The sequence below is a fragment of the Candidatus Thiopontia autotrophica genome (assembly GCA_014384675.1).
In the GTDB taxonomy this organism is placed as follows: Bacteria; Pseudomonadota; Gammaproteobacteria.
Genome location: JACNFK010000022.1, coordinates 1 through 48,696 on the forward strand (window position 1 = coordinate 1; position 48,696 = coordinate 48,696).

The following is a 48,696-nucleotide window of genomic DNA, read 5'->3' on the forward strand; positions in this document are numbered from 1 at the left end:
CTGTTATGGACAAAACAGTTATGAAGTAATGTGTCTTTGCAGCCACTGCTCCGTTAACGCAAGCTGCCACAATTTACTTCCCTTTATTCTGGTAAAGCTATCGTCTGACATGGGGTTTTTCAGCATAGCATCCACATATTCCCTCCTATACAGTCCACGCTCAAGAGAGGCCTGTGACCCCAGAATATCACGCATAAATTCCAGAAACTCTCCTCTCACATACTTCAGGGCAGGCATTGGAAAGTACCCCTTGGGACGATCAATTACCGAATCCGGCAACAGGCCTCTGGAGATCAACTTCAGCGGCCCCTTGCCATGGTGTTTCAACTTCAATTCTGGCGGGATCTTTGCTGCCAGCTCCAGAAGATGGTGGTCCAAAAAAGGGACCCGAGCCTCCAGCCCCCACGCCATCGTCATATTGTCCACCCGTTTGACAGGATCATCAATCACCAGTGTAGTGCTGTCTGCACGCAACACCTGATCCATAAAGCTATCCGCTCCCGGTGCCTCCAGCATATCTCTCATCAAACTGGCACTATAATCCTCTCCATGAAACTCCGGAGACAACATATCCAGAATCTCTCCATGGTCTCGATCAAAGTAGTAACGACGAAAACGGTCAACTGGATCACCAGATGCCTGTTCCATCAATGGATACCAGAAATATCCTCCAAAAACTTCATCAGCCCCCTGACCACTAAGTACAACACTAATCTCTTTTGATACCTGTTCAGCCAGCAGATAAAAGCCAATCGCATCCTGCCCAAACATTGGCTCTGACATTGCATCCACAGACTCAATCAGACGAGGTAAAACCTCACTATTGGAGATAACAATTTTTTGGTGTCTGGTACTGAATCTCTCCACTACCGCATCGGAATACTCAAATTCACTGCCACTCTCTTCCAGGGAATCCTCAAAGCCGATGGAGAAGGTTCTAATATCCTTATGACCAGCCTCTGCCAGCATCCCTACCAGAAGACTTGAATCCAGCCCGCCTGACAACAACACTCCAACCGGCAGATCCGAGGCCGCACGTCTCCGCTCTATCGCATTGCTCAGAGATTCTCGTACCTCCTCAGCCCACTCCCACTCACTTTTGGTATGTGCTGATCTAACTGCACGCAGACCCCAATAGCGTCTTTTGGTCACTCCGCCATCAAGTGAACACTCTACCCAATGTGCCGGTTCCAGCTTGTGGATATCACGAAACAGGGTTCTCGGTGCCGGTACAACCGCATGGAGAGTAAAATGGTGATGCAGTGCCACCGCATCAAATTCAGTATTAACACCACCCGCTGCCAACAGCGCCGGCAAGGTGGAGGCAAAAAGCAGGCGATTTCCATCTTTTGCCCAGTAGAGCGGCTTGATTCCAACTCGATCACGCACCAGGTGCAGCTGCTCTTTATTAGAGTCCCAGATGGCAAAGGCAAACATCCCAGTGAATCTCTCCACACAGTCTCGCCCCCAGGCATGAAATGCCTTCAGAATGACCTCGGTATCTCCACTGGAGTGGAATTGATAGCCCAGAGTAGCCAGCTCCGCTCGAAGCTCCATATAGTTATAGATGGTTCCATTAAAGACGATCGAAAGTCCGCTAATCTCATCAACCATGGGTTGGTGAGCCCTTTGCGAGAGATCTATTATAGAGAGACGTCGATGTCCAAATTGTAGTGCCCCCTGATGCCATATGCCCTCATCATCAGGCCCACGAGGGCGCAACGACTGCAACATGCGCTCCATAACTGACTGCTCAGGCCTGGAGCCATCCAGCCTCAATTCACCACATATTCCACACATAAAAATTTAGGGCACTCTGTTAACTCACGATCAAGTCAACCGTAACCCGCACCTCCACCTCCGGGAGTCTCAATGGACAATATCTGACCAGCATCTACCAATATCGAACATTTTGCTGGCAATAACTCTCCATCCAGCATATTTCTTCCACTCTGCCCCTGACTGCCACCATCAACTCCCCATGGGGATATCTCTCTCCGTTCCGTCAACAGGGTCACTGTGGTCTCTTCAAGAAATTTAAATGTTCGTACAATTCCATCTCCACCAGAATGGTCCCCATCCCCACCACTACCACGACGTACAGCATACTCAGTTAATTGCAATGGTGTGCTCATCTCCAGAACCTCTACAGGAGTATTAAGTGTATTGGTCATATGAGTCTGAACCGCAGACAGGCCTCTCCCATTAAGGCTGGCACCCATTCCACCACCAATAGTCTCATAGTAGTCCCAGTGCCTTTTGTTGACCACTCCGCCCATGGCGACATTATTCATTGTCCCCTGGCTTGCTGCTGCCATCTTTTCTGGTACTGCCTGTACCAGAGCCCCGATAACTACATCCACCACACGACTACTGGTCTCCACATTACCTGCAGCAACTGCTGCTGGCCTGTCAGCATTCAGCAGTGACCCTTTTGGGGCCGTCACCGTAATGGCACGAAAGCTGCCTGCTGCTGCCGGTGTCTGTGGCGGCATAAGAGAACGAAAAACATAATAGACACCAGCTGCAGCAACCGAGAGTGGGCAGTTAATATTTCCACCCGTCTGCTCGGTTGTACCAGAGAAATCCACATTTATTCTACCTCCCTCCACCTCGATAGAGACTTTGATTGGCAGATCTCTATTTCCCGCTCCATCATCCTCCATCCGGTCCTCAAAACTGTAAATTCCATCGGGAATCTGTTTCAGTGCCGTTGATGAGAGGCGTTCAGCATAACTATTCAACTCCGAGAGTCCAACTCTGAACTCCTCAACACCAAGCTGAGAAATCCACCCCTGCAGACGGGCCATTCCCGCTCTGTTGGCACTAATCTGTGCCTCAAAATCACCCTGTGAGAGCTCTGGATTACGAAGTGTGGAGAGTATTTCTGAGTATAGGGTTTGCTGAATTTTATCTTTCCGTAGCAGATATCCCGGAGGAATAACTGTTCCCTCCTCATCAAGATGGCTGGATATGGGCATAGACCCTGGAGTATCTGCCCCTATATCTGCATGATGAGCACGGTTGACCACGAAACCAAGATGTTCGTTACTCACCAAAACCGGGGATATCATGGTTACATCAGGCAGATGGGTTCCACCAAGAAATGGATCATTAAGGATAACCAGATCACCATCCTGCCACTCCATTCTGGAGACAATATCTCTCATTGCAAAGGCCATACTGCCCAAATGGACAGGAATATGTGCTGCCTGCGCACAGAGCTCCCCGTCCGCATCAAAAATGGCACATGAATAATCCAGTCGATCACGAATGTTTGGAGAGAATGCTGAGCGACGCAGTACTGCACCCATCTCATCACAGACAGACTCAATACGACTGGAAAATATTGTTAGATCAATTGCATTCATTGTGGTTGCAACCTACAGTTTCATTAGAAAAATGTCCAGGAGTTCAGGTGGTTGCTGGATGAAAAAGTGACGAATCGATCTGTTCCGGATAAATTCACACACAACTATTGCAATTTCTCTAAAACAGCCTATAATACTTGACAAAATTACTGCGTTATTGTCTTTAAACTGACTGGAGATAGATAAAAAATGAATCCACTAAAAACACGAATTGGTACTGTGGTTGCTGGCATAGCCTTGGCACTGGTGCTTGTTGTACTTTTAAAAACCCCAAACAGTGAGGGGGTAATTGTCTACGCAGTCAACGCACTGGAGATTAATGTATGGCTCCATGCAATTGTTGGTATCACGTGGATTGGCCTGCTCTACTATTTCAATGCTATTCAGGTTCCTGGTGTTGGCGAGGCACTGGCTGATGGAGATCCTGGGCCTGCCGCAATCAACAAGTATATTGCACCACGTGCTCTCTTCTGGTTTCGCTGGGCTGCTGTACTCACATGGATTACAGGAGTAGGGGCTCTTCAACATATGGGTGGCCTGGTTGGGGCGTTCACCATGTCAGAGGGATGGCAGGTGATCGGTATGGGGGCGTGGCTGGGAACAATCATGCTGTTCAATGTATGGTTTCTTATCTGGCCAAACCAGCAGAAGATTCTGGGAATGAAAGAGGCTACTGCAGATGAGATTGCAAAGGCCAAGGTGGTTGCTCTCATGGCATCACGCACCAATACGCTACTCTCATTTCCCATGCTAATTGGGATGACAGGATTTGGTCACGGCCTCCCATTTTAGAGAAGATACTGTAACCTCTGCCTGGATCCGTGGGTTCAGGCTCTATATAAAACCCGGCTCTGGCCGGGTTTTTTTTATCTGTTGCCAAACCACAAACAATCATTACAATATCTATTCAACTGATCGGTAGCATCATTTTGAGGCTGCCGTTTTTTATTTTTGGAAAGCAATAAAGTTTTAGAAGGTTGTTTTAGAAGGTTATGAGTAACACCATTATGCCCACCTATGGGCGACTCCCTGTCTCATTTGTCAGAGGAGAAGGAGCCTGGTTATGGGATCAGGCAGATAAAAAATATCTTGATGCCCTAAGTGGTATTGCAGTCTGCGGGCTGGGACATAGCCACCCGGCAGTAACTGAGGCTATCTGTGATCAGGCTGCTACCCTGCTTCATACATCCAATCTATATGGAATCCCCAACCAACAGCAGTTGGCAGACAAACTGTGTGAGATCTCCGGAATGGAGAGTGTCTTTTTTGGCAACTCCGGTGCAGAGGCCAATGAGGCTGCGATCAAACTGGCACGTCTTCATGGCCATAACAAGGGGATTGATTCACCATCTGTCATCGTGGCCAAAGGCAGTTTCCATGGACGCACCATGGCAACACTCACGGCCACAGGAAACCGCAAGGTACAGGCGGGTTTTGAACCTCTGGTCTCCGGTTTTATCCGTGCCCCATACAATAATCTGGATGCCCTGCAAGAGATCGCAACAAATTCAAGGGGTATATCTGCCATTCTGCTCGAACCTGTACAGGGCGAGGGGGGAATACGAATTCCCGACTCAGAATATCTGGCTGGAGTCAGAGCGCTCTGTGATAAAAATGGATGGTTAATGATGCTGGATGAGGTTCAAACCGGAATGGGGCGTACCGGAAAATGGTTTGGTTTCCAGCATAGTTCAATCATGCCAGATGTCGTCACCCTTGCCAAAGGGCTTGGTAATGGACTGCCAATTGGTGCGTGTCTAACCCATGGAAATGCTACACAGCTCTTCAAGCCTGGAATGCACGGATCAACCTTTGGTGGAAATCCGCTGGTGACGCGTGGCGCCATGGCTGTTATTAGCACTATGGAACAGGAGCAGCTCCTGGAGCGTGCAACATCACTGGGAGAGCGGATCACACAGGGACTGAGGACAAAACTGAAAGAGAACTCATCTGTTACCGATATACGCAATCTGGGATTGATGATCGGCATCGAACTTAATCAGCCGTGTGCTCCCATCGTAGGCAATGCACTGGAACATGGGCTACTCTTAAATGTGACTGCAGACAGTGTAGTCAGATTACTTCCACCACTTATCCTGAGTAATGATGAGGCTGACCAGATTGCCGAACAGGTGGCTCTATTAATAAACCAGTTCACAACGACCAATAAAGAGGAGAGCAAATCATGAGCTCAACTTCTCCACGTCACTTTCTGACCCTGCTGGATCTCTCAACTGAAGATCTGAATAACATTATTCAGCGCGCTATTGAACTGAAGAAGATGCAACACGCAGGTGAGATATATGAACCCCTGAAGAACCAGGTGCTGGGAATGATATTTGAAAAATCATCCACCCGTACCAGAGTCTCATTTGAAGCTGGCATGGCCCAATTTGGGGGCAGCGCCATCTTCCTCTCCCCACGAGATACACAGCTGGGTCGTGGAGAACCTATTGAGGATAGTGCACGAGTGCTATCCAGCATGGTTGATGCTGTCATGATTCGCACTTTTGAACATGAAAAAGTGAAGACATTTGCCGAGTACTCATCTGTCCCGGTGATCAATGCATTGACTGATGACTACCATCCATGCCAACTGTTGGCAGATATTCAGGCCTATGTAGAACACCGTGGATCAATTCATGGAAAGAGTGTTGCCTGGATAGGAGACGGCAATAATATGTGTCACTCCTACATGAATGCCGCGCTCCAGTTTGGCTTCCATCTAAATATTGCGACCCCAGAGGGATACACTCCAAAAGCTGAGGTTATTGCCGCCACCGAGTCACATATCACCATGATGACAGATCCGGTTGCGGCTGTTACGAACGCCGACCTGATAGTCACAGACGTATGGGCCAGTATGGGGCAGGAGGATGAGAGTAGCGCCCGCAATGAGGTTTTCAAGGGATATCAGGTCAATGAAGAGCTGATGGCCCATGCAAAACCTGATACCCTATTCATGCACTGCCTACCTGCCCATCGTGGAGAGGAGGTCAGCAGTGAGGTGATCGATGGAGCTCAGAGTGTAGTCTGGGATGAGGCCGAGAACCGTCTCCATGCACAGAAGGCGCTACTTGAATTTCTGCTGGGCCAGTGACTGAATATACCCCTGTATCCTGCGCCATCCATAGTGAGTATGAGTTGGCCATAATGCGCCGTACTCCCACCAGAATATGTTGGACAGGTGAATCTGGCGAGTCCAGAGATGAACTACTAAACCTCACCGATCTGAATACAAGAAGTGATGGTGAATATCTCTCTGCAACTACGGTAGATGGAGAAAATCTCGAGATTAGACTGGATCAGATATTGTAGACAATCTGGAGCACTACAAAAGCGTAGCCACCCGCAATCAGATCATCCAGCATAACCCCAAGACCACCAGAGACCTGCCGATCAGCCCAACTGATTGGCCATGGCTTCCAGATATCAAATAGCCGAAACAGCAGAAATCCAGCCACAATCCAGTGCCAGCCGGCAGGGGCTGCGATCATGGTTACCCATAAACCGACGAACTCATCCCATACTATTCCTCCATGGTCATGAACCCCAAGATCATCACCGGCACGTCCGCAGACCCAGACCCCAAACAGAAATGCCAGCACAATCACTAACAGATAGGCAGGGAGTGAGAGTGGCTCTATCAACAGATAGAGTGGGACAGCCACAAGGGTACCAACGGTTCCAGGAGCAAATGGTGCCAACCCGGATCCAAACCCAAAAGCAAAGAAGTGGGTCGGGTTTGTGAATACTGTACGGACTGAAGGGGTCATGGTGTTATGAATTCCGTAAGTGAAGTTGAAAACTTGTCGAGGAGTTCATAACACCATGACCCCTTCCCCCCAGACCAACATCACCCTTTCTGCTTGGCACCAATCCGCAGTCGCAGTGAGTTAAGACGGATAAAGCCCTCTGCATCCTTCTGGTCATAAGCACCGGCATCATCCTCAAAGGTGGCAATCTCCTCACTGAAGAGGCTGTTGCTCTCGGACTTGCGCCCCACCACAATTACATTGCCCTTGTATAGTTTAAGACGAACCGTGCCATTGACGGTCTTCTGGGTCTCGTCAATTGCCGCCTGTAGCATGGTACGCTCAGGTGACCACCAGTAGCCGTTATAGACCAGCTCAGCATAACGGGGCATCATCTCATCCTTGAGGTGGGCTGCCTCGCGATCCAGGGTCAGTGACTCCATCGCCCGGTGCGCCTTCAGCAGGATTGTTCCCCCTGGGGTCTCGTAACAGCCACGGGACTTCATCCCCACATAGCGGTTCTCTACAATATCGTCACGGCCAATACCGTTATCACCACCCAGTTTGTTGAGAGTCTCCATAATGGTTGCCGGACTCATCGCCTCTCCATCGATTGCTGTCGGGTCACCCTTCTCGAAATCGATCTCTATATAGGTTGGGGTGTCCGGTGCATTTTCTGGGGAGACACTCCAGCGCCACATATCATCCTCAGGCTCATTCCATGGATCCTCCAGGATATCCCCCTCATAGGATATATGGAGCAGGTTTGCATCCATCGAGTATGGTGATTTTTTGCCCTGCTTGGCAAAATCGACCTCAATATTATGCTCCTCTGCATAGGCCATAAGCTTGGAGCGTGAGTTGAGATCCCACTCCCGCCACGGCGCAATAATCTTCACATCCGGCATCAATGCATATGCCCCCAGCTCAAAACGGACCTGATCATTTCCCTTTCCGGTTGCCCCATGGGCAATGGCATCGGCCCCGGTCTCCTGCGCAATCTCCACCAGACGTTTGGAGATCAGCGGACGCGCAATCGAGGTCCCCAGCAGATACTCTCCCTCGTAGATCGCGTTGGCACGAAACATTGGGAAGACAAAATCACGAGCATACTCCTCTCGCAGATCATCGATATAGATCTCCTTGACCCCCATCGCCTCTGCCTTGGCACGAGCAGGCTCTACCTCCTCCCCTTGGCCAATATCTGCCGTAAAGGTGACTACCTCACAACCATAGACATCCTCCAGCCACTTGAGAATGATGGAGGTATCCAGCCCGCCAGAGTAGGCGAGCACAACTTTCTTTATTTCTGACATCTGTCTGTTTCCCTGAATTTTTTGGATATTCTACCGGTAACTAACCTGGATGTTTCATAAATTCGCGTGATTATCGCGCAGGATATTGGTTTCACAAGGGATTTTCTGAAGGCGTCGCGTATCAGTGATTACGCGCAACTGAAGAAAATAACTTGTGGAACCAGGTGGCTCTATCTCTTCTTTGGAGGCATCAGATCTGTAATGGTCCCCTCAGCCATCTCCGCGGCAAAACAGAGGGTCTCGGAGAGGGTTGGGTGTGGATGGATGGTTAGGCCAATATCCTCCATATCCGAACCCATCTCGATTCCCAGTACAGCCTCGGCAATCAGTTCGCCAGCATTGGTTCCAACCATGGCGGCACCGATCAGGCGGCCTGTCTCCTTGTCAAACAATGCCTTGGTCAGCCCCTCATCTCGACCGATACTGAGACTGCGGCCACTAGCTGCCCAAGGGAAGGCCCCTTTTATATAGTCAATCCCCTGCGCCTTGGCTTCAATCTCGGTCAGCCCAGCCCATGCCACCTCTGGATCGGTATAGGCAACAGAGGGGATGGTCAGCGGTTCAAACACCGACTTGTGACCAGCGATCACCTCTGCTGCCACCTTTGCCTCATGGGTCGCTTTATGTGCCAACATCGGCTGTCCAACAACATCACCAATGGCAAAAATATGGGGGACATTGGTTCTCATCTGTCCATCTGCGGGAATAAACCCCCATTCATCAACAACTACACCCGCCTTCTCTGCATCGATCAGTTTTCCATTTGGAGCGCGTCCAACAGAGACCAGCACCGCATCAAATAGATCCTCTTCAGGAGCCTTGGCCCCTTCAAAACTGACCTTTATACCACTGTCCGTGGCCTCCATCGCCGACACCCTGGTCTTGAGATAGATGTTTTCATATTTTTTACCGATCCGCCTCTGTAGTGGACGGATAATATCCTTGTCCGCACCTGGAATTAGTGAATCCTGCATCTCCACCACGGTGATCTTTGAACCCAGCGCCTCATAGACGGTCGCCATCTCCAGGCCGATAATCCCACCACCAACAATTAACAGGCGCCCCGGAATCTCCTTGAGACGCAGTGCATCGGTGGAGTCCCAGACCCGTGGATCATCGTGCGGAAAGACCGGGATCTCCACAGAGCGAGAACCTGCCGCAATAATGGAATGCTCAAAAGAGATACTCTTCTCCCCATCTGCGGTCTCGACCGCGATGGTATTGGGGGAGGTGAACCTACCCTCCCCGGTAACCACCTCAACCTTGCGCTGTTTTGCCAGCATCCCCAGGCCACCGGTAAGACGGGTAACAACCCCATCCTTCCAGGAGCGAATCTCATCAAGATCAATCTCGGGCTTACTGAAACGAACCCCGTGGTCAGCCATGGAGTTGGCCTCATTGAGAACCTGTGCAGTGTGAAGTAGTGCCTTGGATGGAATACAGCCGACATTTAGGCAGACCCCACCTATTGATGGATGACGCTCAACCATAACCACCTTCTTGCCAAGGTCGGCCGCACGGAAGGCGGCTGTATAACCACCAGGTCCTGAACCAAGCACCAGTACCTCTGCATGGATATCTGCATCACTAGCAGGGGCAGTAGCAGCCTGTGGTGCTACCGCACCGTTATTTTCTTCAGCATCCTCACTACTCTCAGCTGTCTGTTGACCATCACTATCGGCAACACTGTCGTCTGCCGCACCATCTGCTGAGGTGATATCCATTACAAGAATTAGGTCACCCTCGGAGATCTTGTCTCCAATTGATGCCTTGATCTCTCCCACCGTACCATCGTATGGCGATGGGATCTCCATGGTCGCTTTGTCACTCTCAAGCGAGATCAGTGAATCCTCTTTGGCAACACTATCCCCCGGTGAAACCAGGATCTCAATTACCTCAACCCCATCAAAATCACCGATATCCGGCACTCTTACTTCTGTAGTCATCAGAGTAGCACCTTGCAGTATTCACGCAGTAGCTGATTGAGCCTGGTGATAAAACGGGCGCCATCTGCACCATCGATAACACGGTGATCATAGGAGAGCGCCAACGGTAGCATCAGACGCGGCTCAAACTCGGTTCCACTCCATACTGGCTTGGTCTGGGAGCGTGCAACCCCAAGGATTGCCACCTCAGGGGCGTTCACAATAGGGGTGAACTGGGTACCTCCAATACCGCCAAGACTGGAGATGGAGAAGGTACCACCCTGCAGATCATCGCCCTTCAATTTGCCATCACGGGCACGTGAACTGATCTCCATCAACTCCTCTGCCAGATCGTATACACCCTTGCGATCCACCTCTCTGACTACCGGCACCATCAATCCATTCGGGGTATCTACCGCCACCCCGATATTGTAGTAGTTCTTGATGATCAGCTGCTCATTGTCGAGATCGAGAGAGGCGTTAAACTGTGGAAACTCCTTGAGGGCCGCAACTACCGCCTTCATGATAAAGACCAGCGGAGTAAGCCTGACCCCCCGTTTTTCCGCCTCCTCCTTGTTGGACTGGCGGAACTCCTCCAATTTGGTTATATCGGCCTCATCAAACTGGGTGACATGGGGAATATTGAGCCAACATGCATGTAGATGCTTCCCTGAGATCTTCTTGATCCGGGATAGTGGCTGGCTCTCAGTCTCACCAAATTTGGAAAAATCTGGAAGTGTAATTTCCGGTATTGCACTTCCCGTAGCCTGTGGAGTAGCGCCACCCGAAAGTGCCGCCTTCACAAACTGCTTTACATCCTCCTTAAGAATTCTCCCCTTGGGGCCCGTCCCTCCAACCTGGGAGAGCACCACCCCGAGTTCACGGGCAAAACGACGAATCGCAGGAGATGCGTGTGCCTTGCCTCCTGTCGCCGGAGCAACCGGTGCCGCTGGAGTAGCTGTCTGTTGCTGGGCAGGAGTTACTGCCGCAGGAGATGGGGCAGTTGCAGCATGCTCTGCACCACTATCTGTCTGTGACTCTGCTGGAGATTCAGCCAGTGACTCCGAAACGGCAGCCTCCTCAGCTGACTCCACCATCATGATCAGTGCCCCCTCGGAGACTTTGTCTCCAACAGAGACCTTAAGCTCTTTCACCACCCCACCAAACGGGGCGGGGATCTCCATGGTTGCCTTGTCACTCTCCAGGGAGATTAGTGACTCCTCCTGCTCGATCTCATCTCCGACAGCAACCAGAACCTCAATTACCTCAACCTCCGGGAAGTCCCCAATATCGGGAACAGTGACCTCTCTTATCTCTGCCATTATCTGATCCCCTCTGTTATCGAGTCACTGGATTGGCACGATCAGCATCAATGCCATACTTGCTGATCGCCTCCGCAACCACTGAGCCATCAATTGAGTCCTCATCTGCCAGCGCCTTCAGGGCTGCCACCACCACATGATTTCGATCTACCTCAAAGAAATCTCGCAGCTTCTCGCGGGTATCACTGCGCCCAAAGCCATCCGTACCCAGAGTCTCATAATGACCCGGGATAAAGTCACGAATCTGCTCTGCATAGAGGCGGATATAGTCGGTAGAGGCGATGACAGGACCACTGGCTTCAGCCAGCGACTGCGCAACAAAACTCTCTCTTGGTGTTTCGGTTGGATGGAGTCGATTCCAGCGCGCCACATCCTGTCCCTCTCGCGCCAGCTCGTTAAAGCTGGTTACACTCCAGATATCAGAGGTGACACCCCAATCGGACTGCAGCATCTCGCTTGCTGCCTCGACCTCACGCAGAATGGCACCGCTCCCCATCAACTGGACGTGGAGCGTGCCGCTCTCCATCTTGCGAAGTGGATAGATCCCCTTGATGACCCCCTCTTCCACCCCTTCCGGCATATCTGGGTGGGCATAATTCTCGTTCATCACCGCAATATAGTAGAAGACGTTCTCCTGCTCTGCATACATCCGACGCAGACCATCCTGAATAATGATTGCTAGCTCATAGGTATAGGTTGGGTCGTAGGAGATACAGTTGGGGATGGTTCCGGCGAAGATATGGCTATGGCCATCCTGGTGCTGTAGCCCCTCGCCATTAAGGGTGGTTCTGCCCGCAGTTCCACCTATCATGAAGCCACGTGCCTGCATATCACCAGCCGCCCACGCCAGATCACCAATACGCTGGAATCCAAACATCGAGTAGTAGATATAGAATGGAATCATGCTGATGCCGTGGTTGGTATAGGAGGTGGCTGCTGCCATCCACTCCGCCATTGCCCCGGCCTCATTGATCCCCTCCTGCAGGATCTGCCCCTTGGTATCCTCGCGATACCACATTACTTTGTCAGAGTCCTCCGGCTCATAGAGCTGACCAGACGAGGAGTAGATGCCAAGCTGACGGAACATCCCCTCCATTCCGAAGGTACGGGCCTCATCCGGGACGATTGGCACCACATGGTTACCGATCTTCTTGTCTCTTGCCAAAGTAGAGAGCATGCGCACAAAAGCCATGGTGGTAGAGAGTTCCCGTTTGCCACTGCCCTTGGTAAGTGCCTCAAAAGCATCCAGCCCCGGAATCTCCAGTGGCTCATCATCCTGTCTGCGCTCCGGTAGATATCCACCCAACTCCTTGCGACGCTGGTGGAGATATTTAAGCTCCTCACTATCCTTCTCCGGGCAGATAAATGGAATCTCCTCCATCTCTGCATCGGAGACCGGAATACTGAAGCGGTCACGGAAACGGCGCATATGCTCCAGCCCCATCTTCTTCTGGGAGTGGGTTGCATTCTGCCCCTCACCAGCCTCACCCATTCCATACCCCTTGACCGTCTTGGCGAGGATAACAGTGGGCTGCCCCTTGTGTGCCTTGGCTGCACTATAGGCTGCATAAATTTTGCGGGGATCGTGGCCGCCACGCTGTAGCTTCCAGATATCCTGATCTGTCATATCGGAGACAAGATCAAGCAGCTCCGGATATTTGCCAAAGAAGTGTTTGCGAACGAAGGCTCCATCCTTTGATTTGTAAGCCTGATAGTCACCATCGACCACCTCTTCCATCCGCTTCAGCAGCAGACCGCTCTTGTCTTTCGTCAACAGGGCATCCCAACCAGAGCCCCAGATAACCTTGATTACATTCCAACCTGCACCACGGAACAGAGCCTCCAGCTCCTGAATAATCTTGCCATTGCCACGGACCGGGCCATCCAGCCGCTGCAGGTTACAGTTGATGACAAAGGTGAGATTATCGAGCTTCTCACGCCCAGCCAGGGTCACCGCACCCAGCGACTCAGGCTCATCCATCTCACCATCACCAAGGTAGGCCCAGACCTGACGCCCTTCGGTATCCAGCACCTCCCGATGGTGGAGGTACTTCATAAAGCGGGCCTGATAGATTGACTGAATCGGCCCCAGACCCATGGAGACTGTCGGGAACTGCCAGAAGTCACGCATCAACCAGGGGTGCGGATATGACGAGATCCCCTTGCCGTCGGACTCAAAACGGAAATTTTCCAGCTGTTCCCTGGTGATGCGCCCCTCCAGATATGCACGAGAATAGACCCCGGGGGCGATATGGCCCTGGAAGAAGACCAGATCTCCCCCCTTCTCTGCATCGTTACCCTGAAAGAAGTGGTTAAAACCGACATCATAGAGGGTGGCCGAGGAGGCAAAGCTGGCAATATGGCCGCCCACATTTCCGGGGCGGTGGTTTGCCTTGACTACGATGGCCATCGCATTCCAGCGAATATATGCACGCAGTTTATGCTCCAGTGATTGATCCCCTGGAATCCTCTTCTGTTGTGCGACAGGAATGGTATTAACGTAGGCTGTATTGGAGCTGTAGGGCAGGTTTGCCCCTGAGCGGCGAGCCCGGTCAATCATCTTCTCGATCAGATAGTGGGCGCGGTCCGAGCCCTCAAATTCAATAACAGACTCCAGCGCCTCCAGCCACTCCTGAGTCTCCTGTGGATCCTTATCACTCATCTCTGACATTGATAGCCTCTTGGATATAAATAGTTGGCAATTGACGATTAAGGCATCACCCTGAATAAGTCAATATTAATGGATAGTATGATCGTTTTTTTGGCTGAATAGGTCAAGGAAACCTATTACCCAAATCCACAGATAGAAACATGAATACTGCACAACATCTTGACCCATATAGCAATATTTGCTTCCTTGGGTGTATCAATAAGTACACCGCGCGGAATCAAATTTGCTCTATGGATCAATCTGTTGCACATTATCCTACGTTTCTATCTGGGGATTTGGGTATTATTTTTAGAGGAAAAAGCCGGTAAATTGTGACATGATTTGATAATGACCAACTCCATCACAATTGTACGCCCAGATGACTGGCACCTCCATCTCAGAGATGGTGACGCAATGAGCTCGGTGGTACGAGACAGTGCAGAACGCTTTGGTCGCGCCATCATAATGCCAAATCTCTCTCCACCAGTAACAACTGTAACTGCAGCACTCCAGTATAGAGATAGAATTCTTGCGCAGATACCAGATCATATGGCATTTGAACCACTGATGACCCTCTACCTTACTGACAACACGGATCCTGGAGAGATCAGGTCGGCGGTCGATAGTGGACAGATTACAGCAGCCAAACTATACCCTGCCGGAGCAACAACAAATTCCGACTCTGGAGTAACCGATATCTCAAACATCATGGGTGTCCTTGAGATGATGGCTGAGGTTAATCTGCCTCTGCTCGTGCATGGTGAGGTCACCAATCCAGAGATTGATATATTTGATCGTGAGGCTATCTTTATTGAACAAACTCTTGCCCCCCTTGCCGAGAGACTACCATCGCTACGTATAGTGCTTGAGCATATTACCACTATCAGTGGTGTCCAGTTTGTACAGGAGTCATCGGAAAATATTGCGGCAACCATTACCGCACATCATCTATTAATGAATAGAAACGCCATATTCAGTGGCGGAATCAACCCTCATCACTACTGTCTTCCCGTTCTTAAACGAGAGCAACACCGGGTTGCGCTTGTTGAAGCTGCGACCAGCGGCAATAGAAAGTTTTTTTCAGGAACCGATAGTGCCCCCCACTCCCGCAGTGCTAAAGAGAGCAGTTGCGGCTGTGCCGGCATGTATACGGCTCACGCAGCGGTTGAGCTTTATGCAGAGGCCTTTGATCAGGCTGGAGCTCTGGATAAATTAGAGGGATTTGCCAGTTTCCATGGTGCAGATTTTTATAATCTGCCCAGAAACAGGGAGAAAATCACTCTGGAGAGAAAAGAGTGGATTGTGCCTTCCGAACTGCCATTTGGAGATGACACCCTGATCCCTCTTCGTGCCAATGATAAAGTTCTGTGGAGCATCCTTCCGCAACACTAAGTAATAGCTAAGGAGGCTCTGATTAAGTCACTTCGTGACCCAATCAGATCTCCCTTACAAGTTATTCTATGGGGGAAGGGTTATGGTTCAGTATGTTACAACAACACCTATAGAGCCCTTCCCCCAAACCCCCATCCCATTAAGCTTTTTCAGAGGTTCCCTAAATCTTCGGCGGGCTAAGATTTGCTGTTTTTTGATCTACAAGAGAGTCGATACTTGTCTGGCAACCTTCGTCCGCCTTTAGGTAGACCCAAGTGAGATAGCTCGCAAAGTGCATTACGGTAGACACTACGCTTGAAGTAGACAACATCGCCAATTGGATCCCAGTAATCTACCCAGCGCCAGGCATCAAATTCAGGATGACTCACACTATTCAGCTTCACCTCCGAGTCGTGTGAAACCAGGCGTAACAGGAACCATTTCTGCTTCTGTCCTATACAGAGTGGACTTTGCCCTCCACGAATACAGCGTTTTGGTAGCCTGTATTTGAGCCAGCCACGAGTCTGTCCCAGCAGCTCAACATGCTCCGGCAACAACCCGATCTCCTCGTGCAACTCTCGGTAGAGAGCATCTTCTGGTGTCTCATTCTCATCAATACCGCCCTGTGGAAACTGCCACCCATCCTGGCCAATGCGGCGCCCCCAGAAAAGCTTACCCTCTCTATTGATGACAATAATCCCTACATTGGGACGATATCCACTTTCATCAATCACTTGTACAAACCACGCAAATTATTTTTGTTATCAAACGTTTTTACTATTGCATTGGAGTCTATCACAGAAGTGTAACGGAGGCGCTTCCTGTACAATGCGCTGATGGCACTGGCTATTTTTGATCTCGACAACACCCTGATTGGTGGGGACAGCGACCACCTTTGGGGGGAATTTCTGATTCGTCACAATTATGTAGATGGCGAGTTCTATCAAAAAGAGAATGATCGCTTCTATAGAGAGTACCAGCATGGCAGTCTTGATATACACGACTGGCTTGAGTTTCAGCTCAAACCCCTTGCTGCCCACTCGCTCACAGAACTGCAACAGTGGCGTAAGGATTTCATCGAAGAGGAGATACACCCAATTCTTCTACCCAAGGCTGCCGAGTTAATCGATACTCATCGCCGCAAAGGGGACAGATTATTGATCATCACAGCAACCAACAGCTTCATTACAGAACCAATCGCCTCAATACTGGGGATTACAGATCTCATTGCCACTGATCCAGAGTTGATAGATGGAGAGTACACTGGTGCTGTTTATGGTATTCCGTCATATCAGGATGGGAAAATTGACAGATTAAACAGCTGGCTTAAACAGCAGGATGTCACCATGGATGGAAGCTGTTTTTACAGCGACTCTCACAACGATCTTCCTCTACTGAAAATTGTCGATAATCCTGTAGCGGTTGATCCGGACAATATATTGATGGATACGGCAAAAGAGAGAGAGTGGCCAATTATCTCTCTGCGCAGTTAAGATACTCATGAACAGATGAGCATGGATCAATGAATAGAGCCTTTTTGAGAATAGTTCAACCAATAATACTGGCAGTTGTTGTCGGCATATTCTATCTACTCTTTAGAGATAGTTTTGCTACTGCCAAGGTTATCCACCTGCTTGCTCTTATCTCCTGGTTTGCCGGACTCTTCTATCTGCCCCGTCTCTTTGTCTACCATGCAATGACAGATGAAGATGCCGTGGATCAGAATCTTAAGATCATGGAGCACAAGCTCTTCTACTACATTATGACCCCGGCCATGGTGCTCACTCTATTGGCTGGATTCTGGATGGTAGAGCTTTGGCAGTGGACTATGCCGGGGTGGCTCCACTCCAAGCTTGGATTGGTACTGCTACTGGTAATCTACCACTACCAGTGTTGGAGATACCTCAATATGTTCAAAAGTGGCAACAATCAGAAAAGTCACACCTATTACCGGATATTTAACGAGATACCAACACTGCTACTGATTGGTATTGTTGTCTTGGTTGTTGTGAAACCAGCCATGAATTATTAAGAACAACCACCACCTGCAGAGCCGCATGTTCCGCATCCACTATCAGCAGGAGCCTTGGTGTTATTGAAGACAAAACTTGGGCCCTGTGGGCCATTAACATAGTCAATCTCTACACCATCCAGAGTTGCCAGGCACTGTGGGTCAACATAGATATTCAGCGCATCAGATTCAAGCACCGCATCTTCATCCCCTACTGAGTCGGCAAATGTCATCCCCCACTGGGTGCCACTGCAGCCACTACCGGCAACATATATACGAACACCCTTGATCTCATCATTATCTTCACTCTTCAGAAGAGCTGCTAACTGCTGCTCAGCATCACTGGAAATCTTGAACTCATCACTTACTGCTACTGCCATTACTCTAAAACCTCTTTTCAATTCATTAGGATCGGCTGATTGTACCACCTTATCAACAAAGATGAAGTATTTCCTGACCATTTTAGTGCGAAATAATCTGGTCTGTACAATGTTGCATACTAAACTATGGCCAAGATCTTGTGCGAACGATAGAATCAACCATTATGAAAAACAGAACAATTGCATTTATTGGTGGCGGGAATATGGCATTCAGCCTGATTGGTGGCCTGGTTGCCGGAAACTGCCCAGGATCCAATATCCACGTATCTGATCCAAAACAGGAGTCTCTGGATACCATGGAGAGAGAGTTTGGAATAGTGCCATTTCTTGATGACAACAAATCTGCAATAGATGGGGTTGATGCTATTGTGCTAGCAGTTAAGCCTCAGATCATGAGCGCTGTTGTAGCAGAGATTAGTGACAGCATAAATGGGACGCCTCTGATTATCTCGATAGCTGCCGGCATCAGAGAGGGCGACCTGCAAAGATGGCTTGGAGGCGGCTGTGCAATAGTCCGCACCATGCCCAACACTCCAGCACTGCTACAGAGCGGAGCTACAGGCCTCTATGCCAACTCTATGGTCTCTGCTGAGCAGAAAGAGCTGGCCGAATCCATTATGCGATCTGTCGGAATTACTGCCTGGCTGAGTGAAGAGAGCCAACTTGATGCCGTAACTGCACTATCTGGAAGTGGCCCAGCCTACTTCTTTCTATTAATGGAGGCGATGGAAGCTGCCGGGGTTGAAATGGGGATACCAGATGAGACTGCTCGCATGCTGACACTTCAGACCGCATTTGGTGCCGCCAAGATGGCTCTGGAGAGCCCTGAAAGCAGTAGCGAACTGCGCAACAAGGTAACCTCCCCTGGCGGCACTACCGAACAGGCAATCAACACTTTTCATGATGGTGGCTTTGATGAACTGGTATCAAGAGCTCTAACTTCTGCACGAGATCGCTCCATCGAGCTGGCTGATATCCTGGGAGAAAAATAGGAACTATGATGTCGCATACCTCCAGCGCCGGACTATTTCTGCTACAGACAATATTTTCGCTTATTACCCTGGTTGCTCTATTGCGTTTTCTATTCCAGTTAATGCGTGTTGATTTCTATAATCAGATCTCACAAACAGTCTCGCGAATAAGTGATCCTCTACTGCGGCCACTACGCAGACTCATACCGGCCACCAGACGAATTGATGGCGCCTCCCTTACTCTGTTGCTCGCCATGCAGATGCTATCCATTGCAACACTTTATGGCATAGACATTAATCCACTAGGACTGCTTATGGTAGCAATGGCAGAGATTCTCTCGTTAACTGCCACTGTATTTACCTGGTCTATTATTGTTTTGGTAATCATGAGCTGGATCCAACCACAGACACGCCATCCAGCCATATCTCTTCTGCACCAGTTGACTGCCCCAATTATGCAACCTCTGCAGAGAGCCCTGCCGGCAACAGGAAGCGGGATTGATCTCTCCCCAATTCTGGCGCTGTTTGCAATCAAACTTGTCGAGTTCATGCTGGTTGCACCCCTAAGGGATCTTGCTGCAATCTTTATAAGGTAATCAATACCCAGATATTCCAGCAGTGATTGCGCCAACCACAAAGTGTCATTAAACTCTTGCCATGCCTGAGCATATTCCAGAAGACTCTGTTGGTCTTGTTACCCCACAAAAAATCAACTTCAGCCAGCCGCTGAAGCTGACAAGCGGACACACGCTGCCATCCTATGACCTGATCTACGAGACTTATGGCAAACTAAATACCGATAAAAGCAATGCGATCCTCATCTGTCATGCGCTCTCTGGGAGCCACCATGCTGCCGGATATCACAGCATGGATGATCGCAAGCCGGGGTGGTGGGATGTGGCTATTGGTCCTGGCAAACCAATTGACACCAACAGATTCTTTGTAATCTGCCCAAATAACCTTGGGGGGTGTGACGGATCAACAGGGCCAACTACCATCAACCCGGAGACTGGGCTCCCTTACGGACCAGATTTTCCAATCATCACTGTCGAGGATTGGGTGCATAGCCAGGCACGCCTGGCCGATGAACTTGATATTCACATATGGGCCGCCGTCATCGGTGCCAGCCTTGGAGGCATGCAGGTACTGCAGTGGAGCATTACCTTTCCAGATAGGATTAAACATGCTGTTGTCATAGCTGCATCTTCCAAACTGACGGCTCAGAATATTGCCTTTAATGAAGTTGCGCGCCAGGCAATTCGTACAGATCCTGACTTTCATGGGGGGCGCTACCTTGAACATGAAACCATTCCAGAGAGAGGGTTGAGACTGGCCAGAATGCTGGGACATATCACCTATCTATCTGATGAATCAATGGGGGCAAAATTTGGGCGTGAGTTACGTGAGGAGCAACTCAACTACGATTATGGTGTTGAGTTCCAGGTAGAGAGCTATCTGCGTTATCAGGCTGACTCTTTTGTTGGGAAGTTTGACGCCAACACCTATCTACTAATGACCAAGGCACTGGACTATTTTGACCCTGCACATACGCATGGCAATGACCTGCCCGAAGCACTCAACAAAGTCACTGCAAAATTCTGCGTTATATCGTTTACCAGTGACTGGAGGTTCTCACCAAAACGGTCACAGGAGTTGGTGCGCGCACTCCTGGATAATGACCTGAACGTCAGTTATGTGGAGATTACTGCGCACCAGGGACATGACGCTTTTCTTATGCCAATCCCTCACTATATTGATATCTTCCACACCTATATGAAACGAATTGATAGTGGTGACTTACCATGACCGCTCTACGTCCTGACCAGGAGATGATATGCAGATGGATTCATCCCAAGAGCAGGATTCTTGATCTCGGCTGTGGAGATGGTCTCCTCTTAAGGTATCTGATGGATCATCTCGATGTTGAGGGTTATGGCATGGAACTGGATGACAGCAAGATACTAAACAGTCTCGAGAATGGGGTAAATGTCATCCAGTCAGATCTGGATCACGGGCTGTCAGACTATTTTGATGATGACTCATTTGACTACGTGATAATGAGTCTGACCCTGCAGGCCATGAACTTTCCTGATCAGCTACTTGATGAGATGTTACGGGTTGGCAAACAGGGAATCATCACATTTCCAAATTTTGGCTACTGGAAAAACCGCCTGCAACTGATGTTTCATGGCAAGATGCCAGTAACCAAGGCGCTTCCCAACCGCTGGTACAACACCCCCAATATACATCTCTGTACTGTGTCTGATTTTGAAAAGCTTTGTGAGAAAAAGGGAATTCGAATCCTGCAGCGCTCAGTCATAGACAACAGGCATCGTGAGCGGATGCTCTCCAGGATCTCTCCAAACCTGCTGGGTGAGACTGCCATCTATCGATTTGAAAGATTGCCATACCACTCATAACAGAAAGCAGAAAATCATGCGTAATCTCTCTTGATATTCCTCAATAATTGATACACTATTAGCAGGGTCAAATAATAAGAACAGCTGTAAACAGACGCGCAAGGAGAAGATAAAATGAGATTAAGATTTACCCTGTTAGCCCTTATATTCGGACTACTGGCTTCACTTCAGGCAAATGCGGAGCAGTCCGTCTCCTTCGGTGACTATACTGTCCACTACAACGCCTTCCGTTCAGACTCCATACCAGCGGAGGTTGCACATCGCCATGGGATTGTGCGCAGTAGCCATAGGGCAGTAATAAACATAACCGTCATGAAAAAACAGGAAGATAGCTCAGCCATTCCGGTATCTGCACGGGTCTGGGGCTCTACTACCAACCTCAACAACCAACTAAGCACTCTTCATTTCTTTCCTGTAAGTGAAAAAGATACTGTCTACTATCTTGATCAGTTCCGGATCGACAACAATGAGACCCTGAAATTCAAGATTCATGTCGATCCAAGCCAGTTCAGAACCGGGGTGAGTAATGTGGGTCACGAGAATGGGGGCACTGTAAAAACCATAGAGTTCTCTCAGACCTTCTATACCGGATAACTGACACATGTATAAATCCTTGCGAACGTAATCGCAAGGATTCATGACCAGCAAAAAGGCTACCCGGATGGATAGCCTTTTTTATGTGGCAAGATTACTGAATAACTCTCTAAATCACTCTCTCGTTACCCCCATCGACAGGAAGCTGTGCTGCAGTAGTTTTTGCAAAGAGTGGGCCACACATCTCCGCCGTCAACTCGGCAACATCATGGCTAGTTACCTCAACACCCAATACATTGCGTGTCTTGTATTGCTCAATAGTCATTCCGTAATGGTTCGCACGACTCTGCAATACATCATCTGTCCAGATTCCAGTATCAAATACTGCATCAGGATGAAGTGCATTTATACGTATTCCATCTACTCCCCACTCCAGTGCAGCAATCCTCATCAACTGAACAAGTGCCGCCTTTGATGCTGAGTAGGAGGCAGCCCCGGCCCCAGGGGCAGGGACATTTTTCGACCCCATAACCACCACGCGTCCACCATTTGGGGCCCTTTTCAGCAGTGGATAACAAGATCTCAACAGTGCCAGATTACTATCCAGATTAATTCGCATAACCTGTTGCCAGCTATCACTGTCGAGCTCTGCAATGCGGGTTCCCCCAGGAAACATACCGGCATTCAGTACCACCATATCGATGCCGCCGAAATATCTTACCCCCTGTTCCAGCGCCCTATTTTGCGCATCTTCATCTGCAAGGTCACAGCAGATGCCAAGAAATGCCGGTGATGAATTTTGCCCTACAATCTCCCGATTGATATCCAGACCAATAACCGCTGCCCCACGTGCAAGAAATGACTCTATACACGCCTTGCCAATACCTGATGCTGCACCGGTCACCATGACAACCTCTCCCTGGAACATCGGTGCTGCCCCGCCTTTTCTCAGTTTTGCCTGCTCAAGATCCCAGTACTCCAGATCAAAAATATCAGCTGCAGGAAGAGCACGCCATCCACCAAGTTTCTCTGCGCGCTGGATGCATACCATAGTATGTTCGTATAGATCAGAGACAATATTTGCCTCCTGCATACTCTTGCCAACCACACACAGTCCCAACTGCTTATCCAGCACTACCCGTGGCGCAGGATCCAGCATAGTCTTATCCTCACTGGCATTTGGTGCATGACTATTAAAGTATTCACGGTACTGACTGACATATCCACCAACAGATCTCCCGACCATTGGAACCATCTTGGTACGCAATACATGGTCTGGAGTAACTGGCCCTCTGGTGGAGATATCTTCAACATCGGAACGGTGGCAGAAATCAAACCCTCTGGCACTTTCCGTCATCTGCACCACCATTGGGTGACCAGCCGCAGATGATATATCTGCTCTAAGATCTGCCACATCAACTCTTACATCAGCCTCGACCTCTGTTGAGCTCTTCTTCTCAACTACCCATGCATCGTCCTGCTGCAGATTTTTCTCAGCCATCGAAACCAGCTCTATCATCCGCTCATATGACTCCTCTGCAGAGTCGCTAAAAGTAAATACTCCATGGTTCAACAGAACCATTCCTACCGTCTTCTCTGTTGCCTCTTGGACAAATGCCTCCCCAACCTGGCGTGCCAGATCAAAACCTGGCATCACATAGGGGACAACAATTACCCGCTCACCATATAGCTGCCGCACCCTCTCTTCCCCACCAACACTATTGGTCAGGGTTACAACCGCATCTGCATGGGTGTGGTCAACAAAACGAAACGGCAGAACTGCATGAAGAATAGTCTCAACCGATGGTGATGGTGCTCCAGCAAGAGTCATCTGGGTCTTGAGCTCATTTACCATCTCTGGATCACTTAGAGAGCCCAGTTTTGCCAGCTTCTTCATCGGCTCCAATCTAACTGGGGCAAACCCCTTGGCCTCAATGGTGGCCAGATCCCAACCACTGCCCTTCACATAGAGAATCTCCTCATCCTCACCAACCAGGTTAATCTCCGTCACCTTGACCGATGTATTTCCTCCTCCATGCAACACTAGCGTGGAGTCACGCCCCAACAGTCTTGAACTATATACCCGAAGATCCAGATCACTTTTGCACTCTGAGGCATCCTCACTATTCCAGAGAGACTTAATCTCTCTCTCTGCCTCATACACTAATTGCTCTTCCATCTATATCTATTTCCTTATGTATTGCCTGTCACGTTTGATCTGAGATGATGACCGATTCTCCACAGTAATAATAGTGCCGGCACTACCATTAATGAGGTCAGGATAAAAAATGTGACCCAGTCGCCATCCAGTCCATCTACCACCACTCCACTGAAAGAGGCAACAGTTGTTCTGCCAAGATTCCCCAGTGAGGCCATCAGTGCATACTGGGTTGCGGTATATGCCCTGCTGGTAAGATATGAGATAAAAGTAACAAAGGTTACCGTTGCGAAGGCGGAGGTGAAGTTATCAAGAACTACCGCTATGGCAAAAATTGTGGTGTCCGGACCAGAGAGTGCCAGCCACGAAAAGAGAAGATTGGTAGATGCCATTGCAATGCCGCCAATCATCAACCCACGGACAATTCCAAAACGGGCATTAAAGAGCCCTGCAACCAGAGAAAATATTATGGTCACCCACCACCCAACCAGTTTTGAGTAGGTGGCAATATCGCTATTGCTAAACCCTATCTCTTTATAAAAGACAATCGACATCCTCCCCAGAAATGCCTCTCCCAGCTTAAAGAGAAAGATAAAAGCCAACAGAGAAAATGCCAGCTTCCAGCCGTTCCGGCGGAAGAATTCGGCAAATGGCTCCATCACTGTGACTGCCCACCATGTCATCCAGTGACGACTCTGTCGAGAACCGATATGGTGCTCCTGTAGCTCCTCCTCATAATGGATCTCTGAATCATGTTGTACCTGATCTCTTCTGCTCTCTGGTTCACGTATCCCCCAGACCATCCAGGATAGTAGCGCCATCATAACTGCCAAAACCACGTACACCTCTGACCACTCCATCCCTGGAATATCTGACAGATAGAGCGCAACTGCCCCAGGGACACTAAATCCAGTCCACCATCCGCTTGTAGTAATGGCTGCCGCATACGGTATTCGACTGGTCTCATCACTACCTATAATCTCTATTCGGTAGGCATCTACTGCTATATCCTGAGTTGCCGAGGCCACTGCAATCAATAGTGCCAACAGGCTGGTCCATACCAGGCTCACCTCTGGCTCAGTCAACCCTATCGCAACCGCAGCCAGTGCAATAATCCACTGCATCACCACAATCCATGACCTGCGTTGCCCCAATCTCCTCCCCAATATTGGTACCCGCAGACGATCAAGCAGAGGGGCCCAGAGAAAATTGAGCGCATAGACTACAAAGACTGAACCGAAAAAGCCTATCGCTGTACGGGTAAGGGCAGCCTCTTGCAACCATGCAGTCATTGCAGAACCGATCAGTACCCATGGGAATCCACTGGAAAATCCAAGCAAAAATATCCAGAGCAGCCGTCTATCTCTGAACATGGAGAGAGCTTGGCCAATAGTTTCTGGGGGTCGCGTTAGATTCAAGAGAGTTTATCTACTAAAGGTATCTGAGTGGCGCTGAGTATATAATGGCTCCATCAGATACGCTATTTTTTAAGGGGTCACTGGGTACCATGCAAAGTTATAAAAAGGATTTCCTCGATTTTGCCATTGCGGCAGATGTTCTACGTTTTGGAGAGTTTACTCTCAAGTCAGGAAGGGTTAGCCCGTACTTCTTTAATGCCGGTCTCTTCAATACTGGAACTCACCTTGCACGTCTTGGAAAATATTATGCACAAGCAATTGTGGATAGCGGCATTGAATTTGATCTGCTCTATGGACCTGCCTACAAAGGGATCCCTCTGGCTGCAGTAACCGCTGTATATCTAACAGAGGATCATGGTCGTGACATCCCGTTTGCCTTTAACCGCAAAGAGGCCAAGGACCATGGTGAGGGTGGGATGATTGTTGGTGCACCATTGGAGGGACGCATCCTGGTAATCGATGACGTAATATCTGCAGGCACCTCGGTACGTGAATCTGTCGATATCATTCAGGCAAATGGGGCCAAATTCGCCGGCGTTGTAATCTCGCTGGATCGACAGGAGCGTGGGCAGGGAGAGATGTCTGCCATTCAGGAGGTTGAATCTCAATACGGGGTCAGTGTTGCCAGTATTGTAACCCTGACTGACCTGGTCACATACCTGCAGGATAGAGAGGATATGGCTGAATCTCTGGATAGAGTAAAAAAGTACCGTGAACAGTATGGTGCCTGAGTAATCTCCACACAGAAAGAGTCAACACAAAAAACCGAAGCCGGTTATAGAGTCCGGCTTCGGTTTTTTTGTTATATCTTCTGGTATTCTAGCCAACTACTTTTTACTGAATACCCCACCAAATACAGTCTTGCAGGTGTTTCTTGAGTAGGTGCGACAGTGCAATGCAAACACCCCCATCACTGCAATCACGCTAAAAATCACAAATATTACTGTTCCATTCATAAGTTACTTTTCCTTATCCGTCAGTTGTCTTTAATAGGGCATCAATTCCATAGCGCTGAGCAATCATCGCCAACTGTTTTCTGTAGTACATCACAGCGCTGTTGTTGTTTGCCGAGACGTCATATATTTTCCATCCTTTTTTGGTTGGATGAAAACGAAAGGTTATCTTTACCGGAAAACCTCGTGGATGAGTTATCCGTGCCGCAACACTCACCTCCTTACCAAAACGAGAACGTTTTGCCGGATAGAAGGTCACGCGATGATTTGTATATGCATAGGTCGCGATCTGTTGCCCAAGAGCTGTCATAAACATCTCTTTAAGTTTGTTGGAGAGTTTTTTGACCTGCTCATCACTCAGATCCTTGGACATCTTGCCAGTAGCCAGCCTGGTCATGTGTTCAAAATCAAAGTATGGGCCCAACTCCTTGTTGACAAAGTCTAATACATTGGAGAGATCTGTACTCCCAGTTCTACGCAGGTAAGAGAATGTCTGCTCCACTCCCTGCCGCAGCATTTGATCTGGTGTTGCCTTACGGATTGGCTGATAACGGCGCATTGGAACCGGTGCCTTGTATGGAGAACGGTATCCATAACGGTTGTAATAATCACCTGCCTCAGCTGCCGGTATCACCATCACTGCGCCCAGGATCATCATCCACACTCTTTGAATCAATCTCTGTTTCATCTAACTTCCTTCGCCTTTGCTTTCCTTGCCTGCTGGTAAAATTCCCCTCAACTTAAAAAATACCCAGTCTGAAAATCCATTTTCAATCAAGCCACCCGTTGGCAACTTGAGCTCCATGCGGAGCGACTGGGTAAGTGGAGGAAAACTACATAATCAAATTATCCACACTTGCTCTCACCACAATTTAGACAGGTCATGCACCCATCCATCTTAATCACTGCCTTGGTGCTGCATTTAGCACAGAGCTGAGCACCAGCAGGAAAACTGGTTGAAGCGGAGTCAGGCTCTGCTGTAGCTACCGGCTCACTCTTTCCCTGATTTTCAAACTCTGCCCGCTTCTTTGCCAGGAACTCTTTCTGGTGATCCTCCATGCAGTCACCACCAATCATCCCGATAAACTTTAGATGGCACTCGATACAGTCACCAATCTCAGCCACCAAAGATGGCATATACTTGCCGCCTTTCTTGAAATATCCACCACGTGGATCGAAGACTGACCGTAGCTCTTCCACCAGGAAGGTAACATCACCACCCTTGCGAAATACTGCAGAGATAATTCTGGTCAGCGCCACGATCCACTGGAAGTGATCCATGTTCTTGGAGTTGATGAAGATCTCAAATGGGCGGCGCTGCTCATGGTCTGTGCCTTCATTAAGAATCATATCGTTCACAGTCACGTAAAGTGCATGCTCTGAGAGCGGAGTCTTAATCTTGTAGGTTGAACCCACCAGCTGCTCGGGACGCTCCAGCTTTTCATGCATCTGGATCACATTGCCCTTGTCTTCAACGGTCTCTGTTATCGCCTCACCCGCAGACCCCCCTACTGAAAGGTCTTCGTCAACCACCTGGTATCCTACAATTTTAGTTTCAATCTTTACTGTCATTTTATTATCCCTCGGAAAGTTATCAGAACTTGCCGTAGTACCCCTCTTTTAGTGCATCATAGAGATTTGCTGCAGTATGCATTTCACCGTCATACTCAACCTCCTCATTCCCCTTAACCTCAACGGTCGAGCCATCCTCTGTTTCGAAACGGTAGGTGGTATTTTCCAGATCCTTCTCCTTAACCAGAACGCCCTGGAATGCCTCCGGATTGAAACGGAAGGTGGTGCACCCCTTTAACCCCTTCTCGTAGGCATAGAGATATACATCCTTGAACTCCTCGTAATCAAAATCAGTTGGGATATTAACTGTCTTGGAGATACTGGAATCTATCCAGCGTTGCGCCTCTGCCTGAACGTCTACATGCGCCTTTGGATTGATGGTCTCGGAAGAGATGAAATAGTCAGGCAGGCTATTCTCTGGCTCTTCCGAATATGGCATTGCATTCTCATTGACTAGCTCTCGATATGCCAACAACTCATACGAGTAAACATCTACCTTCTCTTTGCTCTTCTTGCCTTCACGAATAATGTTCCTTGAGTAGTGGTGGGCAAAACTTGGTTCAATACCATTACTGGCATTGTTGGCCAGCGAGAGTGAGATGGTTCCTGTAGGTGCAATTGAGCTATGGTGGGTAAAGCGACTTCCGACCTCTATCATTTCCGCAACCAATTCCGGCTCTACCGCTGCCACCTGCTGCATGTAGCGGCTATATTTTGCATGCAAAATTTTACCCTGAACTGTATCCCCAACACTCCAGCCATCCTCTGCCATCTCTGGACGCATTCGCAACATGGATGAAGTAACCTCATATTCTTCATCCAGTGCAGGTGCAGCCCCTTTCTCCCTGGCGAGCTCTACCCCGGTTTTCCAACCTGTTACTGCAAGTTCACGAGTAACCTTTTCGGTAAATTCAAGTGAGGCGTCATTACCGTACTCCATTCCCAGCATTGTCATGGTTGAGCCCAGTCCAAGGTACCCCATGCCATGGCGACGTTTGGTGAGAATCTCATCACGCTGCTTTCCTAGTGGGAGACCATTAATCTCCACCACATTATCCAGCATGCGGGTAAATGTAGAGATAACCTTACGGTAGCTATCCCAATCAAAATGTGCATTCTCGGTGAATGGGTTCTCTACAAACTTGGTTAGATTTATAGACCCCAACAGACATGAGCCGTACGGAGGAAGAGGTTGCTCACCACATGGGTTGGTTGCACGAATATTCTCGCAGAACCAATTATTGTTCATCTCATTTACCTTGTCGATCAAGATAAAGCCTGGCTCGGCATAATCATAGGTTGAGGACATGATGACATCCCACAATCTCTGTGCACGGAGCTTCTGATAGACCTTGCAGGCAACTTTGCCCTCCTCGTTGGTTACATACCCCTTCCTATCCGACCAATCTCGCCACACAATCTGCTCAGGATTATTTTTGTCCAGCATCTCCCCCTCTATGACTTTCTCACTGACAGGAAAGGCCAGTTTCCAGTCACCATCACTACGTACAGCATCCATGAACTCCCTGGTGACCAGTAGCGACAGATTAAACTGCCGCAGACAACCATCCTCACGTTTGGCGCGGACAAAATCCATTACATCAGGATGACCAACATCAAAGGTTGCCATCTGTGCACCACGCCTCCCACCTGCCGAAGAGACGGTGAAACACATCTTGTCATAGATATCCATAAATGAGAGAGGGCCTGATGTATAGGCCCCAGCGCCAGCAACAAATGCCCCTTTGGGTCGCAGGGTTGAAAACTCATATCCGATTCCACAACCAGCTCGCAGAGTAAGCCCTGCCTCATGAACTTTTTCCAGAATCCCATTCATGGAATCCTCCACAACCCCAGAGACTGTGCAGTTAATGGTAGAGGTAGCTGGCTTATGCTCCTGCGCCCCTGCATTTGAGGTGATTCGTCCCGCAGGGATAGCTCCATGCTGTAGCGCCCAGACAAATTCTTCATACCATCTGTTCTTCAGCTCCGTACTCTCTTCTACATCTGCCAGAGCACGTGCTACACGTCTGTAGGTATCCTCGATAGACTCATCAACAATATCCCCGTCCTTGCTTTTTAGACGATACTTGGCGTCCCATATATCCAGAGATGCTGGCTGGAACGGGACAGAATTGGCAGAATTTGCCACTAAACTGTCTGTTGAGTCGGTTGGTACCGGCCGTAATTGAGCTGTTTTCATCATGTTTAAAGTTCTCCCCCCTTTTGGCGAACTAGGTGTTAACGAGGTCGTGTAACTGTGCCACTCTGTCTCTCAGTTGGATTTCTGTTATCTCAAGAGACTAGAGATATTTTTCTGACCATCAAAAACACAATATGTTGTGTTTAGAAAAATCAGCTTACCAGTAATCAAAACCATGTCAAGGTGCTGCAAGAAATTGTGTTACCTACGTAACATACTGTTATATATAGTACTTAATCATATCCTTCTAAATAAAACCCCTTTTTTTTCATACAGATAGAAAATATCATTTTTTTTACAAAACACTACATATTGTGTCTACAAACATTTTGTTAACAGAGTTATCCACAAACATATCCCGTATACTGTCGCCATGGAAAATAGCGGAACCTCTGAAAAAGATTAATGTGGTGGGGGTTTGGAGGAAGAGCTCTGCCCCCATGGGATAACTTGTGGAGAGAGATCTGATTAAGTCACTTCGTGACCCAATCAGCGCTTCCTAAACAGACAAAATCGATTGAATTTTATTCAGCAGATGGCATCCTCCATCTGACACTACGGCTGACTAGCCGAAAAGCCAGGACAACCCAGGGACAATATGGAATATCACGACTATTACAAGACGCTTGGGGTATCAAGGGATGCATCTCAGGATGAGATCAAAAAACAGTATCGACGGCTTGCACGCAAGTATCATCCTGACGTTAGCAAGGAGGGAGATGCTGAACAGCGTTTCAAGGAGGTGGCAGAGGCCTACGAGGTACTGAAAGATCCTGAGAAGCGCCAATCCTATGATCAGCTCGGTGCAAACTGGAAAGCCGGGGAGGAGTTTCGTCCCCCTCCAGGATGGGAGAGTGCATTTCACGGCAGAGAAGCCAATTTTGGAGGCCCGGGAGGATTCAGTGATTTCTTTGGCTCAGTTTTTGGCGGAGGAATGAGCGGAGGCATGGGTGGCGGCCACGTCAGAAACCATCCTGGAGCTGATCAGACAATGCGCATCTCTATCCGCCTGGAAGAGTCGTATGAAGGTTCTCGTCGCACCATTCAGATACCGGAAATCAACCCCAACGGAGAGATTGGCACTGCACGAAGAAAACTGGAGATTCGCATTCCAAAAGGGATTCAGGAGGGCCAGAAAATCAGGCTCGGCAAACAGGGGCAGGCCAGTCTCTCTGGAGGGCCTCGTGGGGATCTGTTGCTACAGGTGCAGTTTCAGAAAGACCAACAACTGCGTGCCAGTGGCAGTGATATCCTTATGAATCTTGTCATCACTCCATGGGAGGCCGCACTTGGTGAACGCATCACCGTACCCACACTGGGTGGTGACGTAGAGCTGAAAATTGGTGCGGGCACCCAGAGCGGGCAGAAGATGCGCCTAAAGGGCAGAGGCCTTCCCGGAACCCCGCCAGGCGATCAAACCCTGACTATACAGATTCATACGCCACCAGCAGAAAACCAGGAGATTGAACAACTCTATAATGAGCTTAGGGACAAGAGTGAATTCAACCCCCGTACACAACAGCGTTAATGATAAGATCGCCTGCCATGAGAAGAGTCCTTAGAGAAACGGTGCGGCTAGTATCCAAAACAGTACTGCTTACAACCATGGCACTGTCTCAATATGCCGAGGCGAGGCCGCTTGTAGATACCACTATTCCTCCTGGGTTTGGTAGTAGCCGTGGAGATATACCAACACTTGCCCCAATGCTGGCACAGGTGATTCCCGGTGTTGTCTCTATATCCGTCATTGACGCAAAAGATCGAAACGCAACCAACGAACAGGAAAAATCATCTGCTGGCTCCAGCAACCCCATGGATGACTTCAGTTTTCGTCCCTCACCACCCCGAGACCCACTACTTAAAAACAGTTCCGGACTGGGTGCTGGAGTAATTATTGATCACCAACAGGGATACATCATCACTAACCACCACCTTATTAGTGAATCCAAAGAGATAAATGTAACTCTTGATGATGGACGTAACTTTTCTGCCAACCTGATTGGTTCTGATCAAGAAACTGATATCGCACTATTGCAAATTAATGCTCCCCGTCTAACAGCTATCTCCATGGGAAACTCAAAAGAGCTCCGGGTTGGTGATTTTGTGATAGCAATTGGCAATCCGTTTGGTCTTGGCAATACCGCCACATCCGGCATTGTCAGTGCACTTGGAAGGTCAAATCTTGGACTTGAGAGATTCGAGGAGTTTATCCAGACTGATGCCTCAATTAATGTCGGCAACTCTGGTGGTGCACTTATCAACCTGAAGGGCGAACTGGTTGGAATCAATACTGCAATTCTTGCACCGAATGGAGGCAGTGTCGGTATCGGTTTTGCCATACCTGTAAATATGGTACGTGAGATCACTACACACCTGGCTCAACATGGAGCAGTTGAACGTGGATATCTTGGAATCACAACCAAGCAGCTGTCGTCCAATCTGGCCCGAACTCTTCGAATTGACCAGGGCGTACTGGTTGACAATGTTGAAACCAACTCCCCCGCAGAGTGGGCCCGTGTTCAGAAGGGTGACGTATTGATTGCAATCAATGGACATGACATTGAGGATCCAACACAGTTGGAAAATATTCTGGGGCTATTCCCCACAGGAAAACAGCTCAAACTATCCATACTACGCAGCGGACACCCCCGTCATCTGTTTGCAACGCTTACAAAACCGGAAAACCTGCAACTTTCAGGAGAGGAGATAAACAAAAACATGAGTGGAGTTATTCTCTCTACTCTATCTCCAGAACAGAAAAACCGTTACCTATCCGGCGGGATATCTGTCGACTCGGTGGACCCAAAGAAGAGCGGCTGGGTACTTGGACTACGCCCAGATGATGTTATCTTCTCTATCAATCGCCAACCAGTTAGGCGACTACGTGACGCACAAAAGGCTGGGGCACTATCCAAAAAAATGGTAATCCTGCGCGCCTATCGTGGCGACAAGATTCTTGAGATGATAATAAAATAACCATGAACCCTTGCGAAAGTAATCGCAAGAGTTCATGTCTCATGAGTTTTCCATCGGGCCGTATGGTGCACTACGAGTCTGATCATGGAGCTCCATGCGGTACTTAGTAAATGACTCCTCATCATCAAAATGCATAAACGGATTTCCCGCTCTCTCCTGTTTCAGGGTTGAGCTCTTGTCTATAGAGTAATTGTGCCCTGGAAATACCCTGGTCTCTGGATCAAACTGATCCAACAACCCATGGAGCGAATGAAACATTGCAACTGGATCACTGCCATCCAGATCACAACGCCCACATCCATAAACAAACAGGGTATCCCCGGTTATCAGGTTGCCATCTGTGTAATAGCAGACTCCCCCAGGCGTATGGCCAGGAGTCTCAACAGCAAGAATCTCGGTACTGCCAAGATCAATCTTGAAGGGGGCATCAAAACTGCTCCAATCCATGTTTTCCAACCCAAAAAATTTTGCCTCTATGGTATTTATATAGACCTTGGCACCACTCTTCTGCTGCAGTGACTCTACCCCATTAATATGGTCATTGTGACCATGGGTCAGGATAATTGCAGTGATCTTTAACTTCCTCTCAGCAGCATAATCAATGATCTTTTCAACCTCCCAGGCAGGATCAACCACGGCAGCCGTAGCAGTAGCACAATCCTCGATCAGATATATAAAGTTTTCCATTGGGCCGAGCTCCAGGGTATGAAGCTGAGTGGAATAATTGACCATTTGCTATAATCTCGCCGTGACCAGTGAAAATAGATTACCGTTTGTCTCCCTATTTAGAGGAGCTGCCCCATATATTAACGCACATCGTGGCAGGACCTTTGTAATTACCTTTAGTGGCGCCATGATGCAAGGTAGGCGCTTTCATGATTTTATCCACGATATTGCTCTACTGAATAGTCTTGGAGTTCGTCTGGTTCTGGTACACGGCGCACGCCCCCAGATCGATGCACAACTTGCATCTGCCGGCATAGAGAGTGAGATTGTTGGCGATCTTAGAATAACCAATGATAACGCTCTGCAAGCTGTAAAGGAGGTTATTGGAAGCATCCGCATCAGGTTGGAGGGAGAGCTCTCTAACAGTCTTCCAAACTCACCAATGTCTGGCTCGAAAATACGTATTGTATCCGGTAACTTTGTAACTGCTCGCCCGCTTGGTATTCGTGAAGGAGTTGATTACCAACATACTGGAGAGGTAAGACGCATTGATAAACCAGCTATTGATAACCTGCTGGATGAGGGATTTATTGTTCTACTCTCCCCAATCGGAACATCTCCAACTGGAGAGATATTTAACCTGAGTAGCGAGGATGTTGCGACTGCTGCAGCTACCCAACTAAGTGCTGACAAGATGATCTCGCTGATTGAAGCACCAGGCCTGCTGGATGGTAAAAAGAGGCTGATTCGTCAACTTACTCCGGATGAGGCAGAGAGGATTGTATCTTCCAGAAGAAAACTTCCCGAGCAGACAAGACGAACTGTTATGGGTGCAATTAATGCGTGTAGAGACGGTCTCTCCAGGGCTCATATTGTAGATGGCAGAAAAGATGGTGGCCTGTTACAAGAGCTCTTTACCAGGGATGGAATTGGAACCATGATCACCTCCGATCACTATGACATCATACGCCCGGCAACTATTGACGATATTGGAGGCATTATCGAACTGATCTCTCCTCTGGAGAGAGATGGAATTCTGGTTCCTCGCTCTCGTGAACTGCTGGAAATTGATATTGACCACTACACAGTCATGGAGAGAGACGGAACCATTATCGGAGTTGTCGCTCTCTATCCGGACCTTCCTCAACATATTGCCGAAGTAGCCGGCCTGGCGATTCACCCGGAGTACCAGAATGAGGGGCGTGGTGAGGCTCTTCTAAAATACCTTGATCGTTACATCAAGGAGCAGATGCCGAACAAGATAGAGCGTCTTTTTGTCCTCTCAACCCATGCCTCACACTGGTTTCAGGAGCAGGGATACAGCACCGCAAAGCTGACAGAGCTGCCTGTAAAACGTCAATCACTCTATAACTACAAGAGAAACTCAAAGGTATTCATTCGAACCCTGGGAGATATGAGATGAGCGAAAAATCTCTCATTGCAAAGAGGTTTCGGGGATTCCTGCCGGTTGTTGTAGATGTGGAGTGCGGCGGTTTTGATGCCAGGAAAGATGCGCTGCTGGAGATATCTGCAGTTATTCTCGACTTCAACAAAGATGGCAAGCTGGATATCCATGAGAGTCACGAGCAACATGTACTCCCCTTCAAAAATGCCAATCTCGATCCGAAAGCCCTGGAGTTTATTGGTCTAAGCGATCCGTGGCACCCCTTCAGGATGGCTGTTGAAGAGAAGGAGGCCTTGAAAACCATATTTGAGCCTGTCAGAAGAGCCGTCAAAGAGCGTGGTTGTAGTCGAGCCATTCTGGTTGGTCACAACGCCTGGTTTGATCTTGCCTTTCTTAATGCTGCTGTGGAACGCACCAAAATCAAGAACAGTCCATTCCACTCCTTCAGCAGTTTTGATACAGCAACTCTGGGCGGAGTATTCTATGGTCAAACCGTATTGGCAAGAATGGCTCAAGCAGCAGATATTGAATGGAACCATGAGGCTGCCCACTCCGCACTATATGATGCGGAACAGACAGCAAAACTTTTCTGCAAGATGGTCAACGACTGGGATGAGATCAGCCAGAGGTTTGCCCCACAAGCAAGTTAAGGAGCCTCTGAAAAAGCGTATCCGCTATTTCTCCGTTGCTGACTCCATCATCCTCTTCAGCTCACCGCTGTCACCCAGTTCAAGAGTAATGTCACAGCCCCCAACCAACTCGCCATCAACATAAATCTGTGGAAAAGTGGGCCAATCCGCATATTTTGGCAGATTTTCAAAAACCTCCGGGTCCTCAAGCACATTTACATACGAGAACTCAACTCCAGTCTCTTTCAATGCTGCCGATGCACGACTGGAAAAACCACAAACCGGGAACATCGGTGTCCCTTTCATATAGATAACAACCGGGTTGTTTTTTACCTGTTGATCAATACGCTCCAATACATCCATTGTTACACTCCATATTTCCTGACTATATTAGTTGGTCATTATATCAGACGGGATTATCTTCGTCGATAAAATGGTGCTCTATCCCAAACTGCTGGCTGATCCATCTGCCCAGAGCCTGTACACCACCTCGTTCTGTAGCATGGTGGCCACAACTGAAGAAGCAGATCTCGCGCTCCATTGCCTCATGGTAGCTACGCTCTGATATCTCGCCCGTAAGATACGCATCCAACCCAGCCTCTGCGGCCTGTACAATATACTTCTCTGCACCTCCACTGCACCATCCAATCCTCTTTATAGGGTGCTGATGGCCCTGGATCACCAATGGGTTGCGTCCCCTCAGCCCCTCTTTGATCTTTTCCTCCAACTCCTCAACGCTAACTGCCGAGGAGAGCTCGCCATACTGCACCAGCTCCGCAGCCTCCAAGACTCCTTCGGTGGTGCACCCCAATTGTGCGGCCCACTGTGCATTATTTCCCAGCTCTGGATGGGCATCTAGTGGAAGATGGTAGGCAACAAGATTTATCTCATTTTCCAGTAACAGTTTAAGCCGTTTTCGGCTTGGGCCCACAATACGTTGATCATCCCCACTCCAGAAAAGACCATGGTGCACCAGCAACATATCTGCATTACGTTCGACAGCCCTCTCAATTACATAGAGTGATGCAGTCACTGCAGTAACAACTGAGCCTAGCTCGCCCCTGCCCTCCACCTGCAAACCGTTGGGACAGTAGTCCTGAAATTGCTCAACCTCCAGGAGGTTATCCAGTGTGGTGACCAGTTGATCTCGCTCCATGCCATCTCCATGCTCTCTGATTCAATAGCTATTTGTATCACAGTTTGGTTATCATCTGCAGCATGAATCAACCCACCACCACAGCACTAATAAAATTGTTCACTTTTGCGCTTGCTGCGACCTTCCTCTTGATGTTGCTGCGACCAGAGCTTTTTATCCACTCCGGCCCAATAGTGGAGATTCAGCAGAGCAAAAACAGCCCTGTTGGAAGTGGTCCAGCTTCTTATGCAGATGCTGTTGCCATCGCCGCACCTGCTGTAGTCAACATCAATACAGCCAAGGTTGTAACGGAGCGCCGTATTACCCTGCTGGATGACCCGATTTTCCGCCATTTTTTTGGCGACAGATTGCGTGTTGTACCACGCAAACGTCTGGAGACCAGCCTTGGGTCTGGGGTAATAGTTAGCAGAGATGGATACATCCTGACCAACAACCATGTCATTGATGGTGCTGATGAGATCCAGATCTCACTACATGATGGACGTAGTGGAGAGGCAAAACTTATAGGTAGTGATGCAGATACTGATCTTGCCCTTCTGAAGATTGAGATGAGTGATCTCCCCGCCATAACATTTGGTCACTCCACTCCTCTCCGGGTTGGTGATGTTGCGCTGGCAATTGGAAATCCATTTGGCGTTGGACAGACTGTAACAATGGGAATTATCAGTGCTACAAACAGAAACCAGCTGGGAATAAGTAACCAGGAGAATTTTATTCAGACAGATGCTGCAATTAATCCTGGAAATTCTGGTGGTGCACTTATTGATGCATCTGGAAATCTGATTGGAGTCAATACAGCAATCTTTTCCAAAACTGGTGCCTCACACGGGATTGGTTTTGCGATACCCGTGTCCACCACACAGCATGTAATGAGACAGCTAATTGAACATGGTGTAGTACAGCGAGGATGGATAGGGGTAGAGATGCAGAATCTTACCCCGGAACTTGCTGCATCATTTGGAGTCAGTACAACTCATGGTGCAATTGTTGCAGGGTTATACCGTAATGGTCCTGCAGCAAGATCAGGATTAACCCCCGGAGATATTGTCACCCATGTTAATGGAGAGGCAATTCAGAGTGGTGAGGATGTTGCCAATATTGCACTCAATATGGAGCCCGGGTCTGTTCTTGAGTTTCGGGGGGTACACAATGGAGATACTGCGACATGGCGTATTACAATTGCCCCAAAAGAGCAGTGATCAGATCGCAGCAAGTCCTGCCTTCAAGGCGTCCATAAATTTGCCATTCTCTTCTGCCGTACTGACCGTTACCCGCAGACAATCAGCCAACGCACCACCAGCAGGGCTCATGTTCTTTATCAGCACACCACGATCCTTGATCTCCTTAAAGAGTTTATCTGCACAACCTGGAGCAACCCTGAACAGAATAAAGTTCGCCTGACTTGGATATACTTGTTCGATATATTTAATTACTGCCATCTTTTCAAGCAGATCGTCACGGTTATGTCGTAACTGTTCAGCCTGGCTGTGCAGCACTGATGAGTGCTGAAGAATGAAACTTGCCGCATGCTGGGTCAATACATTGATATTGTATGGTAGCCGTACCTTGTTGATCTCTCTAATCCATTTCGGATCACCTGCCATCAGGCCCAGACGTAGCCCAGCTAGCCCCATCTTGGAGACTGTGCGCATTACCAGAAGATTTTCATGCTCCGGTATATGTCCCATAAAACTCTCTTCGGCAAAAACATGATAAGCCTCATCAACCACTACAAAACCTGGGGCAACATGAAGAATTTTCCGGATATCATCAGCGCTCCATAAATTCCCTGTTGGGTTATTTGGGTATGCAAGGAATACAACAGCCGGCTGATACTGTTCAATCGCCTTAACCAATGCATCCATATCAAGATTGAAGTTGCTATCCAGCGGTATGCCGACAAAATCCATGCCGACAAAACTGGTGATCATCTTGTACATTACGAAGGTTGGCTCTGGAGCCAAAACAGTCCGTCCCGACTCAGCAACAGCCATCAACAACATCTGAATCAACTCGTCAGAACCATTACCCAGCACAATCTCACAGCCATCTGGCACCCCCATCTCCTGGCTAATCTGCAGAGAGAGTTCACGAGCTGCTGGATCCGGATAGCGGTTTATCTCTACACTACCGACCGAATCAAGCCACTCCTGCTGCAGTGGTTCTGGCCAGTGATACGGGTTCTCCATTGCATCCAGCTTTATCCAGTCACCCGGGTCTGGCACATGGTATGCAGAGAGCGCTTGAATCTCTGATCTGATCCACTGCTTCATAAGGATCTATCCAGAGTAGGGAACCTCTGAAAAAGCTTAATGGGATGGGGGTTTGGGGGAAGGGCTCTATAGGTGTTGTTGTAACATACTGAACCATAACCCTTCCCCCATAGAATAACTTGTAAGGGAGATCTGATTGGGTCACGAAGTGACTTAATTAGAGCTGCTCTAGCCACAGGGAATTGACTGTTACGAAGAGTAAGCGCCATTATTTGTTGATTCTATATTCTGCAGAGCGGGCATGTGCCGTCAATCCCTCTCCTCGCGCCAGGATAGATGCGGTTTTACCAAGCTCTGATGAGCCTTCAGCAGAACACATTATCAGACTTGAGCGCTTCTGGAAGTCATAAACTCCAAGTGGCGATGAGAACCTTGCGGTTCTGGATGTTGGCAACACATGGTTAGGGCCGGCACAGTAGTCTCCAAGTGCCTCCGCTGTATAGCGCCCCATAAATATCGCCCCTGCATGACGAATACCTGGCAGTAGCGCCTGTGGATCATCTACCGAAAGCTCCAGATGCTCTGGTGCGATGTAGTTGGTTACCTCAAGTGCCTGCTCCATATTTTCCACCTGAATCAGTGCGCCACGGTCTGCAAGTGCAGTACGAATAATATCTGCACGCTCCATCCCATCCAGCAGTTTTTCTATACTCTGCTCAACCGCATCCAGAAAACCTGTGTCCGGTGATATCAGAATTGATTGTGCATCCTCATCATGCTCAGCCTGGGAGAAGAGGTCCATAGCAATCCAGTCCGGATCTGTCTTGCCATCACAGACCACCAGAATCTCTGAAGGGCCTGCAATCATGTCAATACCCACGCTACCAAATACCATACCCTTGGCTGTAGCAACGTAGATATTTCCCGGGCCCACAATCTTGTCAACCTGGGGAATTGTCTCTGTACCATATGCCAGAGCCGCCACAGCCTGTGCCCCGCCAACAGTATAGACCTGATCTACGCTGGAAATTGCGGCAGCAGCCAAAACCAGCTCATTGACTGTACCATCCGGGGTGGGTACTACCATAATCAGCTCTTCAACCCCGGCCACCTTGGCGGGAATTGCGTTCATCAGCACAGATGATGGATATGCCGCCTTGCCTCCAGGCACATAGAGCCCTACTCTATCCAGCGGGGTAACCTGCTGTCCAAGTATTGTGCCGTCTTCCTCGGTATAGCTCCAGGATTCCACCTTCTGATGCTGGTGGTAAAGACGCACCCGTTCAGCCGCATGCTCCAGAGCACCGCGCTGATCATCAGGCAGATCATCCAGCGCCCGCTGTAATCTCTCTTGAGATAGAGTTAGTGCCCCCATATCATCTACCGAAAGCCGATCAAAACGGTTGGTATATTCGACTAGCGCCTCGTCTCCGCGCTTGCGAACCTCCAACAGAACCTCTTTTACAGTCTGATGAACCTGCTCATTAGATACGCCTTCCCAGGCCAACAGCTGCTCCAGCTCTTTCTGAAAGTTGTTATCTAATTTGTTTAAGCGCCTCATTAGTTAACCTCTTGCTGCTGCTCTACCGCATCAGATATTTTCTGAATAAGATCCTTAACCTGTTGACTCTTCATCTTCATCGATGCCTTATTTACTACCAGCCTGGAGCTGATCTGTGCGATCTCTTCAAGTGGCTCCAGACCATTAGCCTTCAGAGTATTTCCTGTCTCTACCAGATCCACAATACAGTCAGCAAGCCCGACCAGCGGGGCCAGCTCCATTGCTCCGTAAAGTTTGATAATCTCGACCTGCTGCCCAAGTGATGCAAAATAATTTCTGGCCGAGTTTACATATTTAGTGGCTATCCGCATTCGACCATCAGGTGCAGGTGCACCAACTACTCCAGCTGTCATCATTCGGCAACGTGCTATCCTCAGATCCAGAGGCTCATAGAGATTACTGCTGCCATACTCCATCAGCACATCCTTGCCCGCTACTCCCAAATCTGCCACGCCCCTCTCCACAAAAGTCGGCACATCGGTTGCTCTGATTACAACCACCTTTACATGCTCCAGATTTGTATCAAGAATCAATTTTCTGCTGGTAACTGGATCATCAACAGGACGAATCCCGGCCGCCTCCAACAGAGGCAGGGTATCCTTGTATATGCGCCCCTTGGAGAGGGCAATTGTCAATGGCTTGTTCATCTCTCTATTGTAACTGATTGGCCTGGCAAATTTTATGGTAGGCGCTCAATATCCGCTCCCAGCTGCATAAGTTTCTCCTCAATCGTCTCGTAACCACGATCAATATGGTAGATGCGCTCTATCACTGTCTCCCCCTTGGCTGCCAGACCAGCCAGCACCAACCCTGCCGACGCTCTCAAATCAGTCGCCATCACTCTTGCCCCAGTCAATGATTCAACACCATCAACTACAACAGTGTGCCCCTGCATCCGGATATTGGCGCCCATCCGCTGAAGTTCCGGCACATGCATAAAACGGTTCTCGAAAATGGTCTCAGTAACCATCCCAACCCCCTTGGCAACTGTGTTGAGTGCCATAAACTGTGCCTGCATATCGGTAGGAAAGGCGGGGTGAGGCGATGTGGTCAAGGTAACTGCTTGCGCCCTTCTACCACCCATATCCAGAGCAATCGAATTCTCTCTGATGTCAAGATCAGCGCCAGCCTCCTCCAGCTTCAACAGCACCGACTCCAGCAATACAGGGTTGGTATCAACCAACTCTACACTGCCACCTGTAATGGCCGCAGCAACCAGGTAAGTACCCGTCTCAATTCGATCAGCAATTACGTTGTACTCTACCCCATGCAGCGACTCTACCCCTTCAATCTTGATGGTTGCACTGCCTGCACCACTGATTTTTGCCCCCATCCTGTTGAGGAAATTGGCCAGATCCACCACTTCTGGTTCGCGCGCAGCATTCTCCAGTACTGTTTTTCCGTCTGCCAACGTGGCTGCCATCATCAGATTCTGTGTGCCGGTTACAGTTACAGAATCCAGCAGGATATGCGCCCCCTTCAACTGGCTTGCCTTGGCATGAATATATCCATTTTCCACTGCAACCTCCGCGCCCAATGCGCGCAACCCGTCTACATGAAGATTTACTGGACGCGCCCCTATTGCACAGCCCCCAGGCAGAGAAACTATTGCCTCCCCAACCTTTGCCAACAGTGGACCCAACACCAGAATTGAGGCACGCATTGTCTTAACCAGGCTGTAGTCAGCAAATGGATTTGAAATGGTCGATGGATCAATCCCTACTCCATCAGAACTCTCCACCACCACACCAACTCCCATGGTTGAGAGGAGATTCATCATGGTGCTGACATCCTGCAGCTGGGGCACTCGACGGATAGAGACCGACTCATTCGCAAGCAGGGAGGCCGCAAGAATCGGAAGCACTGCATTCTTGGCGCCGGATATCCTGATCCGTCCATGAAGCGATCTACCACCAGTAATTCTTAACTTATCCATAACAGCAGAGTCCTACCCCCTTAGTTTGTAACCGGAACGAAGCATTCCAATGGAGAGCAGTGAGAGTGCGGTAAAAAACATGAACGCAACCACCATACTCTGTATATGACTAACATCAGACACTCCAAGAAACCCATACCTGAAACCATCAATCATATAAAATACCGGGTTATAGGCGGATATTTGCTGCCAAAAAGGTGGGAGATCCTGAATGGAGTAGAACACACCGCTCAGAAAGGTTAGTGGCAAAATAATGAAGTTTTGAAATGCTGAGAGGTGGTCATATTTATCCGACCAGATTCCAGCTATCACCCCCATCGCACCCATCACTCCGCTTGAGAGTGTTGCAAATAACAGAATCAATGCTACAGAGTAGATCTCCACATCCACCAACAGTGCCGCCACTGCCATAACCCCTATTCCCACCACTAACCCCCTGAGAATTGCAGCAGCAACGAAGGCAATATAGAACTCAAAAGATGAGAGAGGGGCCAGCAGCACAAATATGATATTTCCATTCATCTTGGACTGCAGAATACTGGACGATCCATTGGCAAATGCATTTTGAGCCAAGGCCATCATGACCAACCCAGGGATCAAAAAACTGCTGTAGCTATGCCCTTCATAGACCACTACTGCCTCCTCAAAGACCACTCCGAAAACCAGCAGATAGAGCAGAGTTGATACTGTTGGGGCCAATACTGTCTGTACAAAAACCTTGAGGAACCGCCACACCTCCTTGCGGAACAGGGTCCAACAGCCATATAAATTTTGTGGTTTAACTCTATTGATCATCACTAATCCCCGGTCAGATCCAGAAACACCTCTTCCAGAGTTGGCTCACGAATCTGTAACTGATGACTATCGACTCCCAGCTCTGTCAACTGCTGCAACAGTTGCTGCTTATCCTGCTCTACACGGGAGAGACGGATCTCTGTTCGGCTCCTGCTCCTGGAGATGACAGCAGACTCAATATTTGTCGGAAGCCCATAATTCGGATCTGGCATTTTTCCCACCACCGCCACTTGCCACGAACTTTGTGAGATCAGTTCCTGCTTGTCACTTAGCGCAACGAGAGCTCCCCTGTTCAGAATGGCAATACGATCACACATCGACTCTGCCTCCTCCAGATAGTGAGTCGTAAGCAGAATTGTATGGCCCTCTTTATGGAGACGATGCGCAAAATCCCACAGTGCCCGGCGCAGCTCCACATCTACCCCGGCTGTCGGCTCATCCAGCACCACTACAGGCGGGCGATGAACCAGTGCCTGGGCAATCAACACACGACGCTTCATCCCTCCCGAGAGGTTATGCAGGTTCTCATCTCTTTTATCAGACAGCTTGAGGGTATCCAGCAACTCCTCCAGCCACTGCCTATTCTCTCTTCCCAGTCCAAAATATCCAGACTGAATCTTCAACATTTCCCACACCGTGAAGAATGGATCGTAGACCAGCTCTTGAGGCACAACACCTATCTGACTTCTGGAGTGGCGATATTGGGTCACCACATCATACCCCATCACCTTGACCTGACCTGCAGTAGGCCTAACCAGCCCCCCCATGATATTTATAAGGGTTGATTTTCCTGCGCCATTAGGGCCCAGCAGGCCAAAAAACTCTCCCTGCTCCACACTAAAACCAACTCCTCGCAGGGCATTAGTAGCACCAAACTGCTTCTGAACCTGAACTATATCAAGTGCCAGAGAACTCATTCAGGATCCCATCCACACCACTCACCTGGGCCAGCCCCTCAAGCTTGTAAGGAACGTTCAAAAACCGGACCACCCGTTGATCTCTCTTCATCTGACGAAGCCACTCGATCAACAGTGCAAGCCCTGCACTATCTACACGCCTAACTCCTCCAAGGTCGACCACAAGATCGCCATGATTTCCAAAATAGTTGGTGGAGTCACGTAGAGCCTCTCTGGCAGTGGAGAACGTCATCTCCCCTTTAAGAAGAATATGGTGTTCTGATTCGACAACAAATGACAGGCTACTCACCCCTGCTCCTCAGCTATTTTATTGCCATCATTATTGTTGTGAGTTGAGAGACGTTTGATCAAACCATCCAGTCCAACCTTGCGAATCTCTGCCGCAAAACTGGAGCGATAGTTCTTCACCAGACTGACTCCATCAATAATAATATCGAACACCTTCCACTCTTTCTGCTTGTCCTGACGAACCTGGAACAGAACAGGAATCGGTGGCCCTCCATTACCTCCAGAGAATTCTGCACGTACCACTGCATCCTTGCGTTTTGGATTGCGATGAAATGGTTTAAAGGTGACACTTTTGCCTCGAAACTCAACCAGTGCGCCCGCATAGGTGCGGATCAACATACCGGCAAACTCATCCATAAACTGTTGGCGCTGCTCTGCTGTTGCCTTGCGCCAGCTTTTTCCAATAATCCAGCGTGACATGAGTTTCATATCCATATGTGGAATAACAAACTCATTAACCAACATTCTGGCAACCTGCTGCGTATGGGCAGGGTCTGTTTTCATTAGATCCTCCTCCAGCAGAAGCTGATCCATCACCTGTTCGGTCAGATTTCTGATCATCACATCTGGCCCCTCTTCTGCTGACACAGACGTACTGAACAGCAACCACGCCATCAGAAACCAGGCTAATTTGCCATATCTGATTGTCATGAACCACATCACTCCTTGTCCACCTGATTAAAGAGGAATTGTCCTATCACCTGTTCCAGAGCAATTGATGATTGCGTCATCCTGATCTCATCGCCGGGAAGAAGGAATGTTGCGCCCCCACCACCAGGCTCTATACCAACATACTGCTCACCCAACATGCCTGCTGTCAGAATTGATGCTGCCGCATCCTCATACAACACCGTAGCACACTCAGGAAACAGTACTGCCTCGCTATCTTCAGGTGGCTCATCTCCGCACAAGACCAGTATTGGCACTCCATCTTTATCCAGTATCTGTTCTCCAGACTCAGTCACTCTCTGTAGAGAGAGCTTTTCCGGATCAATCCTCATCTCTACAATTGCCCGGTACTCCAGATTATCGAGATAAACATCGGTAACCCTGCCAACCTGAACACCTGCCATGGTCACTGGTGCACGCACCTTGAGGCCACCAATCTCATCGAAACGGGCTTCCAGTCGATATCCAGAGTCACTATTGTAGCTACTCAAATTTCCAACATAGAAGGCCAACACAAGCAGGGCAACTATTCCCAACCCTGCAAAGAGTCCCACCCAGATTTCTACTGTTCTTTCCTGTCCCATTCTATGTCCCGTCTCTACGCACTAAACATCAAAGCTGTTAAAACAAAATCAAGTCCCAATACTGCTAAAGATGCATTCACTACTGTACGAGTTGTTGCTCTTGAGACCCCTTCTGATGTTGGTGTTGCATCATATCCCTCAAACAGGGAAATCCATATAATCACAAAACCAAACACCACGCTCTTGATAATCCCATTCAGGATATCATCATAAAAATCTACCCGCGCCTGCATCTGTGACCAGAAGGCACCATCATCTACCCCTAGCAGTGGGACCGCCACAAAATACCCCCCAAACACACCCAATACGGTAAATATTGCCGCAAGCAGTGGCATCGAGATAAAACCGGCCAGAAAGCGTGGGGCAATAATTCTACGTACTGGATCCACCGCCATCATCTCCATGCCAGAGAGCTGCTCTGTCGCCTTCATCAGTCCAATCTCTGCTGTTAATGCGGAACCTGCTCGTCCAGCATACAGCAGTGCTGCAACCACGGGACCCAATTCACGAACCAACGAGAGAGCCACCAGCACCCCAAGCGACTCCTCTGCCCCAAAATCAACCAGTGTATTGTAGCCTTGCAACCCCAACACCATCCCTACAAAAATCCCTGCTACCACAATAATCAGCAGAGAGTGGACACCAATCCAGTAGAGCTGACGAGTTACCAACCCAAAACGGGCAATCAGGCTCCCCATACCAGCCAGCACCCTGATCAAAAAAAGTTGCCCACGCCCCACTCTTCTGAAAATAGAGAGTAACTGCATTATCATTATATAGACCCCATCATCTCATCCTCAATGGACTCTGTCGGGTAGTGAAAAGGAAGCGGACCATCCGGCTCACCCTGCATAAACTGTTCTATCCATGCAGAACTATTCTGCTTAAGCTGTTTGGGAGAGCCCTTGCCAACTATCCTGCCTTCAGCCAGCAAGTAGACATAATCGGCTATTGCCATGGTCTCCTCCACATCATGGGAGACAATTATACTGGTTAGCCTCAAGGTCCTGTTAAGCTCACGAATAAGCTTCATCAACACCCCCATGGAGATTGGATCCTGCCCAGTAAATGGCTCATCATACATAACCATTATTGGATCCAGGGCAATGGCACGTGCCAAAGCCACTCTACGAGCCATTCCTCCCGAAAGCTCAGAGGGCATAAGCTCCTTTGCGCCACGCAGACCAACAGCCTGGAGCTTCATCAGCACCAGATCATGAATCATTGATTCAGGAAGATCGGCATGTTCTCGTAACGGGAAAGCGACATTTTCAAAAACTGTCATATCGGTCAACAGCGCACTGCTTTGAAACAGCATTCCCATACGCTTACGCAGAGAGTAGAGCAAGTTGTGGTCAAGCTCAGAGATATTTTTACCATCAACATGAACTGTTCCGGCTAAAGGCGATAGCTGCCCTCCAATAAGACGTAACAGCGTGGTCTTGCCAGTTCCGCTTGGCCCCATAATGGCAACAATTTTACCTCTGTGGATATCAAGGTTGATCCCCTGAAACAGCGGCAGATTATCACCATTGCGACTTTCGTGAGCAAACTCCAGATCTCGAATACGCACCAGCACATCTGGACGCCTTCTTTTCTGGGGTTTTCTTGTCTGTCTGTATGATTTTGGCACCAGTTGCTCACTAAATGGAAAAGGTAATCTGAATCTGGTAAAGAATTATGCCCAACCTGTAACGTAGAGGCTAATTGTAGTCAATATTACCCCAATAATGAGGAGATAGTCTCCGCATTTTCGATATTACCACTCAGTCCAGGGCCCGGAATAAAAATCAATGTATCGAGGTTCTCTTTTTTCAACAACTCAACGAGAGTTCTCATCTCCATGGGAATCAGCTCTTGTGACGCATGGAGCAGAGCAACCCCATCCCCTCCCCGTAGAGAGATAACTGACTCCATCAACGAATCATTTGTAGCGATATCTGCCATCTGGAAAAGTGGGATATTTGAGAATAAATCATGCGGGATCTCACAGTCCTCATACAGCAAAATCCCAACCAGCCTGTCATGTAAGAGAGCAATTTTTTTGAGCACCTGATTCTCCAGAAAACCCGGATCGGACAATAACTGCGAGTGGTGGAGGGAGATGTAGAAACCAATATTTTCGTGGGTATCATCCTCCCACCCCTCGACTGTATCTTGGTCAGCATCCATTAGCTCATCAAATGGAACAACCACCACATCAACCATATTGGATATATAGGTCAATCTCCACTCATCAGGCAGATCATCCGGATATAGATTGCTCTCCTGGAACCCACTATTCCATCCGAACACACCAACCCTAAGCTGTGGAACAACTATATTTTTCAATTTAGGAACCTCTGAAAAAGCTTGAAAAAATCACGCAATGCAATGACATCGATTGATTATATCAAGCGTTGCATAAGTTGATGCATACCCTTTTCAGGGTGCGCTATACAACATCCCTGTTCGCTCGACGATAGCCGTCCCTGGCTATCGACACCCCTAAAAAGGGTATGCATCAACTTATGCAAGCTAGTCTCTAATTCCAAGTGCAACACCAATCGTATAAGGTGTTGCCATGAACAG

47 protein-coding genes are annotated in these 48,696 nt (G+C 48.9%); 18 read left to right on the top strand and 29 right to left on the bottom strand.

Features of this window, described 5'->3' with window-relative positions; all coding sequences use genetic code 11:
* Nucleotides 1–18: 18 nt before the first annotated feature.
* Both H8D24_02890 and H8D24_02895 read right to left on the bottom strand, forming a co-directional pair.
* Complete coding sequence (locus H8D24_02890; GenBank protein ID MBC8519338.1) at nucleotides 19–1,800, bottom strand: N-acetylglutaminylglutamine amidotransferase; 1,782 nt, start codon at nucleotides 1,798–1,800, stop codon at nucleotides 19–21.
* A gap of 35 nt (nucleotides 1,801–1,835) precedes the next feature.
* Nucleotides 1,836–3,371, bottom strand: a complete 1,536-nt coding sequence (locus H8D24_02895) for a hydantoinase B/oxoprolinase family protein (protein ID MBC8519339.1) — start codon at nucleotides 3,369–3,371, stop codon at nucleotides 1,836–1,838.
* A gap of 189 nt (nucleotides 3,372–3,560) precedes the next feature.
* Between H8D24_02895 and H8D24_02900 the strand changes: the two genes are divergently transcribed.
* The 4 genes from H8D24_02900 (at nucleotide 3,561) to H8D24_02915 (ending at nucleotide 6,689) form a co-directional block, all read left to right on the top strand.
* Entirely contained in the window at nucleotides 3,561–4,163 is a 603-nt protein-coding gene (locus tag H8D24_02900; protein MBC8519340.1) for a urate hydroxylase PuuD, read from the top strand.
* Nucleotides 4,164–4,363: 200 nt separating this feature from the next.
* Nucleotides 4,364–5,560 (top strand): acetylornithine transaminase, encoded by a 1,197-nt coding sequence (locus H8D24_02905; GenBank protein MBC8519341.1) that lies wholly within the window; start codon nucleotides 4,364–4,366, stop codon nucleotides 5,558–5,560.
* Nucleotides 5,557–6,471, top strand: coding sequence for an ornithine carbamoyltransferase (gene argF / locus H8D24_02910; GenBank protein ID MBC8519342.1), 915 nt, complete (start codon nucleotides 5,557–5,559; stop codon nucleotides 6,469–6,471). Before H8D24_02905 ends, argF begins: the two co-directional genes overlap by 4 nt.
* Entirely contained in the window at nucleotides 6,468–6,689 is a 222-nt protein-coding gene (locus H8D24_02915; protein ID MBC8519343.1) for a transcriptional antiterminator, Rof, read from the top strand. Before argF ends, H8D24_02915 begins: the two co-directional genes overlap by 4 nt.
* Here the strand turns inward: H8D24_02915 and H8D24_02920 are convergent.
* From H8D24_02920 to aceE, 5 genes are all read right to left on the bottom strand, one after another.
* Nucleotides 6,677–7,147: a phosphatidylglycerophosphatase A gene (locus H8D24_02920; GenBank protein MBC8519344.1), complete on the bottom strand. Its 471-nt coding sequence runs from the start codon at nucleotides 7,145–7,147 to the stop codon at nucleotides 6,677–6,679. The two genes, H8D24_02915 and H8D24_02920, sit on opposite strands and share 13 nt — an antisense overlap.
* Nucleotides 7,148–7,227: 80 nt before the next feature.
* Nucleotides 7,228–8,442: an argininosuccinate synthase gene (locus tag H8D24_02925; GenBank protein MBC8519345.1), complete on the bottom strand. Its 1,215-nt coding sequence runs from the start codon at nucleotides 8,440–8,442 to the stop codon at nucleotides 7,228–7,230.
* Between the two features lie 170 nt (nucleotides 8,443–8,612).
* Nucleotides 8,613–10,391, bottom strand: a complete 1,779-nt coding sequence (gene lpdA, locus H8D24_02930) for a dihydrolipoyl dehydrogenase (protein ID MBC8519346.1) — start codon at nucleotides 10,389–10,391, stop codon at nucleotides 8,613–8,615.
* A complete protein-coding gene (gene aceF, locus H8D24_02935; protein ID MBC8519347.1) occupies nucleotides 10,388–11,689 on the bottom strand; it encodes a dihydrolipoyllysine-residue acetyltransferase in 1,302 nt (433 codons plus the stop codon). The genes lpdA and aceF overlap by 4 nt, the downstream gene beginning before the upstream one ends.
* A gap of 16 nt (nucleotides 11,690–11,705) precedes the next feature.
* Complete coding sequence (gene aceE / locus H8D24_02940; GenBank protein MBC8519348.1) at nucleotides 11,706–14,360, bottom strand: pyruvate dehydrogenase (acetyl-transferring), homodimeric type; 2,655 nt, start codon at nucleotides 14,358–14,360, stop codon at nucleotides 11,706–11,708.
* Between the two features lie 327 nt (nucleotides 14,361–14,687).
* Here aceE and pyrC point away from each other — a divergent pair, with 327 nt between their 5' ends.
* A complete protein-coding gene (gene pyrC, locus H8D24_02945; protein ID MBC8519349.1) occupies nucleotides 14,688–15,731 on the top strand; it encodes a dihydroorotase in 1,044 nt (347 codons plus the stop codon).
* A gap of 176 nt (nucleotides 15,732–15,907) precedes the next feature.
* On the opposite strand, the gene H8D24_02950 is transcribed toward pyrC, so the two are convergent.
* Entirely contained in the window at nucleotides 15,908–16,444 is a 537-nt protein-coding gene (locus H8D24_02950) for an RNA pyrophosphohydrolase (protein MBC8519350.1), read from the bottom strand.
* 102 nt (nucleotides 16,445–16,546) lie between these two features.
* On the opposite strand from H8D24_02950, the gene H8D24_02955 reads away from it, so the two are divergent.
* Together H8D24_02955 and hemJ are read left to right on the top strand one after the other, a co-directional pair.
* Nucleotides 16,547–17,203, top strand: coding sequence for an HAD family hydrolase (locus H8D24_02955; GenBank protein MBC8519351.1), 657 nt, complete (start codon nucleotides 16,547–16,549; stop codon nucleotides 17,201–17,203).
* Nucleotides 17,204–17,232: 29 nt separating this feature from the next.
* Nucleotides 17,233–17,742, top strand: a complete 510-nt coding sequence (gene hemJ / locus H8D24_02960; protein ID MBC8519352.1) for a protoporphyrinogen oxidase HemJ — start codon at nucleotides 17,233–17,235, stop codon at nucleotides 17,740–17,742.
* On the opposite strand, the gene H8D24_02965 is transcribed toward hemJ, so the two are convergent.
* Complete coding sequence (locus H8D24_02965; GenBank protein ID MBC8519353.1) at nucleotides 17,739–18,101, bottom strand: iron-sulfur cluster assembly accessory protein; 363 nt, start codon at nucleotides 18,099–18,101, stop codon at nucleotides 17,739–17,741. The two genes, hemJ and H8D24_02965, sit on opposite strands and share 4 nt — an antisense overlap.
* Before the next feature lie 164 nt (nucleotides 18,102–18,265).
* Here H8D24_02965 and H8D24_02970 point away from each other — a divergent pair, with 164 nt between their 5' ends.
* From H8D24_02970 to H8D24_02990, 5 genes are all read left to right on the top strand, one after another.
* On the top strand, nucleotides 18,266–19,093 hold the full coding sequence (locus H8D24_02970; GenBank protein MBC8519354.1) for a pyrroline-5-carboxylate reductase: 828 nt from the start codon (nucleotides 18,266–18,268) through the stop codon (nucleotides 19,091–19,093).
* Nucleotides 19,094–19,098: 5 nt separating this feature from the next.
* Nucleotides 19,099–19,668: a YggT family protein gene (locus tag H8D24_02975; protein ID MBC8519355.1), complete on the top strand. Its 570-nt coding sequence runs from the start codon at nucleotides 19,099–19,101 to the stop codon at nucleotides 19,666–19,668.
* A gap of 61 nt (nucleotides 19,669–19,729) precedes the next feature.
* Nucleotides 19,730–20,878 carry a homoserine O-acetyltransferase gene (locus H8D24_02980; GenBank protein ID MBC8519356.1) on the top strand — a complete coding sequence of 383 codons (1,149 nt, stop codon included), beginning with the start codon at nucleotides 19,730–19,732 and terminating at the stop codon, nucleotides 20,876–20,878.
* Nucleotides 20,875–21,492, top strand: a complete 618-nt coding sequence (gene metW / locus H8D24_02985; GenBank protein ID MBC8519357.1) for a methionine biosynthesis protein MetW — start codon at nucleotides 20,875–20,877, stop codon at nucleotides 21,490–21,492. The genes H8D24_02980 and metW overlap by 4 nt, the downstream gene beginning before the upstream one ends.
* A 114-nt stretch (nucleotides 21,493–21,606) precedes the next feature.
* Nucleotides 21,607–22,086, top strand: a complete 480-nt coding sequence (locus H8D24_02990; protein MBC8519358.1) for a DUF4426 domain-containing protein — start codon at nucleotides 21,607–21,609, stop codon at nucleotides 22,084–22,086.
* A 109-nt stretch (nucleotides 22,087–22,195) separates the two neighbouring features.
* Here H8D24_02990 and H8D24_02995 read toward each other — a convergent pair whose 3' ends face one another.
* Both H8D24_02995 and H8D24_03000 read right to left on the bottom strand, forming a co-directional pair.
* Entirely contained in the window at nucleotides 22,196–24,169 is a 1,974-nt protein-coding gene (locus H8D24_02995; GenBank protein MBC8519359.1) for a bifunctional aldolase/short-chain dehydrogenase, read from the bottom strand.
* Nucleotides 24,170–24,219: 50 nt separating this feature from the next.
* Nucleotides 24,220–25,557 (bottom strand): MFS transporter, encoded by a 1,338-nt coding sequence (locus tag H8D24_03000; protein ID MBC8519360.1) that lies wholly within the window; start codon nucleotides 25,555–25,557, stop codon nucleotides 24,220–24,222.
* 134 nt (nucleotides 25,558–25,691) lie between these two features.
* Here H8D24_03000 and pyrE point away from each other — a divergent pair, with 134 nt between their 5' ends.
* Entirely contained in the window at nucleotides 25,692–26,333 is a 642-nt protein-coding gene (gene pyrE, locus H8D24_03005; protein ID MBC8519361.1) for an orotate phosphoribosyltransferase, read from the top strand.
* A gap of 238 nt (nucleotides 26,334–26,571) precedes the next feature.
* Here pyrE and H8D24_03010 read toward each other — a convergent pair whose 3' ends face one another.
* From H8D24_03010 to H8D24_03020, 3 genes are all read right to left on the bottom strand, one after another.
* Nucleotides 26,572–27,243, bottom strand: coding sequence for an ABC transporter substrate-binding protein (locus H8D24_03010; GenBank protein MBC8519362.1), 672 nt, complete (start codon nucleotides 27,241–27,243; stop codon nucleotides 26,572–26,574).
* 158 nt (nucleotides 27,244–27,401) lie between these two features.
* Nucleotides 27,402–28,127, bottom strand: a complete 726-nt coding sequence (locus tag H8D24_03015) for an NrdJb (GenBank protein MBC8519363.1) — start codon at nucleotides 28,125–28,127, stop codon at nucleotides 27,402–27,404.
* Between the two features lie 22 nt (nucleotides 28,128–28,149).
* Nucleotides 28,150–30,330, bottom strand: a complete 2,181-nt coding sequence (locus tag H8D24_03020; protein ID MBC8519364.1) for an adenosylcobalamin-dependent ribonucleoside-diphosphate reductase — start codon at nucleotides 30,328–30,330, stop codon at nucleotides 28,150–28,152.
* Nucleotides 30,331–30,928: 598 nt separating this feature from the next.
* Here H8D24_03020 and H8D24_03025 point away from each other — a divergent pair.
* Entirely contained in the window at nucleotides 30,929–31,858 is a 930-nt protein-coding gene (locus tag H8D24_03025) for a DnaJ domain-containing protein (GenBank protein MBC8519365.1), read from the top strand.
* 41 nt (nucleotides 31,859–31,899) lie between these two features.
* Nucleotides 31,900–33,306, top strand: coding sequence for a Do family serine endopeptidase (locus tag H8D24_03030; GenBank protein MBC8519366.1), 1,407 nt, complete (start codon nucleotides 31,900–31,902; stop codon nucleotides 33,304–33,306).
* A gap of 39 nt (nucleotides 33,307–33,345) precedes the next feature.
* Here the strand turns inward: H8D24_03030 and H8D24_03035 are convergent, their stop codons facing one another.
* Nucleotides 33,346–34,038 carry an MBL fold metallo-hydrolase gene (locus tag H8D24_03035; protein MBC8519367.1) on the bottom strand — a complete coding sequence of 231 codons (693 nt, stop codon included), beginning with the start codon at nucleotides 34,036–34,038 and terminating at the stop codon, nucleotides 33,346–33,348.
* A gap of 16 nt (nucleotides 34,039–34,054) precedes the next feature.
* On the opposite strand from H8D24_03035, the gene argA reads away from it, so the two are divergent.
* Nucleotides 34,055–35,395 carry an amino-acid N-acetyltransferase gene (gene argA / locus H8D24_03040; GenBank protein MBC8519368.1) on the top strand — a complete coding sequence of 447 codons (1,341 nt, stop codon included), beginning with the start codon at nucleotides 34,055–34,057 and terminating at the stop codon, nucleotides 35,393–35,395.
* Nucleotides 35,392–36,027, top strand: a complete 636-nt coding sequence (gene rnt / locus H8D24_03045) for a ribonuclease T (protein ID MBC8519369.1) — start codon at nucleotides 35,392–35,394, stop codon at nucleotides 36,025–36,027. The genes argA and rnt overlap by 4 nt, the downstream gene beginning before the upstream one ends.
* Before the next feature lie 24 nt (nucleotides 36,028–36,051).
* On the opposite strand, the gene grxD is transcribed toward rnt, so the two are convergent.
* Complete coding sequence (grxD, locus tag H8D24_03050; GenBank protein ID MBC8519370.1) at nucleotides 36,052–36,369, bottom strand: Grx4 family monothiol glutaredoxin; 318 nt, start codon at nucleotides 36,367–36,369, stop codon at nucleotides 36,052–36,054.
* 43 nt (nucleotides 36,370–36,412) lie between these two features.
* The gene (locus H8D24_03055) at nucleotides 36,413–37,162 is read right to left on the bottom strand and encodes a Nif3-like dinuclear metal center hexameric protein (protein ID MBC8519371.1); all 750 of its coding nucleotides are present in this window, start codon (nucleotides 37,160–37,162) and stop codon (nucleotides 36,413–36,415) included.
* A gap of 62 nt (nucleotides 37,163–37,224) precedes the next feature.
* Here H8D24_03055 and H8D24_03060 point away from each other — a divergent pair, with 62 nt between their 5' ends.
* On the top strand, nucleotides 37,225–38,361 hold the full coding sequence (locus H8D24_03060; protein MBC8519372.1) for a trypsin-like peptidase domain-containing protein: 1,137 nt from the start codon (nucleotides 37,225–37,227) through the stop codon (nucleotides 38,359–38,361).
* On the opposite strand, the gene H8D24_03065 is transcribed toward H8D24_03060, so the two are convergent.
* The 12 genes from H8D24_03065 to H8D24_03120 form a co-directional block, all read right to left on the bottom strand.
* The gene (locus H8D24_03065) at nucleotides 38,362–39,435 is read right to left on the bottom strand and encodes a histidinol-phosphate transaminase (protein MBC8519373.1); all 1,074 of its coding nucleotides are present in this window, start codon (nucleotides 39,433–39,435) and stop codon (nucleotides 38,362–38,364) included. It lies immediately after the preceding gene.
* Nucleotides 39,436–39,643: 208 nt separating this feature from the next.
* A complete protein-coding gene (gene hisD, locus H8D24_03070) occupies nucleotides 39,644–40,936 on the bottom strand; it encodes a histidinol dehydrogenase (protein MBC8519374.1) in 1,293 nt (430 codons plus the stop codon).
* On the bottom strand, nucleotides 40,936–41,583 hold the full coding sequence (locus tag H8D24_03075; protein MBC8519375.1) for an ATP phosphoribosyltransferase: 648 nt from the start codon (nucleotides 41,581–41,583) through the stop codon (nucleotides 40,936–40,938). Before H8D24_03075 ends, hisD begins: the two co-directional genes overlap by 1 nt.
* 32 nt (nucleotides 41,584–41,615) lie before the next feature.
* The gene (gene murA, locus H8D24_03080; GenBank protein ID MBC8519376.1) at nucleotides 41,616–42,872 is read right to left on the bottom strand and encodes a UDP-N-acetylglucosamine 1-carboxyvinyltransferase; all 1,257 of its coding nucleotides are present in this window, start codon (nucleotides 42,870–42,872) and stop codon (nucleotides 41,616–41,618) included.
* Between the two features lie 12 nt (nucleotides 42,873–42,884).
* The gene (locus H8D24_03085; protein MBC8519377.1) at nucleotides 42,885–43,667 is read right to left on the bottom strand and encodes an ABC transporter permease; all 783 of its coding nucleotides are present in this window, start codon (nucleotides 43,665–43,667) and stop codon (nucleotides 42,885–42,887) included.
* A gap of 2 nt (nucleotides 43,668–43,669) precedes the next feature.
* Nucleotides 43,670–44,584, bottom strand: coding sequence for an ABC transporter ATP-binding protein (locus tag H8D24_03090; GenBank protein ID MBC8519378.1), 915 nt, complete (start codon nucleotides 44,582–44,584; stop codon nucleotides 43,670–43,672).
* Entirely contained in the window at nucleotides 44,565–44,873 is a 309-nt protein-coding gene (locus H8D24_03095; GenBank protein MBC8519379.1) for an STAS domain-containing protein, read from the bottom strand. Before H8D24_03095 ends, H8D24_03090 begins: the two co-directional genes overlap by 20 nt.
* The gene (locus H8D24_03100) at nucleotides 44,870–45,523 is read right to left on the bottom strand and encodes an ABC transporter substrate-binding protein (protein MBC8519380.1); all 654 of its coding nucleotides are present in this window, start codon (nucleotides 45,521–45,523) and stop codon (nucleotides 44,870–44,872) included. The genes H8D24_03095 and H8D24_03100 overlap by 4 nt, the downstream gene beginning before the upstream one ends.
* Before the next feature lie 8 nt (nucleotides 45,524–45,531).
* Nucleotides 45,532–46,095: an outer membrane lipid asymmetry maintenance protein MlaD gene (locus H8D24_03105; protein ID MBC8519381.1), complete on the bottom strand. Its 564-nt coding sequence runs from the start codon at nucleotides 46,093–46,095 to the stop codon at nucleotides 45,532–45,534.
* A 44-nt stretch (nucleotides 46,096–46,139) separates the two neighbouring features.
* Nucleotides 46,140–46,898 (bottom strand): lipid asymmetry maintenance ABC transporter permease subunit MlaE, encoded by a 759-nt coding sequence (gene mlaE, locus H8D24_03110; GenBank protein ID MBC8519382.1) that lies wholly within the window; start codon nucleotides 46,896–46,898, stop codon nucleotides 46,140–46,142.
* Nucleotides 46,898–47,758 (bottom strand): ABC transporter ATP-binding protein, encoded by an 861-nt coding sequence (locus H8D24_03115; GenBank protein MBC8519383.1) that lies wholly within the window; start codon nucleotides 47,756–47,758, stop codon nucleotides 46,898–46,900. Before H8D24_03115 ends, mlaE begins: the two co-directional genes overlap by 1 nt.
* 86 nt (nucleotides 47,759–47,844) lie before the next feature.
* Nucleotides 47,845–48,456 carry a hypothetical protein gene (locus tag H8D24_03120; protein MBC8519384.1) on the bottom strand — a complete coding sequence of 204 codons (612 nt, stop codon included), beginning with the start codon at nucleotides 48,454–48,456 and terminating at the stop codon, nucleotides 47,845–47,847.
* Between the last annotated feature and the right edge of the window lie 240 nt (nucleotides 48,457–48,696).

Bases quoted from the DNA above. Each gene is read 5' to 3' on its own strand.
- H8D24_02900 (MBC8519340.1), top strand. From the start codon at position 3,561: ATGAATCCACTAAAAACACGAATTGGTACTGTGGTTGCTGGCATAGCC.
- murA (MBC8519376.1), bottom strand. From the start codon at position 42,872: ATGGATAAGTTAAGAATTACTGGTGGTAGATCGCTTCATGGACGGATC.
- H8D24_03000 (MBC8519360.1), bottom strand. From the start codon at position 25,557: ATGTTCAGAGATAGACGGCTGCTCTGGATATTTTTGCTTGGATTTTCC.
- H8D24_03065 (MBC8519373.1), bottom strand. From the start codon at position 39,435: ATGAAGCAGTGGATCAGATCAGAGATTCAAGCGCTCTCTGCATACCAT.
- H8D24_02925 (MBC8519345.1), bottom strand. From the start codon at position 8,442: ATGTCAGAAATAAAGAAAGTTGTGCTCGCCTACTCTGGCGGGCTGGAT.
- H8D24_03055 (MBC8519371.1), bottom strand. From the start codon at position 37,162: ATGGAGCGAGATCAACTGGTCACCACACTGGATAACCTCCTGGAGGTT.
- pyrE (MBC8519361.1), top strand. From the start codon at position 25,692: ATGCAAAGTTATAAAAAGGATTTCCTCGATTTTGCCATTGCGGCAGAT.
- H8D24_03010 (MBC8519362.1), bottom strand. From the start codon at position 27,243: ATGAAACAGAGATTGATTCAAAGAGTGTGGATGATGATCCTGGGCGCA.
- metW (MBC8519357.1), top strand. From the start codon at position 20,875: ATGACCGCTCTACGTCCTGACCAGGAGATGATATGCAGATGGATTCAT.
- H8D24_03020 (MBC8519364.1), bottom strand. From the start codon at position 30,330: ATGAAAACAGCTCAATTACGGCCGGTACCAACCGACTCAACAGACAGT.
- H8D24_03025 (MBC8519365.1), top strand. From the start codon at position 30,929: ATGGAATATCACGACTATTACAAGACGCTTGGGGTATCAAGGGATGCA.
- aceF (MBC8519347.1), bottom strand. From the start codon at position 11,689: ATGGCAGAGATAAGAGAGGTCACTGTTCCCGATATTGGGGACTTCCCG.
- mlaE (MBC8519382.1), bottom strand. From the start codon at position 46,898: ATGATAATGCAGTTACTCTCTATTTTCAGAAGAGTGGGGCGTGGGCAA.
- H8D24_02975 (MBC8519355.1), top strand. From the start codon at position 19,099: ATGATGTCGCATACCTCCAGCGCCGGACTATTTCTGCTACAGACAATA.
- H8D24_03100 (MBC8519380.1), bottom strand. From the start codon at position 45,523: ATGACAATCAGATATGGCAAATTAGCCTGGTTTCTGATGGCGTGGTTG.
- H8D24_03090 (MBC8519378.1), bottom strand. From the start codon at position 44,584: ATGAGTTCTCTGGCACTTGATATAGTTCAGGTTCAGAAGCAGTTTGGT.
- H8D24_02980 (MBC8519356.1), top strand. From the start codon at position 19,730: ATGCCTGAGCATATTCCAGAAGACTCTGTTGGTCTTGTTACCCCACAA.
- pyrC (MBC8519349.1), top strand. From the start codon at position 14,688: ATGACCAACTCCATCACAATTGTACGCCCAGATGACTGGCACCTCCAT.
- aceE (MBC8519348.1), bottom strand. From the start codon at position 14,360: ATGTCAGAGATGAGTGATAAGGATCCACAGGAGACTCAGGAGTGGCTG.
- H8D24_02965 (MBC8519353.1), bottom strand. From the start codon at position 18,101: ATGGCAGTAGCAGTAAGTGATGAGTTCAAGATTTCCAGTGATGCTGAG.
- H8D24_02970 (MBC8519354.1), top strand. From the start codon at position 18,266: ATGAAAAACAGAACAATTGCATTTATTGGTGGCGGGAATATGGCATTC.
- H8D24_03060 (MBC8519372.1), top strand. From the start codon at position 37,225: ATGAATCAACCCACCACCACAGCACTAATAAAATTGTTCACTTTTGCG.
- H8D24_02905 (MBC8519341.1), top strand. From the start codon at position 4,364: ATGAGTAACACCATTATGCCCACCTATGGGCGACTCCCTGTCTCATTT.
- H8D24_02890 (MBC8519338.1), bottom strand. From the start codon at position 1,800: ATGTGTGGAATATGTGGTGAATTGAGGCTGGATGGCTCCAGGCCTGAG.
- hemJ (MBC8519352.1), top strand. From the start codon at position 17,233: ATGAATAGAGCCTTTTTGAGAATAGTTCAACCAATAATACTGGCAGTT.
- H8D24_02990 (MBC8519358.1), top strand. From the start codon at position 21,607: ATGAGATTAAGATTTACCCTGTTAGCCCTTATATTCGGACTACTGGCT.
- H8D24_03075 (MBC8519375.1), bottom strand. From the start codon at position 41,583: ATGAACAAGCCATTGACAATTGCCCTCTCCAAGGGGCGCATATACAAG.
- H8D24_02955 (MBC8519351.1), top strand. From the start codon at position 16,547: ATGGCACTGGCTATTTTTGATCTCGACAACACCCTGATTGGTGGGGAC.
- H8D24_02920 (MBC8519344.1), bottom strand. From the start codon at position 7,147: ATGACCCCTTCAGTCCGTACAGTATTCACAAACCCGACCCACTTCTTT.
- rnt (MBC8519369.1), top strand. From the start codon at position 35,392: ATGAGCGAAAAATCTCTCATTGCAAAGAGGTTTCGGGGATTCCTGCCG.
- hisD (MBC8519374.1), bottom strand. From the start codon at position 40,936: ATGAGGCGCTTAAACAAATTAGATAACAACTTTCAGAAAGAGCTGGAG.
- H8D24_03085 (MBC8519377.1), bottom strand. From the start codon at position 43,667: ATGATCAATAGAGTTAAACCACAAAATTTATATGGCTGTTGGACCCTG.
- H8D24_02895 (MBC8519339.1), bottom strand. From the start codon at position 3,371: ATGAATGCAATTGATCTAACAATATTTTCCAGTCGTATTGAGTCTGTC.
- H8D24_03015 (MBC8519363.1), bottom strand. From the start codon at position 28,127: ATGACAGTAAAGATTGAAACTAAAATTGTAGGATACCAGGTGGTTGAC.
- argF (MBC8519342.1), top strand. From the start codon at position 5,557: ATGAGCTCAACTTCTCCACGTCACTTTCTGACCCTGCTGGATCTCTCA.
- H8D24_03035 (MBC8519367.1), bottom strand. From the start codon at position 34,038: ATGGTCAATTATTCCACTCAGCTTCATACCCTGGAGCTCGGCCCAATG.
- grxD (MBC8519370.1), bottom strand. From the start codon at position 36,369: ATGGATGTATTGGAGCGTATTGATCAACAGGTAAAAAACAACCCGGTT.